Annotated in this window: 57 protein-coding genes (1 of these 57 running past the window's edge); 10 read left to right on the forward strand and 47 right to left on the reverse strand. The window is 38.2% G+C overall.

Annotation, left to right across the window (positions count from 1 at the left end):
* Positions 1-229 precede the first annotated feature (229 nt).
* The 7 genes from ABVZ64_RS00020 to ABVZ64_RS00050 all read right to left on the reverse strand — a co-directional run bounded on the left by ABVZ64_RS00020 (position 230) and on the right by ABVZ64_RS00050 (position 5,299).
* The gene (locus ABVZ64_RS00020) at positions 230-427 is read right to left on the reverse strand and encodes a hypothetical protein (protein WP_352399005.1); all 198 of its coding nucleotides are present in this window, start codon (positions 425-427) and stop codon (positions 230-232) included.
* Positions 424-1,566: a ParB N-terminal domain-containing protein gene (locus ABVZ64_RS00025; protein WP_352399006.1), complete on the reverse strand. Its 1,143-nt coding sequence runs from the start codon at positions 1,564-1,566 to the stop codon at positions 424-426. Before ABVZ64_RS00025 ends, ABVZ64_RS00020 begins: the two co-directional genes overlap by 4 nt.
* A gap of 30 nt (positions 1,567-1,596) precedes the next feature.
* Positions 1,597-1,767 carry a hypothetical protein gene (locus ABVZ64_RS00030; protein WP_352399007.1) on the reverse strand — a complete coding sequence of 57 codons (171 nt, stop codon included), beginning with the start codon at positions 1,765-1,767 and terminating at the stop codon, positions 1,597-1,599.
* A gap of 715 nt (positions 1,768-2,482) precedes the next feature.
* Entirely contained in the window at positions 2,483-3,112 is a 630-nt protein-coding gene (locus ABVZ64_RS00035) for a hypothetical protein (protein ID WP_352399008.1), read from the reverse strand.
* A 466-nt stretch (positions 3,113-3,578) separates the two neighbouring features.
* On the reverse strand, positions 3,579-3,974 hold the full coding sequence (locus tag ABVZ64_RS00040; RefSeq protein ID WP_352399009.1) for a hypothetical protein: 396 nt from the start codon (positions 3,972-3,974) through the stop codon (positions 3,579-3,581).
* A gap of 301 nt (positions 3,975-4,275) precedes the next feature.
* Positions 4,276-4,470 carry a hypothetical protein gene (locus ABVZ64_RS00045; protein ID WP_352399010.1) on the reverse strand — a complete coding sequence of 65 codons (195 nt, stop codon included), beginning with the start codon at positions 4,468-4,470 and terminating at the stop codon, positions 4,276-4,278.
* A 619-nt stretch (positions 4,471-5,089) separates the two neighbouring features.
* Positions 5,090-5,299 (reverse strand): helix-turn-helix domain-containing protein, encoded by a 210-nt coding sequence (locus ABVZ64_RS00050; protein WP_352399011.1) that lies wholly within the window; start codon positions 5,297-5,299, stop codon positions 5,090-5,092.
* Positions 5,300-5,511: 212 nt separating this feature from the next.
* Here ABVZ64_RS00050 and ABVZ64_RS00055 point away from each other — a divergent pair, with 212 nt between their 5' ends.
* Complete coding sequence (locus tag ABVZ64_RS00055) at positions 5,512-5,661, forward strand: hypothetical protein (RefSeq protein WP_352399012.1); 150 nt, start codon at positions 5,512-5,514, stop codon at positions 5,659-5,661.
* Between the two features lie 448 nt (positions 5,662-6,109).
* Here ABVZ64_RS00055 and ABVZ64_RS00060 read toward each other — a convergent pair whose 3' ends face one another.
* The 4 genes from ABVZ64_RS00060 to gap (ABVZ64_RS00075) all read right to left on the reverse strand — a co-directional run bounded on the left by ABVZ64_RS00060 (position 6,110) and on the right by gap (ABVZ64_RS00075) (position 10,125).
* The gene (locus tag ABVZ64_RS00060) at positions 6,110-6,298 is read right to left on the reverse strand and encodes a hypothetical protein (protein ID WP_352399013.1); all 189 of its coding nucleotides are present in this window, start codon (positions 6,296-6,298) and stop codon (positions 6,110-6,112) included.
* A gap of 301 nt (positions 6,299-6,599) precedes the next feature.
* Positions 6,600-7,505 (reverse strand): tyrosine-type recombinase/integrase, encoded by a 906-nt coding sequence (locus ABVZ64_RS00065; RefSeq protein WP_352399014.1) that lies wholly within the window; start codon positions 7,503-7,505, stop codon positions 6,600-6,602.
* Between the two features lie 169 nt (positions 7,506-7,674).
* Positions 7,675-8,694: a type I glyceraldehyde-3-phosphate dehydrogenase gene (gene gap / locus ABVZ64_RS00070; protein ID WP_352399015.1), complete on the reverse strand. Its 1,020-nt coding sequence runs from the start codon at positions 8,692-8,694 to the stop codon at positions 7,675-7,677.
* Between the two features lie 423 nt (positions 8,695-9,117).
* A complete protein-coding gene (gap, locus tag ABVZ64_RS00075; RefSeq protein WP_352399016.1) occupies positions 9,118-10,125 on the reverse strand; it encodes a type I glyceraldehyde-3-phosphate dehydrogenase in 1,008 nt (335 codons plus the stop codon).
* A 396-nt stretch (positions 10,126-10,521) separates the two neighbouring features.
* On the opposite strand from gap (ABVZ64_RS00075), the gene ABVZ64_RS00080 reads away from it, so the two are divergent.
* Positions 10,522-10,890 carry a zinc ribbon domain-containing protein gene (locus ABVZ64_RS00080; protein WP_352399017.1) on the forward strand — a complete coding sequence of 123 codons (369 nt, stop codon included), beginning with the start codon at positions 10,522-10,524 and terminating at the stop codon, positions 10,888-10,890.
* 262 nt (positions 10,891-11,152) lie between these two features.
* On the opposite strand, the gene ABVZ64_RS00085 is transcribed toward ABVZ64_RS00080, so the two are convergent.
* From ABVZ64_RS00085 to ABVZ64_RS00095, 3 genes are read right to left on the reverse strand one after another with little or no spacing between them, the layout of a single operon-like run.
* A complete protein-coding gene (locus ABVZ64_RS00085; protein ID WP_352399018.1) occupies positions 11,153-11,866 on the reverse strand; it encodes a SigB/SigF/SigG family RNA polymerase sigma factor in 714 nt (237 codons plus the stop codon).
* Between the two features lie 9 nt (positions 11,867-11,875).
* The gene (gene spoIIAB, locus ABVZ64_RS00090) at positions 11,876-12,304 is read right to left on the reverse strand and encodes an anti-sigma F factor (protein WP_352399019.1); all 429 of its coding nucleotides are present in this window, start codon (positions 12,302-12,304) and stop codon (positions 11,876-11,878) included.
* Complete coding sequence (locus ABVZ64_RS00095) at positions 12,304-12,654, reverse strand: STAS domain-containing protein (protein ID WP_352399020.1); 351 nt, start codon at positions 12,652-12,654, stop codon at positions 12,304-12,306. Before ABVZ64_RS00095 ends, spoIIAB begins: the two co-directional genes overlap by 1 nt.
* 205 nt (positions 12,655-12,859) lie before the next feature.
* On the opposite strand from ABVZ64_RS00095, the gene sigK reads away from it, so the two are divergent.
* Positions 12,860-13,672, forward strand: coding sequence for an RNA polymerase sporulation sigma factor SigK (sigK, locus tag ABVZ64_RS00100; protein ID WP_352399021.1), 813 nt, complete (start codon positions 12,860-12,862; stop codon positions 13,670-13,672).
* Here the strand turns inward: sigK and ABVZ64_RS00105 are convergent.
* From ABVZ64_RS00105 to hydA, 9 genes are all read right to left on the reverse strand, one after another.
* Entirely contained in the window at positions 13,669-15,234 is a 1,566-nt protein-coding gene (locus tag ABVZ64_RS00105; protein ID WP_352399022.1) for a recombinase family protein, read from the reverse strand. The two genes, sigK and ABVZ64_RS00105, sit on opposite strands and share 4 nt — an antisense overlap.
* Positions 15,197-16,780, reverse strand: a complete 1,584-nt coding sequence (locus ABVZ64_RS00110) for a recombinase family protein (protein ID WP_352399023.1) — start codon at positions 16,778-16,780, stop codon at positions 15,197-15,199. The genes ABVZ64_RS00105 and ABVZ64_RS00110 overlap by 38 nt, the downstream gene beginning before the upstream one ends.
* A 46-nt stretch (positions 16,781-16,826) precedes the next feature.
* Positions 16,827-18,452: a recombinase family protein gene (locus ABVZ64_RS00115; RefSeq protein ID WP_352399024.1), complete on the reverse strand. Its 1,626-nt coding sequence runs from the start codon at positions 18,450-18,452 to the stop codon at positions 16,827-16,829.
* Between the two features lie 142 nt (positions 18,453-18,594).
* Positions 18,595-18,849 carry a DUF6870 family protein gene (locus ABVZ64_RS00120; RefSeq protein ID WP_352399025.1) on the reverse strand — a complete coding sequence of 85 codons (255 nt, stop codon included), beginning with the start codon at positions 18,847-18,849 and terminating at the stop codon, positions 18,595-18,597.
* A 314-nt stretch (positions 18,850-19,163) separates the two neighbouring features.
* Positions 19,164-20,417 (reverse strand): NAD-dependent dihydropyrimidine dehydrogenase subunit PreA, encoded by a 1,254-nt coding sequence (gene preA / locus ABVZ64_RS00125; RefSeq protein ID WP_352399026.1) that lies wholly within the window; start codon positions 20,415-20,417, stop codon positions 19,164-19,166.
* Position 20,418: 1 nt separating this feature from the next.
* A complete protein-coding gene (locus ABVZ64_RS00130) occupies positions 20,419-21,696 on the reverse strand; it encodes an FAD-dependent oxidoreductase (protein ID WP_352399027.1) in 1,278 nt (425 codons plus the stop codon).
* Between the two features lie 296 nt (positions 21,697-21,992).
* Entirely contained in the window at positions 21,993-23,255 is a 1,263-nt protein-coding gene (locus ABVZ64_RS00135; protein WP_352399028.1) for a Zn-dependent hydrolase, read from the reverse strand.
* A 172-nt stretch (positions 23,256-23,427) separates the two neighbouring features.
* Positions 23,428-25,026: an NCS1 family nucleobase:cation symporter-1 gene (locus ABVZ64_RS00140; RefSeq protein ID WP_352399029.1), complete on the reverse strand. Its 1,599-nt coding sequence runs from the start codon at positions 25,024-25,026 to the stop codon at positions 23,428-23,430.
* 26 nt (positions 25,027-25,052) lie between these two features.
* Positions 25,053-26,411 carry a dihydropyrimidinase gene (gene hydA, locus ABVZ64_RS00145; protein WP_352399030.1) on the reverse strand — a complete coding sequence of 453 codons (1,359 nt, stop codon included), beginning with the start codon at positions 26,409-26,411 and terminating at the stop codon, positions 25,053-25,055.
* A 662-nt stretch (positions 26,412-27,073) separates the two neighbouring features.
* On the opposite strand from hydA, the gene ABVZ64_RS00150 reads away from it, so the two are divergent.
* A complete protein-coding gene (locus ABVZ64_RS00150; protein ID WP_352399031.1) occupies positions 27,074-27,937 on the forward strand; it encodes a MerR family transcriptional regulator in 864 nt (287 codons plus the stop codon).
* 91 nt (positions 27,938-28,028) lie between these two features.
* Here the strand turns inward: ABVZ64_RS00150 and ABVZ64_RS00155 are convergent, their stop codons facing one another.
* From ABVZ64_RS00155 to mltG, 13 genes are all read right to left on the reverse strand, one after another.
* Positions 28,029-28,589, reverse strand: a complete 561-nt coding sequence (locus ABVZ64_RS00155; protein ID WP_352399032.1) for a nitroreductase family protein — start codon at positions 28,587-28,589, stop codon at positions 28,029-28,031.
* Positions 28,570-28,947 carry a hotdog fold domain-containing protein gene (locus tag ABVZ64_RS00160; RefSeq protein ID WP_352399033.1) on the reverse strand — a complete coding sequence of 126 codons (378 nt, stop codon included), beginning with the start codon at positions 28,945-28,947 and terminating at the stop codon, positions 28,570-28,572. The genes ABVZ64_RS00155 and ABVZ64_RS00160 overlap by 20 nt, the downstream gene beginning before the upstream one ends.
* Positions 28,948-28,983: 36 nt before the next feature.
* A complete protein-coding gene (locus ABVZ64_RS00165) occupies positions 28,984-29,442 on the reverse strand; it encodes a beta-alanyl-CoA:ammonia lyase (RefSeq protein WP_352399034.1) in 459 nt (152 codons plus the stop codon).
* Positions 29,443-29,616: 174 nt separating this feature from the next.
* Complete coding sequence (locus ABVZ64_RS00170; protein ID WP_352399035.1) at positions 29,617-30,798, reverse strand: CaiB/BaiF CoA transferase family protein; 1,182 nt, start codon at positions 30,796-30,798, stop codon at positions 29,617-29,619.
* A gap of 27 nt (positions 30,799-30,825) precedes the next feature.
* Entirely contained in the window at positions 30,826-31,203 is a 378-nt protein-coding gene (locus ABVZ64_RS00175) for a hotdog fold domain-containing protein (RefSeq protein WP_352399036.1), read from the reverse strand.
* Positions 31,204-31,238: 35 nt separating this feature from the next.
* Positions 31,239-31,697, reverse strand: coding sequence for a beta-alanyl-CoA:ammonia lyase (locus tag ABVZ64_RS00180; protein ID WP_352399037.1), 459 nt, complete (start codon positions 31,695-31,697; stop codon positions 31,239-31,241).
* A gap of 118 nt (positions 31,698-31,815) precedes the next feature.
* On the reverse strand, positions 31,816-32,919 hold the full coding sequence (gene acrA / locus ABVZ64_RS00185; RefSeq protein ID WP_352399038.1) for an acryloyl-CoA reductase electron transfer subunit beta: 1,104 nt from the start codon (positions 32,917-32,919) through the stop codon (positions 31,816-31,818).
* A gap of 21 nt (positions 32,920-32,940) precedes the next feature.
* Complete coding sequence (gene acrB, locus ABVZ64_RS00190) at positions 32,941-33,744, reverse strand: acryloyl-CoA reductase electron transfer subunit gamma (RefSeq protein WP_352399039.1); 804 nt, start codon at positions 33,742-33,744, stop codon at positions 32,941-32,943.
* Positions 33,745-33,763: 19 nt separating this feature from the next.
* Entirely contained in the window at positions 33,764-34,909 is a 1,146-nt protein-coding gene (acrC, locus tag ABVZ64_RS00195; RefSeq protein ID WP_352399040.1) for an acryloyl-CoA reductase, read from the reverse strand.
* Positions 34,910-35,718: 809 nt separating this feature from the next.
* A complete protein-coding gene (locus tag ABVZ64_RS00200; protein ID WP_352399041.1) occupies positions 35,719-36,150 on the reverse strand; it encodes a MarR family winged helix-turn-helix transcriptional regulator in 432 nt (143 codons plus the stop codon).
* A 71-nt stretch (positions 36,151-36,221) separates the two neighbouring features.
* A complete protein-coding gene (locus tag ABVZ64_RS00205) occupies positions 36,222-37,472 on the reverse strand; it encodes a peptidase U32 family protein (protein WP_352399042.1) in 1,251 nt (416 codons plus the stop codon).
* Positions 37,456-38,142, reverse strand: a complete 687-nt coding sequence (locus ABVZ64_RS00210) for an O-methyltransferase (protein WP_352399043.1) — start codon at positions 38,140-38,142, stop codon at positions 37,456-37,458. The genes ABVZ64_RS00205 and ABVZ64_RS00210 overlap by 17 nt, the downstream gene beginning before the upstream one ends.
* A gap of 16 nt (positions 38,143-38,158) precedes the next feature.
* Positions 38,159-39,271, reverse strand: a complete 1,113-nt coding sequence (mltG, locus tag ABVZ64_RS00215; RefSeq protein ID WP_352399044.1) for an endolytic transglycosylase MltG — start codon at positions 39,269-39,271, stop codon at positions 38,159-38,161.
* Positions 39,272-39,628: 357 nt separating this feature from the next.
* Between mltG and ABVZ64_RS00220 the strand changes: the two genes are divergently transcribed.
* From ABVZ64_RS00220 to ABVZ64_RS00230, 3 genes are read left to right on the forward strand one after another with little or no spacing between them, the layout of a single operon-like run.
* Positions 39,629-40,921, forward strand: a complete 1,293-nt coding sequence (locus tag ABVZ64_RS00220) for a bifunctional folylpolyglutamate synthase/dihydrofolate synthase (RefSeq protein WP_352399045.1) — start codon at positions 39,629-39,631, stop codon at positions 40,919-40,921.
* 15 nt (positions 40,922-40,936) lie between these two features.
* The gene (locus ABVZ64_RS00225; protein ID WP_352399046.1) at positions 40,937-41,089 is read left to right on the forward strand and encodes a hypothetical protein; all 153 of its coding nucleotides are present in this window, start codon (positions 40,937-40,939) and stop codon (positions 41,087-41,089) included.
* Positions 41,090-41,106: 17 nt separating this feature from the next.
* Positions 41,107-42,522, forward strand: a complete 1,416-nt coding sequence (locus ABVZ64_RS00230; protein WP_352399047.1) for a tetratricopeptide repeat protein — start codon at positions 41,107-41,109, stop codon at positions 42,520-42,522.
* A 129-nt stretch (positions 42,523-42,651) separates the two neighbouring features.
* Here ABVZ64_RS00230 and ABVZ64_RS00235 read toward each other — a convergent pair whose 3' ends face one another.
* The 6 genes from ABVZ64_RS00235 to ABVZ64_RS00260 all read right to left on the reverse strand — a co-directional run bounded on the left by ABVZ64_RS00235 (position 42,652) and on the right by ABVZ64_RS00260 (position 48,162).
* On the reverse strand, positions 42,652-43,254 hold the full coding sequence (locus tag ABVZ64_RS00235) for a DedA family protein (protein WP_352399048.1): 603 nt from the start codon (positions 43,252-43,254) through the stop codon (positions 42,652-42,654).
* Between the two features lie 246 nt (positions 43,255-43,500).
* On the reverse strand, positions 43,501-44,505 hold the full coding sequence (locus ABVZ64_RS00240; RefSeq protein ID WP_352399049.1) for a DUF2156 domain-containing protein: 1,005 nt from the start codon (positions 44,503-44,505) through the stop codon (positions 43,501-43,503).
* A 16-nt stretch (positions 44,506-44,521) separates the two neighbouring features.
* Positions 44,522-45,625, reverse strand: coding sequence for a GNAT family N-acetyltransferase (locus ABVZ64_RS00245; RefSeq protein WP_352399050.1), 1,104 nt, complete (start codon positions 45,623-45,625; stop codon positions 44,522-44,524).
* Positions 45,626-45,709: 84 nt separating this feature from the next.
* A complete protein-coding gene (locus ABVZ64_RS00250; RefSeq protein ID WP_352399051.1) occupies positions 45,710-46,267 on the reverse strand; it encodes an NUDIX hydrolase in 558 nt (185 codons plus the stop codon).
* Positions 46,264-47,319 carry an A/G-specific adenine glycosylase gene (gene mutY, locus ABVZ64_RS00255; RefSeq protein ID WP_352399052.1) on the reverse strand — a complete coding sequence of 352 codons (1,056 nt, stop codon included), beginning with the start codon at positions 47,317-47,319 and terminating at the stop codon, positions 46,264-46,266. The genes ABVZ64_RS00250 and mutY overlap by 4 nt, the downstream gene beginning before the upstream one ends.
* A 219-nt stretch (positions 47,320-47,538) precedes the next feature.
* A complete protein-coding gene (locus tag ABVZ64_RS00260; protein ID WP_352399053.1) occupies positions 47,539-48,162 on the reverse strand; it encodes a formate/nitrite transporter family protein in 624 nt (207 codons plus the stop codon).
* A gap of 191 nt (positions 48,163-48,353) precedes the next feature.
* Here ABVZ64_RS00260 and dsdA point away from each other — a divergent pair, with 191 nt between their 5' ends.
* Positions 48,354-49,688 (forward strand): D-serine ammonia-lyase, encoded by a 1,335-nt coding sequence (gene dsdA / locus ABVZ64_RS00265; protein ID WP_352399054.1) that lies wholly within the window; start codon positions 48,354-48,356, stop codon positions 49,686-49,688.
* Between the two features lie 271 nt (positions 49,689-49,959).
* Here dsdA and ABVZ64_RS00270 read toward each other — a convergent pair whose 3' ends face one another.
* A complete protein-coding gene (locus tag ABVZ64_RS00270; RefSeq protein ID WP_352399055.1) occupies positions 49,960-51,216 on the reverse strand; it encodes a diaminopimelate decarboxylase family protein in 1,257 nt (418 codons plus the stop codon).
* Between the two features lie 201 nt (positions 51,217-51,417).
* Here ABVZ64_RS00270 and ABVZ64_RS00275 point away from each other — a divergent pair, with 201 nt between their 5' ends.
* The gene (locus ABVZ64_RS00275; RefSeq protein WP_352399056.1) at positions 51,418-53,001 is read left to right on the forward strand and encodes an ATP-binding protein; all 1,584 of its coding nucleotides are present in this window, start codon (positions 51,418-51,420) and stop codon (positions 52,999-53,001) included.
* On the forward strand, positions 52,970-53,665 hold the full coding sequence (locus ABVZ64_RS00280) for a response regulator (protein ID WP_352399057.1): 696 nt from the start codon (positions 52,970-52,972) through the stop codon (positions 53,663-53,665). Before ABVZ64_RS00275 ends, ABVZ64_RS00280 begins: the two co-directional genes overlap by 32 nt.
* Positions 53,666-53,901: 236 nt before the next feature.
* On the opposite strand, the gene ABVZ64_RS00285 is transcribed toward ABVZ64_RS00280, so the two are convergent.
* The 4 genes from ABVZ64_RS00285 to ABVZ64_RS00300 form a co-directional block, all read right to left on the reverse strand.
* Positions 53,902-55,119 carry an AfsR/SARP family transcriptional regulator gene (locus ABVZ64_RS00285; protein WP_352399058.1) on the reverse strand — a complete coding sequence of 406 codons (1,218 nt, stop codon included), beginning with the start codon at positions 55,117-55,119 and terminating at the stop codon, positions 53,902-53,904.
* Between the two features lie 943 nt (positions 55,120-56,062).
* Positions 56,063-57,136 (reverse strand): type IV pilus twitching motility protein PilT, encoded by a 1,074-nt coding sequence (locus ABVZ64_RS00290; RefSeq protein WP_352399059.1) that lies wholly within the window; start codon positions 57,134-57,136, stop codon positions 56,063-56,065.
* Positions 57,137-57,151: 15 nt separating this feature from the next.
* Positions 57,152-57,604 carry a hypothetical protein gene (locus ABVZ64_RS00295; RefSeq protein WP_352399060.1) on the reverse strand — a complete coding sequence of 151 codons (453 nt, stop codon included), beginning with the start codon at positions 57,602-57,604 and terminating at the stop codon, positions 57,152-57,154.
* Positions 57,597-57,671: the 3' end of a hypothetical protein gene (locus ABVZ64_RS00300; RefSeq protein ID WP_352399061.1), read on the reverse strand. The gene runs 327 nt beyond the window's last position; only the last 75 of its 402 coding nucleotides appear in the window; the start codon falls outside the window, past its right edge — the gene reads right to left on this strand; the stop codon is at positions 57,597-57,599. Before ABVZ64_RS00300 ends, ABVZ64_RS00295 begins: the two co-directional genes overlap by 8 nt.

A 57,671-nucleotide genomic window follows, 5' to 3' on the forward strand; every position in this document is an offset into this window, starting at 1 on the left:
TAGTACAACTTGTATTTTGAATTCTGGTGTAAAACTACGTCTTTTTTTCATGTGAATACCGTCCTTTTTTAGATGTATTTATTATAACAGAATTCACTAAGAAATTTGAAGTAACCTGTCTAGATTACAGGTACCATTATATTTCTCGTACAATTTCATCTGTTGTTATATCAATAACTCGAAAATCTGTTAATTCTTTTGTCACCATAAGCTTAACCTTTCCCCTTAACTATGCTTGTTTCTGTTTTCTATATTCTTCACATTGTTTGCACCATTTGTCATAGACAACGGCACTGGCTTGTGTGTCGAATACCCAAAACTTACGCATAGTTTTAATGTTTAAGTCTACATCTAATGGCAATACTCCATGTTCAATGTAATATCTTGCTTGTGTTGGATTGTAAATGTACTTTTTTTGATTCATCATTTGCTTAATTCCTCCATAAGTTTGTTTAATTCCTTCATTTTCTCAACGTCACCACCATTATCTGGATGGTATTTTTTTGCAAGTTGCGTAAAGCCTGCTTTAAAAAGTTCATCTTTTAGCGGATTGCTAACCTTAGGGGCTGTATACAATTCTTTCTTAAAATTTTCGTATTCGGTTTTGCTCTTAAGGTGTTCCTGATATGCCATTTCCCAAACCATAAGAAAATCATTTTTATATTTTTCTGGTATCATATAGAGGGTATATTTACTTGGTACTTTCTCGATTATGGTTTCCTCATGCAAGATTTCTTCATGTCCTTCATATTCAATGTAAAAAGTGATATTCATACCAATAAACATCATCCTGTTATCAGTCCACCGATACTTTACAGGACATTTAATATCTAAAGACTCAAATACAAATTTTCTTCTTTTCAGAATATTTTCTTTCTCCTGTTGAAGTTTCTGCTCCTCTTTTTCAATTTCACTAATTCTATTATCCATTTCTTCAATTTGAGTTTTAGGTGTTCTAATCTCTGGTTTAGTCTTAGTTGGTGCATCATTAACAATTCTAAATGCCTTGTCAGTGGAGATTTCTTTCTTACGCAATTTCTGCTTAACTTCTTCATTATCAGATTGCATAACCTTGTCCAACTTTGAATATGTACCTTCAGAGACACCAACTTTTTCAGCCAATTCTTTTCTGGTATTAACCTTTGACAAATTTGTCAAACCTTTACCACCATCAGAATTATTCTGTTTTGCTTTATTCTGAATTAGAGTTTTAAACCTTTGGACAATTTCATATTTCTCAACATCAGACAAATTTCTTCGTCCAAGTTGCTGTTCCATCATCCACTCTTTTACATCTTCTCTGGTTTTTAATTCAGACATGATTTTATAGTCTGTCCAAGCATTTAGTTCTATATTGTTTTCTTGGATAACTCTGTAACGGTTGTGTCCATCAATAATAATGTTGTCACCGTCAGGAGAGCACCAAACTTTAATCGGGTCTAGTAATCCATATGTAAGAATATTTTGCTCTAATTGCTTGTACTCGTCCTGTTTGAGATGAGGTAATAACTCTTGAAATTCCTTATCAATTTTGAAATTATTTGTGTCTAAATATCTTCCTGCCATTTTTTATTCGTCTCCTTTTGTGTTTTAAAATCACTTCTCTTTTAACTTCTCCATTAGTTCCTCTGTATACTCGAATACGAATACACTTCGTTTACCGTCAATATCATTTTTATCTGGCTTAATGTCGATAATAGTAAAACCAGATTTCAATAATTTTCGTGCTGCTTTGGCGGTAAAAATAATAATTGAATCTTTGTTCATGGGTGGAGTCCTCCTTTCTTGTGAGTTGTTGGTTGTCGGTAATTCAGACATCTGAAAAGTTACTAATTGTCACATTAGAATTTTCTAAACTGCATATCGTGCATTTTCGGATGTGCATATCGTGCATATCCGAATTTAACTTCTGACAAAATTTTGTCTAATGTTGAATTTGTTGCAATAAAAAAACCACTAAGAATTATTTCTCTTAATGGTTTGATAAACGTTGCTATTAAATTTTCTAGGTATGTCCTCCATAGTAGGCAACAAAACTCCTCCATAGTAGCGGTATTTTAAAACCCATAAAATGTGGACTATTTTATTTTTGGTGGAAAATATACTATAAAATTCCATCCATAAACAGTGGGCTAAAATTTCTTATTTCACATAAGTGGAAATTAGAAATTACCCTCTCCATAGTAACTTAAAAAAAGTGCTATAAAGCCTATAAAATCAATATTCTTAACTTTCAAATTTCGCATTTTACCTCTTTTTTTGTAATTTTATACCTCTCTACCATATAGGAAAATCTCAGTCTTGTTAGGTATCACCTATAAGGCTAGAGAAATCAAGGGTTGTTGATGGTATAAATAATACTGTGACGGTGGTAAATTCTTATATACTATTACCATATAGGAAAATCTCAATTTGAAATAGCATGTCTTGAAAAGCCTGTAAAATCAAGGCTTGTAGAGGATTGAAATTAATTTCTATTTCGCTATTTTCTATATTTATATGCAATGCTTCTTTTTCTAGTTTTTTCATTCTCGTTTGCACAATCGCTGCAATACTTATTGCAATTTGATTTTTGTTTAACTAGTACCCCGCAATCAGCACACCTAATATATTTTTCACCTTTATACAACCTCCACTCATATCCAAGCTGTCTAAAATCCGAAACAAACAATTTCTTTTCGCTTTCATCATCTATGTATAAAACCCTAATATTGAGATTGTCCACTTTTTTTGCATACTCAATCAATCCTAATTCTCGTAGTTGATTAAATTTCAAGTCTTTGTCAAAAGCAGTAGTGTTAATGCAAGCAAGTTTATAAATTTCCCCATTGCTATAATTAACCCAATTGTTATTGTTTGGATTTCTATAATTTCTAAACTTAGCTAAACACAAAAGAGTAAATGCTAATCGTTCCAAAACTTTATTTTGCATATCTGCAATAGACTTCAATTCATTTTCTGTAATCCATACCCCTTTGCATTCACACAAAGGATATTTACCAGCCTTGGTAGCGTATTTTTCAATACTACTATACCAGTCAACAGGGTTATATCTTGGATAATTGTTTCTCATAAAATCATCAAGTGTTCTGATAATTTTAACTTTTCTCAATCCATTTTCATGATATAATAGCCTTGCGTACATGCTCAAAAAAGTATACGTCTTAGAAATATCAAGTTTTTTATTTTGTAGCACCTCAAGTACATATTCTTTTTCATTTAAAATAATAATATATCTTCATCCTCCTTAGTTTGTTTTTTACACATGATAAACTGTTCTCCACCAAATTCAAAATTGCTGTCGAGTATGTGAATTTGTGTGGCAATAGCCATGGAGGTTCAAGAGTCGATAATCGACTGTTGACTTTATCTGAAATTGCATCCCAATTAGGTTTCCAAGTTTCTTGTATTTCCATTTTTTTACTTTAAAATTGTGGTTTTAAGGTTTCAAATTTTAATAGTTTTAATCTTCCATAAGATTAAATGATATGTTATAATGATTTATCAGAAAATTACTACATATCATTCATCCTATGGTGAGTGGCTAGGCTGTCAGTGTCTTAGATATTGGCAGCTTTTTATTGTTCACGAATTAAATTTTCTAACTTCTCAATGTAATCTTCAATTGCTTCCTTGCCATTGTTATATTCAATTTCTTGAATACATTTATCTGTTCTTTTTGAAGAACTATCAAACGATAATAACTCATCCATAGACATTTCAAGATAATAGCTATAGTTTTCTAAGTATTTTTCTATTTTTGCCTTCTTATTGTCGCTGGCATTTGCAAATAAATACCCCAAACCAGCACTTATAGTCCCTAATGGATTTTTACGAATTACATCTGAATCTACTAATCCACCAAAGCCAAACCTACTACAACCGAAAATATTTCTTACAACATGTTCAACACTAATTGCATACCCCTGAGCGGCTGCTCCCTTTTGAATTGCTAAAATATCTTTTTCGTTCATATTTTATTTGTTCTCCTTTTAATTAACTCTTTTGACAGTGACTAATAATAAATTCTACTTTTTTCTTATGTACTTCGCTAAGTCATTTCATCACCACTTTCTATATTTACCAACCAAAGAATATTTGTTCTCTTTGTACTGATATAATACTCCTGTTAGCACTCGTTGTAAATGACTGCTAACAAATTATTTTTCGACAAATATCGTCATTATCTTATAGAACCCTATGGGAAATTTTCCACAGGGGTACACTCTTAATGTGTACCCTTTTTATTCCACTTACCGTCAAAGTGAGGCGTACTCAATAAAAACTTCTTCCCAGTTGAACTACCACTCCATTCTCAATCACTGGTGGCACAGAAAACATTTTCTCTCTTTGTGTATTAAGGTTGTCAACTTCACCTTGTAACTCTGCGATAAGAAAATTTTGAACTTCGATAATGTCTAATAAATCTTCGTAGGTTGGTGTTGGTACTGTTTGACGTAATGCGTTCATGGTGGTTGTCCTCCTTTAGTTTTGAGGTTTTCGCCTTTAAAGTCAAAAACCTATTTCGTTAAATAATTTTAATTTACACTTGACATTGAAGGTTTTAAAAAATATGCTCAAGGTTTGATTGCGGTTTGTGTGTATAGTACGTCCTAGAAACGGACGTAAACTATCTATATGCCCACAGGATGACTTGGGATGCTTAGATAACTTGCTTGTACTAAAGTAAACCACTAAGTCAAATTGCAACCCTTGACATAGGTTTAAGTTGTCGGCTCTTAACCTTGCAAACCTCCGCATAGCATGATATTTATACTGGGTGCTGTCAGCCCAGTTGACGAAAGATAGTTTTCTCAAGCAAGTAAACTGCTATCTTCCGAATGATTTTTTGCAGCGGCTCATTACACCCTATTGTTATTTAGTACCGAAAGACAGAATTCTGACACTCGGAAAACAAGGAAACTGTATGCTTTGAAACCTTTATGTATCATAACTAAATAGTTATATTTTATTACCAAAAGTATATTATAACTTTTTAGTTATGTCAATACCTTTTATTTATATTTTATAACATTTTAGTTATGTCAATGGGCATAAAAAAACACCATACATTTTCATGTACAGTGCTTTAAATCTTTGTGCCATTAGGAAATTCAAAATAAGAGATATATTCACAACCTAAACACTTTGCCATTTCTTCAAGTTCTTCTTTTGTAAATTTACCTACCTTTAATCGTTTTGATAAATTAGCCTGACTCATATCCATTTTTGTTGCAAGTTCTGTCAAACTTATGCCAGCTATATCACAAGCTGCTTTAACTTTCTGCTGTAATATCAACTATTATCACCTTCCAGATTTCCTTATATTTTATAACTATTTCATTATATATTAAAAAACAAATAATTTCAAGTTTAAGATAAATAAAAGGTGCTAATTAACTTTAGCCCTTTTTTATTTGCAAAAATTACTTATTGGATAGTATCATCCTCTACAAGAAATAGTATTAAGATGTTTTTTTTACTATTATAAAATTCAAGGAGGATGTAAATATGACGAAAGAAGAAATTTTATTACATTATCAAAATACTGTTACAAGAAGTGAGTTGTTGTATGTATTTAAAATGTTATATGATTTAGGGAAGATAACCGAAATAGAATACGAAAAAGCTATAATTGAAGCAAATAAATTTGAAGATTGAATTATTGGGAAAAGAAGTGTATAGTTATTGTAAAATACTGTAATATTATAGGAGGAAATATGCATATTGTAATAGGCGTTGGGTGTTTGATTTACTGGTTTGCGAGTGACTGGATAAGAAGGAATAGATAAGGTTGTCGGGAAATACGACAGCTTTAGTTTTACCGATTCCCCTTTGAAGGTGAGTCGTTAAATAAGTTTGATTTCAAAACTGTTGAAATGACAGTTTTACCTTTTGAAGTAAAAAGTTTTTGCTCGCCTTTGAAGGTGTGCAAAATACCCTTGGATTAAAATGCAATATATACCCCTAGAATTAATTGTAATATTGTAGGTAATGAATTGCTCAAGAAAAGTATTATCATTTGAAATTGGAGGTGAAAATGTGCATTTTCCCTAAGGATATAGGTATAGGGAATCAATTTCACCTAGTCGATAATCGACTATCTCTATCAGAAATTGCCTTTGATAGACCTGTCCACTTCATGCCCAGATTTTAAACCTACTTTTTTAGCAACGATATTACGGGATTCGCCTTTAGTTTGTGAGTTTGTTGCTTCCGCCGAAACTGGCGTAAGCTTGTTTTTCCCGTTTAATATAGCTTGTCTCTTGTTAGCCAACACACTTTCTACTTCCTTCAAAGCTTTCGCTTCTCTTGCTTTCTGTTCAGTGGTTTTTTCACGAGTAGATGTCGGGGCGAATTTCACCACAACATAATAATTGAGGTTTTCGCCTTTTGAAGTCGTAAACTTACACTAACCATTTTTTTATGGTGAGTAGCGAAATGCGACATACCCATTTGGTAGTCCATCCTCTTAGCGGAAAATGCAATCTACAGAGATTACAGAGGTTTTATTGTATAGGGCGACTTATTCATAGGGTAAAAAAATAACCCCTTAGAAAGCTGAATTTAGGCTTAAAAAGGGGTATGGGGTTTATAAACTATAAATTCATTAACACACTTGACTTTTTGGATTGGCGTATTACATCATCGTCTTTAATACCATTCAAATATATTTGTGTGATTGAAACATTCTCATGTCCTAACAATCTACTAAGAGAATAAATATCAAGTCCATTCATAAGTTGCATATGAGCAAATGTATGACGGCAAGTGTGTGGTGAAACTCGTATATCCTTTGACACATTTGCAAATTCCCCTGCATCTTTGACAATTCTTTCAACCATTTCTCGTGAAAGTTTTCGGCAATTCTTGCTTAGAAAAAATTCCTTATCTATTAAATTCCTATCAATGAAGCGTTCCTCTCTAATGACTTGGTACTTAAAGATATACTTAGCAAGGAATGGACTTTTAGGCACAACCCTGTCCTTATTTCCTTTGCCACATTTAATTAAGATATAATCATCTTTAATATCGTCCTCTTTTAGATTTATTAGCTCAGATAACCTAATTCCAGTGTCAAATAACATAGCAATAATAGTTTTATTCCTGACATCCAAGAAAGTCCTACCATTGTAACATTCAAGCATTTTCCTAATGTCTTCTTTCCTAAAAGTTCTAATTATTACTTTTTCTTTTCTTACATTCCCTACATCTTGCGTTAGAATTACATCTGTATAACCCTCTTTATAAAAATATCGGAACATAGTTTTATACGTGCTTAGAATGCTGTTGATATAATTCGGCTTATTCTTAGCCTTCTGTTTCGCCATGACATATTGTTTAATGTGTTGAGGTGTCACATCCTCAATTTCGGTAATTCCTTTTTTCTCTAAAAAATCAATTAAATAATTAATGTGTTTCTTATAGATATTTATTGTTCTTGGCGAAAATTTTTTATACTCACACTCAAATAAATATTCATTAGCAATAGTTCTTATCTTCATCAAAAATACTCCTTTCTCTTATTTATTTCAAGTAAAAGAAAGGAGTTTTTCATTATCATAATTGATTTTTGTCCATCTATATAACTTATCATACTAAATCAACCATTATCATAACACAGGTTTAGTAGTGATAAATAAAATGTTTATTAAAACTCAAGAAACCCAGTAATCATGCGTTATCAACGGAGTACATATGGGCAATCAAATCAACAACTTTGTTGCTGTAGCCCCATTCATTATCATACCAAGCAATTAATTTTACAAAGTTATCATCAAGCATGATACCAGCTTTTTCATCAAAAATACAGGTATGGTAATCTCCCAAAAGATCGCAAGAAACGATTTCTTCGTTCATATAGCTAACAATACCCTTCATTGTTGTTTGAGACGCCTCTTTCACCTTCTGGCAGATTTCATCGTATGTTGTAGGAGTTTTTAAACGTGCAGTTAAATCAACCACTGAAACGTCATTTGTAGGTACGCGGAAGGACATACCTGTCATTTTACCCTGGAGTTCAGGAATAACTCTGCCAACTGCTTTTGCAGCACCTGTAGAAGATGGAATAATGTTTCCAAAAACTGATCTACCTGTTCTCCAGTCCCTACCAGCTCTAGCGTCTACTGCTTTTTGCTTTGCTGTTGCAGAGTGGATTGTTGACATCAAGCCTTGTTCAATGCCAAAGTTATCATTTATAATTTTTACCAGAGGAGCCAAGCAGTTTGTTGTACAAGAAGCATTGGAAACAATATCATATTCAGGTTTATATTCCATATGGTTTACACCCATAACAAAAGTTGGCATAACAGTATCTTTAGAAGGTGCCGTTAAAATAACTTTCTTTGCACCACCAATTTTATGCAAACCTGCTTTAATAACTGTATTAAAAGCACCTGTAGATTCAATGATGTATTCAGCGCCACATTCAGCCCAGTTGATCAAACCTGCATCACTTTCGCTAAAAACACGTACTTTCTTCCCATTTACGATAAGGCAATTCTCTCCAATTTCAATTTCACCATTAAAGCGACCAAAAACACTATCATATTTTAACTGATAAACCATATAGTCCAACTCAGCATTTCTTAAATTAATTCCACAAAGTTCAAACTCATCTTGGCGGTTCATCAAAACTCTAAAGACCACTCTGCCGATGCGCCCAAAACCATTGATACCAACTTTAATTGCCATAGTGTATCCCCTCTCATTGTTTGAAAAACTATTTTGCAAGGACTATTGTAGCACATTTATCCAAAAAAAAAGTCTAAATAATCCAAATAATTAATTTTCAGAACTCTCACCAGAATCCATCCTTTTTGCGATTTTAAGTTTATGAATTTTTGGCATGGACGTGGGACGCTTTTCGTCCTATTTCCTATTTTTGAATAAGATTGTGGGACATTTTTTGTCCTATATTTTTAGCTATCTTTTCTATCTACAAAAACTCGAAATATTTTAAAAAATAGTTATAGTCAATATGATTTTATATTCTAAAACCTATTTTTCCATTACAATTTCACAAAGCATTAAGATTCTGAATTCTACACAAAAAAACCCTTACAGAAAAAATTCTGTAAGGGTAAGTTGACTCCATATTTTATTTCATTAAAAGGATTATGCATTATCCACGTTGTACATATGAATCATCAAATCCAACGCCTTGTTGCTGTAACCCCACTCATTGTCATACCAGCTAACCAGTTTAACAAAGTTATCATTCAAAGCAATACCAGCTTTAGCATCAAAAATGGAAGTATGTGCATCGGTCAAGAAATCAGAAGATACAACATCATCTTCTGTATAGTCCATAATGCCTTTCATTTCGTTTTCACAAGCCTTTTTAATTGCTGCTTTAATTTCTTCATAAGTTGCAGGCTTTGCCAAACGGCAAGTTAAGTCAACAACAGAAACGTCAATTGTAGGAACACGGAAAGCCATACCTGTTAACTTACCTGCCATCTCAGGGATAACTTTGCCTACTGCCTTAGCTGCACCAGTAGAGGATGGGATGATATTTGCAGAAGCTGCACGACCACCTCTCCAGTCTTTTCTGGAAGGACCATCTACTGTTTTCTGTGTTGCTGTTTGGGAATGAACTGTAGTCATCAAGCCTTCCACAATGCCAAAGTTATCATTGATAACCTTTGTTAAAGGTGCCAAACAGTTTGTTGTACAAGATGCATTGGATACGATCTTCATATCCTTTGTGTACTTATCGTTGTTAACACCCATTACAAACATTGGAGCATCCGCAGAAGGAGCGGAGATAATAACCTTCTTAGCTCCACCATTAAAGTGAGCTTCTGCCTTATCCATAGCTGTAAATAAGCCTGTGGACTCAAGCACATATTCTGCTCCGGCTTCTTTCCAAGGAATTTCCTTAGGATCCATACAGTTGTAAACAGTAATCTCTTTACCATCCACTACAAGCTTCCCATTTTTTTCTTCCATTTTTGCATTAAAACGACCATGTGCTGAATCATACTTCAGCATATAAATCATATATTCTACATCAATGAAAGGGTCATTTACAGCAACAACTTCAGCATCCCCACGCTCCATTGCAGCTCTAAATACCAATCGACCAATACGGCCAAATCCGTTAATACCTACTTTTACCATATAAATTCCTCCTCGTTTTGAAATAGATAATTGTTATTTTCGGCAAAACAATTATCTACAATTTAGTATACCACAATTTGCATTCTAAAAAAAGGAAAATTGGAAAATCGTGGCGAAATTTCTTTAATTGTAAGATTTCTAACTTCATATCCATTCTTCCCAATTGATCAGAAACCATGCATATTAGTATTCATCACAACGGAACATATCTATGATTGATAATGTTAGCATCGCAGCGGAAATAGCCAAAGAAACTGCACTAACTACCAAACGAGAAACTTTCACGCAAATTACCTCCTTTCGGAAAAGCTTGCAAATTTTATGAAAATATTTTATCATGTTAGCCATAAGAAGTAAAACAAATTCATCAATTTTTTAAAAGGATGTGCTGTTTTTATGATTTTTATCGGCGGAATTTCCCAAGGACATAAAGATTTAGGTTTTTTACAAACCATGGTATGCAAAAAATGTGGGCGCTTTAGCAGCGTAAACGTTTATATGGTATATACATACTTTAGTTTTTTCTTTATTCCCTTGTTCAAATGGGGCAAAAAATATTATGCTGTTTCGAATTGTTGCCAAACAACTTTTTCCATTCCAGACGAACTGGGCAAAGCCATAGAACGGGGGGAAAGTGTGCAGTTACAAGAAGATGACTTAGAAATTGTTGGTATGAGCACAAATTCTTATACTAACTGCCCTGATTGCGGCTTTTTTCTAACACCTGAGTATACCTATTGTCCCAAATGCGGCAGAAAAATATAAATTTAAAAAAATGGCTCATGATAACATATTCATTATATGCAAATCACGGGCCATTTTTATTCTTTTTGTCTTATTTCAACTAGTTACATCCTGGGTAAAGCCTTTCCCTCTGCGGGTATATACGTAAATGAAAGTTTTGCCCTAAAATAAAAAATATTACGTACATAAGTTTTTTGTGTAACTTGTTCATTTCCACAACACAATAATTTATGATTTACACTGCATTTCAACTTTCTTATCATGTTATTCTATTGATCTTTTGCTATTCATTGGATAATCGCTTTCGCATTCGCTCTAAAACCTTCTTTTCAATGCGTGAAACTTGAACTTGAGAGATCCCCATTCTTTTAGCAACTTCCGTCTGCGTTCGATCTTCAAAGTAGCGAAGGACAATGATTTGCCTTTCTTTTACCTCAAGACTATCTAACGCTTCCATCAAGCAAAGTCGATTGATCACCTGCTCTCCATCCTCCTTTGCAGCCAGCTTGTCCTGGACTTGCAAATCCTCCTGCTGAGAAACGGGGGCATTTAGGCTCTCCACTTCCTTTTTAGACTCTAATGCCGGGATGAGCTGCTCCAGTTCTACTTCTAAGGCTTCGGCAAGCTCTTGTAAGGTTACTTCCCGATTGGTTTCTTGTTGTAGCTTTTCCTGCATTCTTTTCGCCCTTGCAGCAAGCTCTTTTAGGCTACGGCTAACCTTTATTGTCCCATCATCTCGAAGAAATCTACGTATTTCCCCTATGATCATAGGCACGGCATAGGTTGAAAATTTTACTTCAAATGAAAAATCAAATTTTTCTATACATTTCAATAAGCCAATGGAACCAATTTGATAAAGATCCTCCATTTCAACGCCCCTGCCCTGAAACCGCCTTACAACACTCCAAACCAAGCCCGAGTTCTCTTGCAATAAAATCTCCTTTGCCTGTCGATTTCCTTCTTTTGCCTGCAGAATGAGTTCTTGTGTCCTATCCATGGCATCCCCTCATTCCGTAGTCAATGTCTTCTCCATAAAAATTCTGGTACCCTCTCCCTGCTTGCTTTCTACACGAACTTCTTCCATAAAAGTCTCCATAATTGTAAAACCCATACCCGAGCGTTCTAATTCAGGCTTAGACGTATACAGAGGCTCCCGAGCACGATTTACATCAACAATTCCCAGTCCTTTATCGGCCACTTCTATGTAAACTTTTCCATCTTTATAGCCACAAAACAGCTCAACATCGCCGTGCTTTTCCTCGTATCCATGGATAATGGCATTGGTTACAGCTTCGGAAACTGCCGTTTTCACATCTGTAATTTCAGACAAAGTAGGATCATATTGAGATAAAAATGCCGCCGTCATAATTCTTGCTAAGGCTTCATTTTGAGATTTTGCGGCAAAAAACACACGAAACTCATTTTGATATTCCATTATTCCTTTCCTCCTTCCACATATTCCAAAGCCAAATCTACATTAGGGAATGATGGAATAAGGGATTGAACCGCAGATAGGCGAAAAATTTGTTCTACTCTTTCATTTGCCTCTGCCACAGCAATTCTTCCTCCTAGCCTCTGGATATTTTTATATCGTCCTATCACTGCGCCAATACCGGAGCTATCCATAAAAGAAACGCCTCCCATGCGGAAAATAAGATTTTTTCCACCCATCTTTTCTAGGGCACTGTCCGCTTCCCCACGCAATATCTCACAAGTATGATGGTCAATTTCGCCGTCTATTTTGATGATTAGCGTTCTATTTCGTTTTGTAATTTTCAGATCCATGAAATTCCTCCTTCCTAGATAACTATACATGATTTTTAGACTCTTGTTTGCAAAATCCATCATCAAAATCTCCCTTGTCACGACATGTCCCCAAAAAAAAGGACAGAAAAACTTTTTTTCAGACACGCACGGAACTGAAAATCGTCACATACAATAAATCTATAACACGGTTTCACTGCGTTTTCGAAAACTTGGGGGTGAGTATGTGCTAGCTTTTTTTGTCGTTTTGCCATTTTTATTTGCCTTTTCCTCTGCCGGTGCCTTCCCGAAACCACTTTCAAAAGAAGATGAGGCCTACTATTTAAACTTATACCAAACAGGAAATGAGGTAGAGAAAAAGCAAGCTAAGGATAAACTAATTCTCCATAACCTGCGCTTGGTAGCCCATATTGCTAAAAAATATTCAGGCAATGCAAGAGAACCTGAGGAGCTTATATCCATCGGTATCATTGGCCTGATCAAAGCAGTCGATTCGTATAACGTAGAAAAAAATGTTAGGCTGGTCTCATACGCAGCCAAATGTGTTCAAAATGAGTTGCTCATGTGGTTAAGAAGTGGAAAAAAATATCAAAACGATATTTCCCTTCACGAGCCCATTGGAACTGATAGAGATGGAAACGAAATCGTAATGTTAGACATAATCAATAGCGATAACCCAGATTTTGTGGATGCCATAGATTTCTCAATCAAGTCTGAAAAGATGCTGTCAGCAATAAAAACCTTACTTTCACCCAGAGAGCAAACAGTAATCATACTGCGATATGGTTTGGCTAATCACGATATTCTTACCCAACAAGAAATCGCAGAACGACTGGGTATTTCCCGTTCTTACTCTCCTGTTATTATAGGGCTAAACAAAGAAAGATCACGGAAAACAACAACTGGTTTGGCAAATAGTTCATTAAACATAGATTCACAATTAAAAAGTCCCTCACCAAATTCACAAGGGTATCGATCCATTTGGCAGGGGACAGTGTTTTTTATAACGGTAAAAGCCTCTCAAAATTCAGTTTTTTAAATCCTCTCCTTTCCTCCCATAAAAATATCATTAAACTTCCAATGAATTTTAATCCATCCATTTCTCTCTATGATGACCATATCCACAAAAGTCTCAACAAGCTCTTTTGTAAATTCCTGTAAAGCCCTTTCTTCTTTTTGGTTGCCCCTTTCGTTCATGGTTCTCCCCTTTAATTCTTCCAGTTTCTTCTGGCCTTCCAACATCAATGTATGGATGAAGTTGCATTGCTTCTCAAAGGATGCTTTTTTCTTTGAAAAAATATCTTTATCGATGCGTCCCTGCTTATATGACTCATATAGGTGTACTTTCTGAAGCTTCAGCATCTTCAATTCAGACTCTTGCTTTTTCAAATCCCTTTCACCTTCGACTATTTTTTCTTGAAGAGTGGTTTCCGTTTTCTTTTCATAACCATCCATCCATTCTAAATCCACTAGAGCTTTCAAATAATCATAAATTGCATCTTCCATTGTTTTTTCTTCTATTTTTTGCTGATAACAACCATATATCTCACTTACGTCACTGGTAGGGCAGCGATAGGTGGCCCCTTTTTCCTTATTTTTAGATGCTTTACGAGATATCAAATGATTGCAAGCACCGCACTTAACTTTCTTACATAAAGGATGAGGTGGCTCATTACGACGCTTCTGATAGCTTTGGAACATTGCATTTACCTTTAAAAAAGTATCCCTTTGTACAATTTTCTCATGGGCATTCGCCACAACCACCCAGTCTTTTTGCACCACCTTTTTTTCTTTCTGACTTCCAACCTCAATAGGCTTTACCCTACCGTATATTCCATCCCCAACATACCTTTGATCCTTCAAAATGGTAGATATGGTTGAAGGGCGCCAAATTGTTTTTTCATGTACGGTAACACAGGAATAACCGTCTTCTCTCCTTCTTCGAAGCATACTGGGGCTAGGCACATTTTCCTCATTTAGGGTGCGAGCAATTTCCACCTTCCCAAAACCCTCTAAGGCCATTTGAAAAATTCTTTTCACCACTGGTGCTGTTTCAGCGTCAATCTCCAATCTTTGATTCATGGCTTTTTGATACCCATACGGGGCAAAGGGAGAAATATAACTACCTTGCTGTGCCTTAATGCGGCGTACACTGGTGATTTTTTGGGATAAGTCTTTGCTATAAAGATCGTACATCAAATTTTTAAATGCAGTTGAAAGAAACTGTGTATTTCCGGGGTTTTTTTGGTTGTCATAGTGATCATTTATGGAAATAAAACGAATGCCCAAGCTGGGAAACACTTCTTCCAAATAAGTGCCTACAGAAATGTAATTTCGTCCGAAACGAGAAAAATCTTTTACGATGATGCAACTGATTTCTCCCTTTTTTACACCATCTAGCAAGGCTGTAATGCCCGGCCGAAAAAAGTCTGTTCCGCTAAATCCATCATCCACAAACTCCCGAACCTCAAGGCTAGAAAGGTCTTTGTTTTGATGAATAAAATTATAAATGAACTCCCTTTGCCCTTTAATGCTATTGCTTTCCTTTTGATTTACATCTTCATCAGAAAGGCGCAGATATATCCCCACCGCTTCGGTCAACTTTAGACACCTCCCCCAAGGGTTTTCTATTTTCGGCTTCTAACAAGCTCTCCCACTCACCCCGATATGCAAAGTAAAAGGAATAATTGTTTTTTTTTATAATAATTCTATGAAAAAATAATTCACAAACTTCCCTTGTTAACCCATCAGCATTTTCCAAAAATCTTAGTTTCTCTAGCCATTCTTTGGGACAAAAGGAATCTTCTGTCTTCTTCTCACCTGTAACGCCCAGTTTTTTTTGGCATACATCTACCATTTTCATATGGGGCTCAAGTTTGTTCTTTCCCTCTGCAAGTTCTCCTTCTAGAGCTTCCATTTCTTCTTTAATGAAGGCTAGCTGCTTGCTACAAACCTCAAATGCCATTTCTTTCAATCCCTTTTCCGAAACAGGCATTGCATTACAAGCACCTTCTTTTATGTACTTTCGAGGGCAATAATAATAATGGCTTACCAAAGTCCCATCCTCATGATAATAACCACTATTCCTTTGTAAAACACAGCCGCATTCGCCACAAATCAACAGACCCTGAAACACATTTTCTGTTTTCTTCTTTGGCGAGGTATTCTTCACAGCGCTATCAGGATTACTTTTTTCCACCTTCCATTTGTTTTGCACCTGATCAAAAATGCCTTTTGCAATAATTGGCTCATGTGTTTTTTGTATTAGGTTCCAGGTTTCTTGGGGTAGTGTCCGTAATCTCCCCCCTTTATACAATGCTTTTTCCGTTTTACGCTCCACCAGGCATCCTAAATAGGTAGGGTTTTTTAATATTCCTATGATCGTTGACCCACGCCACAGGGCAGTTTCCTTTCCATCGGCAAAGCCCTGCAAATAGCGAAGTTTAAAATAAGATGGCACCCCCATATCGTTGAGCTTTCGGGCGATGGCGGTACTCCCCATCCCTTCCAGACGCCAACGAAATATATTTCTAACAACCTCTGCCTGCTCTTGACAAACTACTAATTGATACTTATCTTCTTTGGAAATCTCATAGCCATAGGGCGGAATTCTATTCAAAAACTTACCCTTTTTCTTTTTTACCCCAAGGGCAGTGCTAACTTTTTTTGAAATATCCTTTGCATAATGATCATGCAAAATTTCTTTCAGGGATATTATTAACCCATCATTATCATCACTATAAAGACTATCAAAATGATCGGTTACCGATATAAACCGAACCCCCATATTGGGAAAAACCGTTTCTAATAACCTACCACACTCCAAATAATTCCTACCAAAACGGGATAAATCTTTTACAATAACACAATGAATGTTACCCTTAGCTATATCTTCCATTAGACAGGTAAATCCAGGTCGTTTAAAATTTGTCCCCGTTTTTCCATTGTCAATATATATTTTGACCAAATTCAAATCTTCTTTATTTCTCCCATATTCTGTCGCAATCAAAATCTGATTTTTTATGGAAGAATCCTGGTTTTCTTCCTCCTCAACGGATAATCTTGCATAGATAGCTGTGTTATATTTTAAATTTTCTTTTTTTTCCTTCTCAGAATATTGCAAACTCTTTCTGCTTTTTCGTGCCATACTCTATTCCTCCTCGAAAGAAATTGCAATGTCTTTCTTCCTCATTTCAAGTTTGGGTTCCCCCTTTATCCAGTTTTTCATCTCCTAGAAACTCATCTTTATAGTTTAAAACCACCCTGATGGCTCTGCTATTCAAAACAATAATTTTCCTCACCAAGAAAATCATGCTAGCCCTGTCCAGTTGAAATACAAAATTATTTTTCATTTCCCCTTCTTCCCCTATACCTCGGTATAAATCTTTTTCTAAAAACGATGCTTTGTTTACTTCCAAATTTTCAATTTTATCCACATAGTCCTCACAGAGTTGTTCATAATATAGCTTCATCTCAAGGAATTCTTCCTTTGTGAGTAATTTTTCTTTATAGTCCTCATATACAGAATTTGTAAGGGTTTGATATTTTTTTAGCTTTTCCATGTTATACTCCAGCTGTTGCGTAAAATTTTCTTTGCCCCCCCACAACAAATTTTGTTCAATTTTTTCTTTTTGCTCGGAATGCATAAAAATATCAATGTGCTTTTCAATTAACTTTTGCAAGGCATCCTCAATGATACTTTCCCGAATGCGGTGGCTACTGCACTGTCTGCTATTTTCTTTGTTTTTAGAACAAACATAGTATGCATAGGATTTACCCCGAGATTTGACAGTTTTACGAACCATGCTGCTCCCACATCCGCCACATCTTAAAACGCCCGACAGCAAATACAATTTTTGTCCTTGGGGAGAAGTCCTCGTATCATTTAGCATCATCTCTTGGACAACATTGTATTCTCCTATTGGGATTATGGCATCATGGCAAGCTTCCACACGAATCCAATCTTCTTTTGGTCTTTTTATTCTTTTATGCAACTTATAATTCATGGTAGTCTCTTTTCCCTGAACCATCGTGCCTGTGTAAATCTCGTTTTTTAAAATGCGGTCCACTGCCATAGCTGACCATTCTGACTGAGGGTTACGTTTGAATGAAGTCATGAATTTTGAATTTTTATAGTTTTTATATTCCAAAGGGGACGGAATACCCAAATGATTTAAATACGCAGCAATAAAGGAGTTGTTATAGCCAGCAATACGTAAACAAAAAATTTCTTTTACTGTGGCTGCTGCCATTTCATCCACCACCAGTTTATGCTTATCCTCTTTGGAACGAGTGTAGCCGTAAACAGGAAATGCACCAACAAAATCTCCTTTTTGTTGGCGTACCTGACGTTGGGACCTTGTTTTTATGGAAATATCCCGACTGTATGCATCATTCATCAAATTTTTAAAGGGAACAATGATGCTATCGCCTTGTATGTCCTCACGGGCTGTGTCAATATTATCATTAATTGCAATGAAACGAACACCAAGGAAAGGGAAAATCTGTTGAATGTACCGACCAGTTTCGATATAATTTCTGCCAAATCGAGAAAGATCTTTTACGATAACGCAGTTGACTTTCCCATCCTTTATTTCTTCTAGCATCTCTCTTAATGCCGGTCTTTCAAAAGTAACGCCACTATACCCATCATCCACCTTTTCACTGGTGACAACAATATCTTTTTTATCTATTAAAAAAGCATGAATAAAGTCTCTCTGATTTTTCACGCTATTGCTTTCTAATTTATCGCCATCCTCCTTGGAAAGGCGAATGTAAATGGCCCCATGGTAAACCCTAGGCTTTTCCTCTTTTAACATAAAAAATCCTCCCAACTTGTTTTGATACCTGCAAACAGTTAAGACGATAACGAAACTACTAGGTCAATGCAGAATTTTTGAACAAATTTTTTAAAATCATCTTTCATTGTTTGTATCAATAAAATAAATTCCTGCTTCTACCCTATCTACTCATTTTTAGGTACTGTTTTATCCGCTCATCCAAAGCGATTTCTGTTTTAGAAAAAACAGATTCAATAACTATGTCTCCACACTTAAAAAAATAAGGGTTTTTTATCTGCCGAATAAAATCATCCACTCGTTCCTCTTTTGGCAATTCGGTTTGAACCTCCACAGTTCTTATATCCACCAGATCATTGACATCAACCTGGGTAACATTCAAATTCCTCAATTCCCTAAGCTCTTTTGATGTAATCATGCAAATCCCCCCTATTGTCTTAATCTATTTATATAAAAAACGTCCTTGTCCTATTCAAACCAAGTAGGCATCGTGCCAGCCCACACTGGAAATCTAAAACCGAACCATAGATTTGAACAATCAATTAGGATGATTACCTTTAGCCTGATAAAGTTAGTCTCTCCCATCAACGAAGTAGCACTTTTAAAAAATTGCACAAAAAAAGCACCCCCAACCGCTTCTTCTAACGCAATTAGGGGTACCTCTATCATTTCATGCCAATTTCTTTTTCATTTCGGGATTAGAAATAAAATGATTTATAGGCTGATAGCTCATTATTCGTACATCTTTTTCAGTACAATGTCTGTTGCCTTTCTGCCATCTTTCCATTTGATTTCCCCTGGTGTGATGCAATCTGCAACAGGGCAAACGTTTAAGCACAGGTGGCAACCAACACATTTTTCGTTTAACTCAGGTCTACGTTTATCGGCAACCCAATCAATCGCCTGATGGCCTGCATCATAGCAAGAAACGTAGCATCTGCCACAGCCAACACATTTGTCATGATCAAAGTTGGGTAAAATTTTGAAGTCACGGTTTAAGTCTTCAGCGGGAATGATATTATCCAATGCTTTACCAACAAAATCGTCTAACTTCTCAAAACCTCTTTCATCCATCCAATGCATCAAACCGTTGGACATATCTTCAACGATTCTGTAACCGTACTGCATGATGGATGTGGTTACTTGCAGGTTTCTACATCCCAACAAGAGGAATTCCAAGCTATCTCTCCAGGTTTCAATACCACCAATACCAGACATAGGAACGTTTCTCAGCTTTTCGTTTTGCAACATTTGTGCAATAAAGCGAAGAGCAATTGGCTTAACTGCTGCGCCAGAGTAACCAGAAATGGAGGATTTTCCGTTTACAACAGGCATTGCTGTCATGTTCTCCAGGTCAATGTTGGTAATTGATTTCACAGTATTGATTGCAGAAATACCCTGTGCACCACCCTCAATTGCAGCAATGGCAGGAATGCACATATCTGTAATGTTGGGTGTCATTTTTGCAATGAATGGAATCTTTGTTGTTTCTGCTACGGCTTTGGAATATGCCCGCACCAAATCCGGATTAGAACCAACGTCAGAGCCCATGGCATGGGATGTCATCTGTGGGCAAGAGAAGTTACCCTCAATCAAGTCTACTCCAACTTCGTCACACATTTTTGCCAGTTTGCGCCATTCGTCCTCATTCGAACCCATAATAGACGCAACCATAATTTTATCGGGATAAGCTTTTTTCAGCTTATACATATTGTCAAAATTTACTTCCGTAGGCTTATCAGAAATCTGCTCCATATTCTTAAAGCCTAACCAAGGCATACCCTCTTTTTTCACATGGTCAAAACGGGGTGAACATTCATCAGCAACAAAAATACCAATGGTTTTGTAGTAAACGCCGCCCCAGCCTGATTCGAAGGCCTTGGCCACCATTTCATAATTACTGCCAACAGGGGATGACGAAAGGAAAAATGGATTTTCACATTTTACGCCTAAAAAATCAATAGATAAGTCTTTTTTAATGCCCATCTTAGTTCACCTCTTTCTGTGCAAGATAATTCATCATTTCTGCTGCTGCTGCTTTACCTGATGCAACAGCTTCAACAACAGTTTTACCGCCTAAAACAACGTCGCCACCGGCAAATATGCCGTCAACGCTTGTCTTGAAGCCATCATCCACCACGATTAAGCCTTTTTCATTTAGAGCAAAAGGAGCAACGCTAGCCATATCTTCTGCGCCTTGTCCAATTGCAAAAACCACTGTGTCAACTGCAACTTTTGCTTCACTTTCGCCATCTCTACCTTTGAATCTCATGGCTTCCACTTTATCTGTGCCCAGAACTTCCGCAGGTGCAAAGTTTGTTGTGATAGAAATGCCTAAAGAAAGGGCATATTGGAATTCTGCCATATCCGCAGGTGCTTCTTCAATGGTTCTTCTATAGTAAATATCAACCTTTTCTGCGCCTAATAATTTTGCTGAAACAGCACTATCCATAGCAACGTTACCGCCACCAATTACAATTACTCTTCTTCCCGGATTATATGTACCTTCAGATTTTCTTGCTTTTTTCAGGAAGTCCGCTGCTGCCATAACCCCTGGTAATTCAACACCGGGAATTTCAGGCAGTTTTTCTAACCATAAACCGGCACCGATGAAAATAGCAGCATTTTCTTCTTGCAATTTTTCAATAGAAATATCTTTGCCAACTTTGGTATTAAAAACGAATTTAACACCCAAATTTCTCACTGTTTCTATATCATGATCAACAACGTGCTGAGGCAATCTTGCGGGAGTGATGCCATAAGTTAACACGCCACCCGCCTTTTCTTCTGCTTCATAGATTGTTACTTCATAGCCTTCCATTGCTAGCTTAGCTGCACAAGCTAAGGAGGCAGGCCCAGAGCCAATGCAAGCAACCTTTACACCTTTTTTCTCCTCTGGAGCCTTTAAAACAGTCATGTTTAACGCTTCTTCTTGTTCAACTGCATATCTTTGTAATCTACCAATTTCAATGGGTCTGTCTATGCCGCATCTGCTACAAGCTTCTTCACAAAGTCTGTCGTATGGACAAACTCTTGCACAGCTTCCGCCCAAAACATTGTTTTCTCTTATTGTTTCAGCTGCTCCTTTTACGTTTCTAAAACGAATGGAACGAATAAACTTTGCAGGATCCGTACCTGCGGGACAGCTTTTGCTACAAGGGGCATCGTGACACAACAAGCATCTTGAAGCCTCCTCCATCGCTGTTCTTGGCGTAAAGCCATCAACAGCCTCAGAAACATACGTTGATTTAATTACTTTACTCAATTTCTTCAACTCCTCTCATCGATCTAAGCTCGATATAAACGCACAAAATGCGTTTATATCGCTTAGGTTTGTTGTCTGCATCAATCATTTTCACTTTTCATGAATTGAAAAACACATCCTTGGTTCATCAATCTTATATCCAAGGAAAAATTGCTTATACGATCAACTCATACCCCAATTTAAATAGACTCAAATTCTACTTTGTTTTTTTGATAAAACTAGGAGGCGTCTATTCGTTTCAGAAACCTCCCAGTTATGAAAACCTTCATTTTTTTTGAAAGCTACAGGTGAACAAGTTAATTTTCATCACACTTCATAACCGCATTTAGCAGTACACTAATGCCCTCGGCACAAACCTCATCACTGGTGTGCTCGGGTTCACAGTGAGACAACCCTTTTTCAGAGGAGACAAAAATCATTGTTGTAGGCAGTACATATGCAGCAAACTGCGCATCATGGCCAGCACCACTGTTGATTTTTTGATACTTTGTACCCAACTCCTCTGCGGATTCTCGAACATAGTTCACCAGAGTTTCATCAAAATAAACTGTATCTCGGTTCCATTGATCAACAACTTCGCAACGGCATTTTGCCCATTCTTGACCGTCTAAACCTCTCACGATGTCATATACCTTTTTCAAAACTTCTGGATTTTCATGACGAACGTCAATGGAAAAATCCACGTAATCTGGAATTACTGTATGTACACAAGGATGTGCTACAATTTCACCTGTTGTATAAACCAACTCGGGGTAACCTAGCTTATCAATTTCTTCATGCAAATAGCAAAGTGCTTGTGCTGCTGCAAAAAGAGCATCCTGACGATATTCCATAGGGAAAGTACCTGCATGAGCAGCCTGACCATAGAATTTAACTCTAGTGTTAAACATACCCAATACACAAGTTACAACACCAACGTCTAATCCTGCCTTTTCCAAAATTGGGCCTTGCTCAATATGCAATTCAAACATAGCCTTATATTGATCTGGATTCAGGCGATTTTCTTTAGAACCTTTGTATCCACTTTTTTCAAGGGCTTCACCAAAAGTTGTTGTTTTGTCCAATACACTTTTGGATGCAAGCATATTTTCTTCTTTAAAATTCTTTGCAATAGCTGCTGGTAAATAGGAGTTGCAAACAACGCCAGAACACATCATTGCAGGAGGATACAAGGATCCTTCTTCGTTTGTCCAAATCATTGCTGTTAAAGGATGCTTATGGGGAATTTTATCTGCTACAACGGTTTCCAAAACTTCCATTGCACCAATAACACCTAAAATACCATCATAATTGCCGCCATTTTTAACAGAGTCCGCATGAGATGCCATTACAATTCGCTTTGCATCAGGGTCACTGCCGGGGATTGTTGCATACATATTAGCAAAATCATCCGTCTCAATTGTTGCACCAATCTTTGTCATTCTTTCCACAAAGTATTCTCTTGCTTGCTTTGCTTCATTAGATAAAGAATATCTGGTAATTCCACCATGCCCAGCGTCCCCAAAAGTAGAAAAGGTTCTAATTTTTTCACTTGTTCTTTCCAAACTACATCTGTACATAATCGATTCCTTCTTTCTTTGCATTTTATATTTACTAACGGACCATTTTGGGAAAATTCCAACCATCTTGGATCGTCTGGAATTTTTAAAAGATGTTGAGTTGGAATAAGACTCCAACCCAACATAGCCCGCTATAAACAAATGATTAACAAAACTTACCCTTGCATTTTTATCAGTCTTGGTTAATGGTGAAAGCTTCATGTTCTTCTGCTGTCACATAGCCATAATGTGCTTTGCCTACTGTGGATTTCATCAAAGCAACATAAACAACTATTGCAATTACGAAAGAGATAATATAGCCATTTGCTGCCAAATATTGAATGAAGTTAGGCTGCACGCCGGAACCTGCGTGGTATTTCAATACTGTGTTGCCCAACAGAGGTATAATGAAAGAAACACCCCAAGCAATCATAGCGTTTTTATTCCAACCGCCATTGTACCAGTATCTTCCACCTTCACCCTTATACAAACTAGCCACGTCTACAAGCTGTTTCTTACAGATAAAGTAGTCTGCAATCAAGATTGCTGCAACAGGAGCTATAATTGTTCCATAGTTGTTCAACCAGTTAAAAATGTAGCTTGCGCCTGAACCATAAATCCACCAAGGCTGGGTAATAAAGGTTGCTACCAAGCAAGTGATGATAACACCTTTTTTATAGTTAATTTTCTTTGGCGAAATATTAGAAAAACCGTTCGCAGGGGCTACCACGTTTGCAGCAACGCAAGTTGTAATTGTTGCCATGATTACACCGATGGCACAAACTGCAACCAAAAGCTTATTATCTACATAGTAGAAAACACTAGTGGGGTCAAATAGAGGCTGGCCAACAGTGTATTTTGTTGCCTGTGCAAACAATGCACCAACGAATGCACACAATGCCATTGGAATTGGCATACCGATCAACTGACCCATAAACTGACTCTTTTGGCTCTTTGCATATCTAGAGAAGTCGGGAATATTCAAAGCCATGGTGGCCCAGAAGGCGATATTACCCGTTAGACCAGCCATATAAACAAAGGCGAACCCACCATTTTGCTCAATCAGCACTTCATCATTACCAGCTGTAAATACATTCATAAGAGAATGTCCAGAATCCGTAATGGCATTTAAGGACCACAGCAATAATCCCAAAATTACGATAATGAGAATAGGGCCGCCAACGTTCTGAACCCATTTAACTTTCTCAATACCGTTGTATGCAACCACGAAAATTAATACCATGAAAATAAAGAAACCAATTAACTGTCCAAGAACAACACTGTCATTGCCTGGAAGGGCAACCGTTGCTGTCTGATCCGCAAACATAGGGATGGCAATCCCAATCAAGGCTGCAATAGCGCCACCTCCTACCCAACTTTGCACTGCCGTCCAGCCGCAGGCTATAATAGACCTTGAAAATGTAGGTAGCTGTGTTCCCTTATTACCAAATGTCATCCTGGAGAAAATTGGGAACGGAATACCATATTTTGTGCCAATTTTAGAGTTCAGCTGAATTGGAATTAAAACAATCAGGTTACCTAAAATAACGTTTATTACGGAAAGCATTGGAGAAACACCCAAAGCAACCAGGGAGGATGCAAGTGCCAATGAGGGAATACAGATTGACATACCTACCCAAAGGTTACAAATACTAAGGGCATTCCAAGTTCTTTCATTCACTGTGGTTGGTGCTAAGTCTGGATTGTAGTATTGAGAATTGCTGAGTTCGGAAGCCGCTTCTGGTGTTAGCTCAAAAAGACCATCTCTTTCCTGTTGCGTATATTTACTCATATTACCCTCTCCATCTTTTTTAGATTTTATTGACTCAATTTTCTCTTCACTAACTTACCCCAACCGGGTTCGCCTTTGAATTCGCCATCTTCGTAAACAAGGCGCCCTCTTGAAAAGGTTTTTACAGGATATCCATGCAACTGCGTTCCTTCCCAAATCGTGTGGTCATAATCGGAATGCATATTTTCGCAAGTTACAGTAAAATCCTTTTCAGGGTCATAAATTACGATGTCTGCATCTTTACCTACAATTAAGCCACCTTTTTGTGTACACCCAAAAATTCTTGCAGGGTTGCCAGAACAAACCTCCACGACTTTCATGAAAGAAATTTCCCCAGCATTTGCCTTTGCCAGCATATAAGGATACATATTTTCAACGCCGGCACAACCGTTTGGAATCTTTCTAAAATCATCCTTACCCCAATCCTTTTCGGACTGTTGGAATGGACAATGGTCTGTAGCAACTGTATCGATATCTCCACGTTTTAAGGCTTCCCAAAGAGCATCCTGGCTCTCCTGGCCCTTCATAGGAGGAGAACAAACAAAGTTTCTTCCGTCCTCTCTTTTATAAACTTCACAAGTAAAATTTAGGTATTGAGGACAAGTTTCAGCGTAAATCTTGTAGCCTTCTTCCTTTGCTTTTGTTACATATTCAACACCTTTTTTATTTGCCAAATGTACTATGTATAAAGGTGCATTCAAAGATTTAGCCCAGGAAATGGCTCTAAAGTCTGCTTCTGCCTCTACAAACTCCGGACGGGACATATAATGATGCCATGCATCGCCTTTGCCCTCGGCGCTGTATTTTGCTACTAATGTATTTACCATTTCATTATTCTCTGCATGAACACAAATGAGTGCGCCGATTTCTTTGGCCTTCTCCAAAACCTGGTAAAATACACCATCGGTTACGCCGAAATCGTAAACCATGAATACTTTAAAAGAAGGTACACCAAATTCCACTGCCTCTTTCATGGAATCCAAAAGCTCCCCATGAACATCCTTTACCCCAATATGAAATGCATAATCCACCGCCGCTTCCGGTGCTGCCAGAGCATCTCTTCTTTTTACTACATCTATCATCTTTTCATCAAAATCTTGAAGAGCAAAATCAAAAACTGTTGTTGTACCGCCACAAGCTGCTGCTCTTGTTCCTGCATAATATCCGTCCGCAGAGATTGTGCCCCCAAAAGGCATTGCTAAGTGGGTGTGTGCATCAATTGCCCCTGGCAAAACCAGCTTACCCGTTGCATCCACAACATTTTTACAAGGAATGTCAGAGAGGTCACTGCCAATTGCCGCAATAATTCCATCCTTTACAGCAATATCACCTTTAAACATCTCTTTTTCTGTTACAATAGTACCGTTTTTAATTATTAAGTCCATTAACACTCACCTTCCCTTGTTTAAAATAGCTTTTTTTCTTCTTCACTTTTACCTGCCCTGCCTTGCCTCCTTCCGAAAGTCTCTTATGAAAAGTTTATGATTGCACTTATTATGAGCTATATAGCAGTAAGCCATAGTAATAAGTATGAATCCGTAGGTTTTGAAGGGAAACATTGTTCTGATTTCCCCATTATCTAATGGTATTTGTGGTGCATATTTAGAACTTTTCGCATTTTCTTTGTCAAAATAAAAAATTTACAATTGAATTTAATTTTCGACACTTTTGTTGGTTACATTGCATTGGGTTTGCATTTATTATAATGGATTTTATGCAAGTCTGTGCTAATTTTTTTTATATTTTTAAACAAAAACTGTGATAATTTAACAATTTCATAGCTTGATTATACCCATTGCTGTTAGGGGAATGTCAATATTATTTCTTCAAATATTTTCCTACAAAAAACCCACACCTCATATAAACCTTCCTACTACTGTATCCCCCTACGCAATAAAGCATTATATTGCAAAAATGCATAGGTGGGACATAAATAACCTATTTGGGGCAAACTTCCATTTTTGTTGCAATGTTTACCTCTTATAAATTGAAAAATATATCCATTTGTGCTATACTATCCAATATCATTTGTGGGGAGGATGAGAAAATGAGCCAAGAGTACAAATTCTCTATCAGAGAAGTTTCAGAAATATGTAATATTCCCAGTAAAACATTGCGCTACTATGATGAAATAGAACTCGTTGTTCCCGAATATCGAGATGAAGTAAGTCGATATCGCTATTACAGTAAAAATCAGCTTATTACTTTGTGTATTATCCGCAAACTCCGTACCATGGACTTTGGGTTAAAAGAAATTCAAAGTATTATCACCGGCAACAAAGCAGATAATCTAGAAAAGAATATTGAAATAAAATTAACGAAATTGTTGGATGAAATTAATTGCTTGCAAAGAAAATATGCCGCAACCAATTCCTTCTTACAGCGTTTAAAAACAGGTGTAGATCTTTTAAGCATCAAAGATGACATCGCCATTGAGGATATTACCATTGAGGAAATACCTGAAACCAATTTGGTTTATACCAGAAGAACTATGACAAACTACTCTAACATTGAAGTTTCGGTTCATAGATGGGTAGAAATAATAGATATGTGTGAAAAGCTAAATGTGAAAAATAAGGGTACAATCATCGTCACCTACTATTGCAACCCTTTAGAGCAGTTTTTATACACAGACACAGACATTGAGTTTGGCATTACTGTTGAATCCGTAAACGAAGATGATTGCTTCAGACCCTTTGGTAATTTCGCCGCAGCAACGGCCATTCATATCGGAAACTACGCAGATATCATACATACTCATATTCGACTGGTGCAATGGATTAATCAAAATCAATATAAAATTATCGGTCCTGTCTCAGAGGAATTTATCATATCCCCCCTCGACATTAATAACATCGAAGAACACGTCACAAAAATCATCATCCCTATCGAAAAAAAGAAACAAAAATAATCCCCTGTTGTCTGCTATTATTCTTATCTATCATATCCTTTACAAAAAAAATGAAAGGGCAGGATGAAACTCCTACCCTTTCATTCATGTGTTAAAAATATCTTAGAATTTCCGAAACTTCCTTTCTTCTGGGGGGCTTTGGTACCTCAAGGGGGTAGCCGCAAGCCACCAGTGCAATTATTTTCTCATCTTCCGGCAATCCAATGTAACTGGAAATACCATCTTCATCAAAAGTACCCATAATTACAGTTCCTAGTCCAAACTCTGCAGCAGCAAGACATAAGGTTTGACAAGCAGCCCCTGCATCAAACATCTCCCAGCTATCGCCTTTTGCTGAAGCAACGTGACCATCCCTCTCATAACCCGAACGCTTTTTCACATTGGAAATAACCAGTACCAAGGGGGCATTCTTTACAATGTGAACATTCTCAGGCGCCATCAGGGTATTGGCAAGCAACTGCAAGTGTTCTTCCTTTTCCAAAACAGTATATCTTACTGCCTTACAATTGTTCCATGATGGAGCCCATCTGGCACAATCAATCAGTTGTTCCACCACTTCATGGGTCACTTTTTGTGGTAAAAACCGACGTATACTCCGCCTTGTTTTAATGCACTCAATGGTATTCATAGGCTTAATAGCTTTCGTAAACAAACTGCACTACTGTTGACAATGGTGGTTCGGGCAGCACATCAATAGAGCTTGGAAAAGGCGGATTTTCCGGCACTTCAATGATTTTAAAGGAGCGAACCTCGATTACTGCACGGTTTCCTTCCATCTTTTTAATCCTTGCAATAAATTCCATATAATCCCCTGCAAAACAAGGTTCATACAGACGCACTTTTCCCACTTCCACACAATGGCCTGTGTTTTGAAATACTTTTGCCATTAATCGATTTGCTGCGTCATTGGCAAGAGTAATGCTTCTAGCTCCATTGACTACTCCACCGCCATAAAAAACATCCCTGTCTGACATCCTATAACGAAATGTTACACTTTGTTGTACACTCATCGCTAAATTCCCCTTTTCTATAAAATAAAAACCCTCTTATTCCGGAAAGTCTCCCAAAGTACGCCAAGGGTCAACGACCTTGCCATCGGGTTGTTCGCCACGCTGTAAGTGCTTCTTAACCACAAGTCGCACTTTACCCTCTGTGCACAGCACAGGCTCGTCAAACCAGATCATTTCTCCCGGTTTGCAGTCTGTTTTTCCTTCACGGAATGCAGGGGTAGCCAGTTTGAACACTTCAATCCAGCAATCACGGGAAGTATTGCCCACATGGGTCAATGTTGCTTTAAAATCGATCATATCCCCTACATAGACGTCTTTATAGCATTTTACATCTTCATAGCCCAGGCAAAGGGATTCATCCCCGTCCACCAAAATCATTTCTTCTGTTTCTACATCACCAATAAAGTCAAACTGTCGGCCAATTGGAATTAGCCCATCCTGATTAGCTCCATCGGCTGTGGTCATGTTATAGCTTAATACGGACACCTTTCTCATGTAAATTTACACCTCCACCTTTTTTTCTCCTTACACCAAAGGGTTTCCAAACCCTTACAATATGGAATCAAACGCCTTAATTCATTTCCACTCTTTCATCCAAAATCCAAGTTTACCCTAAATTGACAAGAAAAGGCCCCAACCGAAAGAAGGTGGGGCCTTTTCTTGGGTCCGTTAAATAACACCTTCTGCTTTTAGCTTTTTGATTTCCTCATCAGAAAGACCAAAAATATCTGCATTATGCTGACCTAAGAGTGGAGATGGTGCTTCAACCTCCCCTGGAGTTTCAGAAAGCTTGATGACACAACCTTGGAAATACTGATCTCCCGCTGTGGGATGTTGGCAGTGAACCATCATTTCTCTTTCCTTGATATGAGGATGTTCGATTGCCTCTTTTACATTTAATACAGGGCCACACGGAATACCTGCTTCGTCCATGATTGTCTCAATTTCACTCTTGGTATATTCACTGCACCATCCGCGAATCAAATTCTGCAAATCCGGTATGTAGTTATTGCATCTTAGTTCATTGCTAGTATAGCGTGGGTCTTCAATAAGCTCAGGGTGGCCAATGGTGACACAGAATTTTTGGAACAACCTATCATTCCCAACCCCCAAAGCAACAAATCCATCTTTACAATCATACACATCAAAAGGAGATATAGATGGGTCAACATTGCCGTTTCTTTCAGGAATAAAGCCCCCAATGGTGTAGTTAACCAAAGCATTTTCAAGCAAACTGAAAATGGTATCAAACATGGCAACATCAACCTGCTGGCCAAGGCCTGTCACCTTACGATTATAAAGGGCAATCATTACCCCCAATGCTAAGTAAATCCCTGCAACGTGATCAGCCACCGAAGGCCCAACCTTTACAGGATTTGTTTCTTTAAATCCAGTTAGGTTAATCATCCCACCCATAGCCTGAGCAACAATGTCATAGCATGGACGGTGGGTGATGGGGCCATATTGACCAAAGCCAGAACCAGAAGCATAAATTATGTTAGGGTTCAATTTTTTTATTGTTTCATAGTCGATTTTCAATTTTTTTGTAATGCCACCTCTAAAATTTTCCACCAAAACATCGGCATCTTTCACCAACTCATAAAACATTTCTAAGCCTTTTTCTGACTTTAAATTTAAGGTGCCACCCTTTTTATTTCTATTCACATAATTATAAAAGCCACTTTCACCACTTTTTTCATCTAGTGGACCCCAAGATCGGCATTGTTCCCCCTCAACGGGTTCGATTTTTATAACATCTGCTCCGTAATCCGCTAAAATCATAGTACAAAAAGGTCCGTTTAATGCTGTTGTAAGGTCAACTACCTTCAAACCTTCCAGTGCTTTTTTCATAATATCCCCCTCTTAAAACGGTCAAAATTAATATGGTTCGTAAACAAACTGCACTACCGTTGATAAAGGTGGTTCAGGCAGCACATCAATAGAGCTTGGAAAAGGCGGATTTTCCGGTACCTCAATGATTTTGAAGGAGCGAACCTCGATCACCGCACGGTTTCCTTCCATCTTTTTAATCCTTGCAATAAATTCCATATAATCCCCTGCAAAACAAGGTTCATACAAACGCACTTTTCTCACTTCCACACAATGGCCTGTGTTTTGAAACACTTTTGCCATTAATCGGTTTGCAGCATCGTTGGCAAGGGTAATACTTCTAGCTCCATTGACTACTCCGCCGCCATAAAATACATCTCTATCCGACATGCGGTAACGAAAGGTTACACTTTGTTGCTCATTCATGATTCATTCCCCTTTTCTATAAAATAAAGAGTTTCTTATTCCGGAAAGTCTGCCAATGGACGCCAAGGGTCAACCACCTTGCCATCAGGTTGTTCGCCACGCTGTAAGTGCTTCTTAACCACAAGTCGCACTTTACCCTCTGTGCATAGCACAGGCTCGTCAAACCAGATCATTTCTCCCGGTTTGCAGTCTGTTTTTCCTTCACGGAATGCAGGGGTTGCCAATTTGAACACTTCAATCCAGCAATCACGGGAAGTATTACCCACATGGGTTAATGTGGCTTTAAAATCGATCATATCCCCTACATAAACATCTTTATAGCATTTTACATCCTCATAGCCCAGGCAAAGGGATTCATCCCCGTCCACCAAAATCATTTCTTCTGTTTCTACATCACCAATAAAGTCAAACTGGCGGCCAATTGGGATTAGCCCATCCTGGTTGGCTCCATCGGCTGTGGTCATGTTATAGCTTAATATAGATACCGTTCTCATGGCTCATTTCTCCTTCTTTCTTGACAAAACAAGAGTTTTATTGGACAATGCCCTTTATAAACTTTTAACCAGAATGATAGGTGAGTACAAAGACCCACCTATCTTCTATCTTCCTGAACTAAGCATTCTGGGTCTCTTTGATTGCTTCAATCATCAATGGAACAACTTTAAATAAGTCACCTGTAATCCCATAGTCTGCACAGTCAAAAATCGGAGCTGTTTCATCTTTATTTACTGCAATAATCAGTTCGGAGTCTTGCATTCCTGCTTTATGCTGGATGGCACCGGAAATACCAAGGGCAACATATACTTTAGGATGGACTGTTTTCCCTGTTTGCCCAACCTGATGATCTGCAGGCAACCAGCCAGAATCTATTACTGCACGAGAACCACCAACAACACCATTGCCAAAGGCATCAGCAAGTTTTTCTGCCAGCTGGATACCCCCCTCAACGTCTTTGCTGATACCACGACCAACAGAAACAATAATATCGGCACCAATTAGGTCTACCATTTTCTTTGCTTCTTTCACGATGTTGATTACCTTTGTTTTCAACTCATCCCCAGAAATTTCAACGTGGCGCATCACTACCTGGCATGCATCCGCCTTTTCCTGGCTAAACTCGGCTTTTTTCATAACGCCGGGTCTAACTGTGGACATACAAGGGCGGAAGCGAGGACAAATAATAGTAGCCATCAGATGTCCGCCAAAGGCAGGTCGTGTCATTTTTAAGTTAGTATCTTCCATAGGAAAACTCATATTAGATAAATCCAAGGTTGAGGATGTAGAAAGGAAATCTACATATTTATTCATATCAATATCCAAATGGGTACAGTCTGCGGTCAAACCCGTATGCAAACGTGCTGCACATCTGGGGCCTAAGTCACGACCAATATTTGTTGCACCAATCAAAATAACCTCTGGCTTTTCTTCTATTACCACATCACAAAAAACCTTTGCATAAGCATCAGTGGTATAAAATTTTAATTCAGGATGATCACAAACAATAACTTTGTCAGCACCGTATCCACCCAGCTCTTTGGCAATCTCTTTTACTTCATGACCAAGCAAAACACCAACCAATCTGGAGCCCCGCTCATCTGCCAATTTTCTGCCTTCAGAAATCAGTTCAAAATCAGTGTTGACCAGTTTGCCTTCCCTTTGTTCGCAAAAAACCCATATATCCCTAAAAGCATTTATATCTGAACTATTAAAACCCATAACTAGCCCATCTCCTTTCGATTAAATGACATGTCTATTCTTTAATCTGCCAACCAAATCATCCACTTTTTCTTTATCTGACCCCTGTAGCATAACGCCAACGCCCTTTTGAGGAGGAGTAAAAGACTTGAAAATATTTGTAGGAGAGCCCTTTAGTCCAATAGTGTCCAGTTCAATTAATGGTTCATCCTTAAGTGCTTCATAATCCACGACCAATAAAGGTTTACTATAACACTCCATAATTCCGTTTAAGGTCATATAGCGAGGCTTGATATTTTTGTCTTTGATACAAGTAATCAAGCAAGGTGTTTCCACCTCAATCATCATATATCCATCTTCCAGCATACGTTTTACTAAAATCAAGTTGTTGCTTTTTTTAATTCCTGAAGCATATGTAACCTGAGGGATATCCAGTTTTTCTGCAATCTGTGGGCCAACCTGAGCAGTATCCCCATCAATGGCCTGCCTGCCGCAAAAAATCATATCCTCTTTGCCAAGGCCTAATTTATGGATCGCTGCTGAAATGATTTGTGAAGTTGCAAAGGTGTCTGAACCACCAAATTCACGAGCAGAAATCAAAACAGCATCATCTGCACCCATTGCGATAATTTCACGAAGCATACCTTCTGCAGGAGGAGGTCCCATGGTTACTGCGGTAACTTGGCATCCTGTTGCATCTTTTAATTTTAATGCTTGCTCAATGGCGCTCATATCGTCAGGATTAATAATAGCAGCCATGGAAGCACGATTTAATGTACCATCAGGGTTAACAGCAACTTTCCCAGATGTATCGGGAACTTGTTTTACACAAACATAAATTCTCATAACCGAAAACACTCCTTTTTTATCTTTTCATTACCTCTCTGGCGATTACAACTTTATGTATTTCGGATGTACCTTCATAGATTTCAGTAATTTTAGCATCTCGATACATACGTTCCAATGGATAATCCTTCATATATCCGTAGCCACCATGAATTTGCAAAGCCAAATTCGTAACAAAGCGTGCATTTTCGGAGGCATTCAGTTTACACATAGCAGATTCTTTTGTAAAAGGCTTTCCTGCATCTTCAAGGTAAGCTGCAAATTCCACCAAAGCTCTGGCTGCTGCCGTTTTTGTTGCCATATCAGCAATATACCATTGGATACCTTGCAAGTTTGCAATAGGCTTACCAAACTGGATACGTTCATTTACATATTTCACAGAAAGGTCGATGGCTCCCTCAGAAAGGCCAATTGCCTGAGCACCTACGCCAATTCTAGCTCCATCCAAAGCCTCCATGGCAATTTTAAAGCCTTTTCCCTCTTTTCCAAGCAAGTGAGAAGCAGGAACACGACAATCCTCAAAAATAAGTTCTGCTGTTTCGGAACCAGCAATGCCCATTTTTGATTCAATTTTACCAATGGTAAATCCAGGTGTGCCTTTTTCTACAATAATGGCAGACATACCCTTTAAGCCTTTTTTCGGGTCTGTTAAAACAAACAGAACCAAGACCCCAGCTCTGCTACCACCAGAAATAAAGCACTTTGTGCCATTTAAAACATACTCATTTGTTGCAGGATCCAGAATGGCTGTTGTTTTTACTGCCCCTGCGTCAGAGCCTGCATTTGGCTCTGTCAAAGCAAATGCCCCCAGTTCTCCGCCTTTTGTCAAACGGGGCAGGAATTTTTGTTTTTGCTCCTCTGTGCCATATTTTAGAATAGCCTGAGGTGCGATCAAATGAATTGATAAAATAGAAGCGGATGCCATACACTTTTTCCCAAATTCAGAAACTGCAATGACCTTTTCCAGCGTGCCTCCACCAGAGCCACCATATTGTTTTGGAATGCCAATCCCCGTAAGGCCAACTTCAGCCATTTTTTTAAAGTTTTCTGCAGGGAAAACATGTTCACGATCAATTTCTTCTGCAACGGGCTCCAATTCGTTTTCTGCAAATTGGTGAGCAAGCTTTTTCAACATTTCTTGTTCTCTCGTTAATGAAAAATCCATTCTTTTCATCCTTTCTTAATTGATATTCAGTAGAAACATACCATTGTGCATACCCTTGTTTCCCTTTAAACTCTGTGTCTTTATTTGAGGGTGAAACAAAATTTGCTCCAATTCTTCCCTTTACGAAGCATACTTTAGTTATAGCCCATACAATCACTGGAATGTCAATACACTCTAAAAAATTTAAATGAATGTAAATTCTATTATTTTATAAAAACTTTCCGTGGTGGCAACCTAATTCCAAGAAAAAAGAGTAATCCAATTTCTAAATATATAAAGAATTCACAACAAATCCTATAAATTCATTGAAAAAATAAATATAATTTTTCAGATACTATTAACGCTTCGAGAAAAATCCTCCTTTTCGTAAAAACTTTCCCTAAAGTTAACTTTATTGGAAGGTTTCATTCATAAACTATAGCTAATTTACAAAAAGGTGTTATCATCCACAACCTTTACCAAATCATAAGAAGCATGAAACTGTTGAAACCATTGAAAACTTCAACTACAGTTGCTGTTTTTTAAAACCCCCGCCGCAGCTTCTATTAGATGGAAGGTAGAGAAGTTTTGAAGAAAAAAAAACAGACGAAATCGTCTGCTTTTTAATAATAGTTTTATTATTTACAATCAATAAAAGGTACTCATAGAAACTTTTTAGCCCTAATGTAACAGGAGAGTACGTATCAAGAATAGAAAAAAAAGCATTGAAAAAACTCAATGCCGCATTAGAAGATTAAACCAGGGCCTGGCCCTGATACATATTGATTTACCCCAATAAAAAAAGCAGGTCTATGACCCACCTTTCTTATTTACCCTTCTGCAAAATGACTTCCATCTGCAATAATCCTTAGATTATTTTTTAAGACTGCAATGTCCTCGTCGGAAAAACACTTCAAAACTTCAGCGTTAACATCATCAATAATTTTTGAAATCGGCTCTTCTAAAGCTTTTCCCTTTTCCGTAGGAACTACTCTTACTTCACGTCTATCTTCTTTGTTGATTACTCGGTCAATCAGACCTTTTTTTTGCATACGATCCAACACCCCTGATATTGTAGATGTTTCTAAGCAAAGAATTTCAGAAATTTGCTTAGGGGTAGCAAAGTCCCTCTGCCATAAGCAGCTTAATACACCGTACTGAGAAGGCGTAATATCATACTCCGACAACTTAGAATTCAAATACTGAAATACAGAATGCTGCGCCGTAGTCAATAAATAGTTGATACACTGTGTTAATTCCATAAGCTTATCCTTTTCCTTTTTTTCAATTCTACTATATAGGATAGCCTTTTTTGTGACAAAAATCAAGTTTTTTATTTAGCATCCAACACAATTTTGCGCAACATATCAAATTTTTTCACAGGTTTTTCGAATAAAATTCGTAAAACTTGCTGAGGATGTGGTGCAGATTCCACAGGATTCCCCTTTTCATCCCACATTTTGGTTACCATCATGGTATAGGCATCCCCCTTGGCAGGCATTACCTCTATCTCATCTCCAACGGAAAACTTATTGCGTTGTTCTACGACGGCAATGCCTGTGCTAGGGTCACTATCCTCCTGCACCATTCCGATAAAATCAAAGCCGCGAATGTATGTGTTGCTATTATAAATCTGCTGATTTCCATCGGGTTTTTGGTAATAGAAACCATCTGTATAATCCCTATGGCTTGCCTTAGATACTTCCTCTAAATAATAAGGCAATCTTTCCTGATAAAGAGCGGGATCAGCCAAATAATCATCAATGGCCTGACGATATGCCTTAACCACTGTACCTACGTAAAAGGGTGTTTTCATACGTCCTTCAATTTTCAAGCTCATAATTCCTGATTCAAGGATATCGGGGATATGCTGAATCATACAAAGATCCTTAGAATTATAAATATAAGTGCCTCTTTCGTTTTCCTCAATGGGCATATATTCTCCTGGTCTGGTTTCCTCCACCAGATGATACTTCCATCTGCAAGGGTGGGAACAAGCCCCTTTGTTTGCATCTCTGCCACTCAAATAATTGCTTAAAAGGCATCTGCCTGAATAAGAAATGCACATAGCTCCATGGACAAAAGATTCGATATCCATATCTTTAGGAATATTATCTCGAATCTGCTTTACTTCCTCAAAAGAAAGCTCTCTGGCGGTAACAATACGTTTTGCCCCCAATTGATACCACATTTTTGCGCTCATATAGTTGGTATTGTTGGCTTGTGTGGAAACGTGAATTTCCATTTTGGGCACTGCCGCTTTTGCCACAGAGAACACACCCAAGTCAGAAATAATCAGAGCGTCTGCGCCAATTTTTTCAACTGCTTTAAAATACTCGGCCATGCCTTGAAAGTCTTCGTTATGGGCAAAAATATTAGCAGTGATATACACCTTTGCACCATGGTCGTGGGCAAATCGAATCCCCTCTGCCATGGTATCCAAATCGAAGTTTTTTGCCTTTGCACGTAAGCCATAGGCTTCACCACCAATATAAACCGCATCGGCACCGTATAAAACTGCGATTTTCAACTTTTCCAAATCTCCTGCAGGGGCCAAAAGCTCCGGCTTATTCTGTTTCAACATTTTTCGTTTCTCCTTCTATTTCCTTTGTTTTATAGCAAAGAGCCATACCATCACCAATGGGGATAATCGAAGTTTCCAGGGCTTCGTTATGTGTTATATCCCAAAGGAAGGTTCTTAAACGCTTATGGATGGTACGTTGTCTTCTTGGAACGCAGTAACGGGTTTGGGCAATGGTGCCACCCTGCAAAACGTCATCAACAATGAGGATTCCCCCTACGGGCATCAAACGCAGGCAATGGGGCAAAAAGCTACTGTACTGCCCTTTGGCTGCATCCAAAAAAATCACATCATAGGGTCCTTCTAGGGTAGGCAATATATCCGCTGCATCCCCCTCCAAAATAGTAATTGTATCCTCAAGACCCATACGCTTGATGTTAGGACGTGCATCTTTTAGCATTACCTCAAATCGGTCTATGGTGGTTACTGTTCCTCCTGGCTGCAGGTAACGGCTCATAAGCCCTGCAGAAAAACCAACGGCTGTGCCAATTTCTAAAATATGTTTTGGTCTTTTCATTGTTAGCAAAACACTAATGAGCCTAGCAGTTTCCAGGGGAACAATGGGCACATTGGCTGCATTGGCCTCCCTTTGTATTTCACCTAGCACACCATCATACATGGGTTGAATGGTACGCAAAAAGGTATTCATGGTTTCATCTGTTACATAATTCATTATTTTCTCTCCTATTTTAATTGCCACTGGCTTTATAATTTGCCTTGGCTTTCAAAAACTCATCATAAGTCTCGCAGAACACATGGTTATTCTGCCCCTTCGCTTCCACAACATAGTAAATATACTTGTTATCCTCAGGATAAAGGGCGGCTTTAAAGGATAGTTCCCCGGGGTTAGAAATCGGGCCTAAAGGTAACCCTGAAACCTTGTAGGTATTGTAAGGTGAGTCATATTGCAAATCCACCGTTGTAATGTCTTCCTTTACAATGCCCATGGCATACAAAACTGTTGCATCCACCTGCAAAGGCATTCCTTCATTTAAGCGGTTATAGATTACCCCAGCTGCCCGAGGGCGTTCCTCATCCACCTTAATTTCTTTTTCTATTACAGATGCAATGGTAACCAGCTCATCTAAACTATAGCCGCTGGCCGCTACCACATTCTCATATTCCTTAGTGTACATTTGCTGGAAGCGATTTAACATGGCATTGATCAAATCATGGGCGGTTGTTTCTTCTTTGATATAATAAGTATCAGGGAAAAGATAACCCTCCAACTTAAACTCTCTGTCTGGTAGGTTTTTTACAAATTCAAAGTCAAAACTGCCTGTGTTACATTCCTCAATGAACTCCGCTGCCGTACAAATTCCCGTTTCTTCCGCCTTTTGTGCAATTTGCTTTGTTGTGTAACCTTCGGGAACGGTAAACTTAACATCGTCAAACACCACGCCTGTTTGCAGCAACTCCATAATCTGTGTCTTGTTCAATCCTTTGTCCACCTCATAGGTTCCTTGCTGATAAGTTCCGTCAAACCCATCCAGCTTACTGCTTACACGAAACATAAAGGTGCTTTTAATCAGCTTATTCTCTTTTAAAATTTCAGCAATGGCTGAAGTGGGTGCCCCTTCAGGAATGGTTACGGTGACTGTTTCCCCAGTCAAAACGGGCTCCTCCGTGGAGGACATCATAAAATTTTTCATCATACCAAAGCTCAAAAAACCAATTACAACAGCAATAATCAGAAATAGGCTAAATTTCAATATCTTATTTCTGCGACGTCTTTTCTCTCTTTGGCGCCTTCTTTCCAACTGCCTTCTTTTGTCTCTATCATTATCCATATGTTCGCTCATGGTAGTTCTCCTTTCTTTACCCACAAATCTGTTATATTATACAATTTAATTCTCTTTCAGACAACATTAATTTGAAATCTAAATCCCATCGTAATTTTCTTTTTCAGTTTTCTTAATAATCTTGCAGAAAGCAACATTCTTGATATAATAGATACAGCATTTGATAAAAAATTTTTCGTCAAAGGCTATTGGTATTTTTGCTTCTAAAAAATCACTAGACTTAGAATTAACCTCAAATTACTTTGAATGCAACCAAAATTTAATTTTGATGAGAGGCATCCTTTTATTGCATCAAATTGTCTCTCTAAAAAATATGAATTTTGGTTTCTTTGCATATGGAAAGATTGGAGAACAAAAATGAATTATGAAGAAAGCATCTTTTATTTGGAAGAAGAAATTGGTTTTGCCTCCTGCCCTGGGCTAGAGCGCATCACCCAGCTGATGGAAAAGCTCGGAAACCCAGAGAAACAATTAAAAACTGTTCATATTGCCGGCACGAATGGAAAAGGCTCTGCAACGGCAATGCTCTCCTCCATACTACAGGAGGGAGGATACCGAACGGCCGCTTACACCTCACCTCACCTTGAAAAATACAACGAACGTTTTCTCATCAACGGTAAAGAAATAAGTGACGAGGCCTTTTCACGCGTCATTACCAAAACAAAGAATGCCTGTAAGGAATTGGTTAAAGAAGGCAAGGATGCCCCCACCCTATTTGAAGTGATTACAGGTGCCGCATTCCTTTATTTTGCCGAGGAAAATGTTGACATAGCCATTATGGAGGTTGGCCTAGGTGGTAGGTTTGACGCAACAAATATTATTGAAAACCCAGTTTTAAGTATCATTATGTCCATCAGCTTGGATCACGCGGAATTTCTAGGGGACACCATTGAGCAAATAGCATTGGAAAAGTCTGGTATCATTAAGAAAAGTTGTCCTGTGGTGTTGTATTCTCAGGAAGAATTAGTATATAATATTGTTAAGAACAGGGCAGAAGCTTTACAGGCTCCTTTTTATTGCCAGAAAGAGGCAGCAATCAAAGTTTCCTCTCAGACTTTGGAAGGAACTATTTTTGATGTAAACACACCTACCTTTGTATATAATAACCTGTTTTTACCTTTATTAGGCATTCATCAAGTACAAAACTGCGTTACAGTGTTAGCCGCCTGTGAAATTTTGAAAGAAAAGGGCTTTCCTTTAACCAAAAATCAAATTTGCAGTGGTATTTCCAACACTTTTTGGGCAGGCAGAATGGAAATCTGCAGAACAAGCCCCTTAGTCATGCTGGATGGCGCCCATAATGTGGATGGAATTCGCCGTTTGGCTGAAAGTGTACGAAATTATTTTGAAAACAGAAAAATCACCCTAGTTTTAGGCGTTTTGGGGGATAAAGAATATGAGCAAATGGCAGAACTGATTTTGCCCTTTGCCAATCAAGTTGTTTTAACAGAACCCCATAGTCAGCGCAAGCTGGACGCTAACAAACTGGCCAATATTGTATTTCGCAAGGAGTTACCTTTCTATATCGAACCTGAAATTGAAAATGCATATCAAAAAGCATTGCAAATCACCCCAGAAACTGATATTATTTTGTGTTGCGGTTCCCTTTATATGATTGGTGCTCTGCGTTCCTATATACTGTCCATTTAACAAGGAGGTTTCATTATGTTCAATTTTAAAGATGAACTTGCAAGATATCAACCTATCCTCGAGCTAGACCAAATTGAAGAAGCATTACAACCCAATCAATTAAAGGACTTAGTTGATATACTTGAGCATATTGCAAAAGATAAAAAAATCGATGCTTCCCAGGAATAAGCAAAGGAGCGATGAAAATGAGATGCCCGAATTGTGGATTTAACTTTTCCCAAGGCTTCCTCTGCCCTAAGTGCGGAATTGATACCTTTGTTTTCCTTAAAACCAGAAACTTGTCCATCCGTTTGTATAACGAAGCATTGGAAATGGCTAAGGAAATGGATCTTTCCGGCGCAGCAGAAAAATTGGAGCAAAGCCTTCTTTTTGATAAAAATAATACCCAAGCCCGAAATTTATTAGGGCTTATTTATTGCGAAACCGGTAGAATTGCAGATGCTTTAAAACACTGGATTTTTAGCACCTCCATCGCAAAAGAGAATAACCCGGCAGTTGGCTATATGGACTTTTTGCAAAAAAACGGCCGAGAAATGGAAAAATACAATGACGCTGTGGTGATGTATAATCAGGCGCTTCTCTATCTAAATCATGGTAGTGACGATATGGCTATTATTCAGCTTAAAAAAGCTATCGATAGCAACCCTAACTTTATCGAGGCCTATAACCTCTTAATCCTTTGTTGCATTGAAGAAAATAATCATAAACGAGCCCAGCACTTTATTGATATTGTGCTGAAAAAAGATAAGAAAAATCCAAAAGCATTAAAGTACGCAAACAGTATCAGCGCTGGCACTGCCAACGGTATTCGCAAAAAGGCGCAACGCCCCACAGATGCGAAAGAAGATGCCTTGCAAAAAACCGTTTCCATAAAAAAAACGGACAGTGCCCCTCCCATCCCTAGATACAAAAGGAAAGAAAAGAAAATTGGTGTCTTAGAAAAAAGAGATCTCATCTCTTTCCTGGTTGGTATTTGTTCAGCTGCCATTGTTATTTTGGTTCTCATCATGCCCGCCATTAACGAAGTCAAGGATAAAACCATCCTTGACCTTCAGACAAAGGTGGATAGCTATGCAGGGGAAACCAAAATGACCCCAGACGAAGTTTTGAAAATGAGAACAGAACTGGAAACATTACAAGGAGAAAACAAACGCCTTCGCAGCGAGGAAACAAAGCAAGCCAACCTTGAATTACTTCAAACGGCTGTATCTCAAATGACTGATAACGATTTTGAAACCTGTGTTGCCACCTTAGAACGTATCGATACAATGGGCTTTAGCGAGGAAGACATTGCCAAATACAACACAGTGAAGGCAACAGCCTATCCAAAGGCTGCCGATAGCCTCTACACCAAGGGAAAGAGCGAATTTTTAAGTAACAATTTTGCTGATGCAAAGGTTAGCTTAGAAAGTGCACTAAAGTATACTTCGAACGAAAACTTCATTGATGATGCCTATTTCTATCTAGCAAAGATAGCAGAAAAAGAGGAAGACCTAGAAAAGGCAAAAACTTATTATCAAAAGGTTGTTAGCGAATATCCCGATTCTAACCAGCTAGCCAATGCAGAAAATGCTTTGAGTCAGTTGGCTGAGCAACCTTAAGTGAAAACCAACTCACTACGCAGCAAAAAAGACTGGGTTGCGAACCCCCTCTTTTGAGGAAAGTCATTCAATGATATTTCATCAAAAAGCACCGCAGAAAAGATGGCTACGGTGCTTTTTTCTTTATATTTAATGCCTTTTGCTGCGGGATCGGTTTCTAACCATGACAAAAACAAAAACAACTAGGCACACCCCTGCGGATATCTGCCACTGATATAAATTCAAAAATTCCTTGCAAACATCCCAATGGCTACCCAAAAAATATCCCGCACTAATTAAAGCAGTATTCCATATAAAGACGCCAATTGCCGTATAAATCATAAATGGTGCTGCCGACATCTTTGCCAACCCAGCAGGAAAAGAGATATATGTACGGGCAATAGGAAAAAGCCTGGCAAAAAATACCGATTCTTTTCCATATTTTTCAAAAATACTTTGTGCTTTTCCTACACCAAGGGCAATGCTTTCAAACCGACAAGCCAGCTTTTCAAACATTCTGCCTCCAAGCCTACCTATCAAATAGCAGGCTGTTGTGCCAATCATACCCCCAAAAGTTGCAATTAATATGGTGTAAAACAAACTATACCCATTCAACGCTACCACATATCCAATAAATGGAAGTAAGATTTCACTGGAAACGGGGAAACATCCATATTCTAAAGCGGTTGCAACGAAAATCCCCCCCGCTCCCAATTCTAAAACCAATTGCTTGATTGCCTCTATTATGCTCATTTCTCTTCACCTCCTTTTTTAAGATATGTAAAAAGAAAGAGGATTAAGACAAACAAATTTCCCTTGCTCCCCACTACATTTCCTTTCAGTCTTTTTGAATAAAAGCAAAATCACCCTTCAACGGCATTAGAAAATTCTTATGGGTCCTTTCATTTCACATTCCTAATTCTTGCAAACCTTATCCCTTTTATCAAAGGTAAATCCCCATAAAAAAACAGCACCACAAATGGGTGCTGCTAAAGTCTATCATTCCTGACCCCAAATTCCCTTTGCTTGGGAAAGGTCCCTTGGGCTAAACATATATTTTTCGATCATCTTGACTGGGTAATACGCACGTTTCGCTTTACGCATTCCCTCAATACCCATATCTTCCTCCCGATTGACTAATGCAACATCCATACATTCATTTTTAATGTACTGTTGATTAATCATAGGATATACACCTTCATAAGAGGCATCTGCCTTTTCAATATGCACCAGCTGCATATTGGGTTGCAATCTCTCCCCAAGGGTGAATGCAACAAGCTTACCATCCACAAAGAGGGCACCACCAACCAATCCCAGCTCATCCATATTGTTAAGAGCCAATAATACCGATGCTCTTTCTTCCATATATTCTGCACTTGCTTCTTCCTTATCTTCAATCCACTGGTCGTAAAGAGCAACGCAGTCATCAATCATGGATGAATCTAATTTTTGATATTCAAAATCGGGGTAAAGGGAAAGGAATTTATTAATATGATTCCTTTTTCCGTGGAGCTTTTTCCCTTTCAATGTTTCTAGTTTTTCCCGTTCATAGACATAATCCCACGCTATATCTGTTGGTAAAATAAACAACTCTGGACAAGCCTTTTGCATCATCTCATAAAAAGGAGAGGATACAGAGCGGAACGTAGGCTCAACCCCAAGCTTCCTCATATAATCTATGGCATCATATACAGCTTTACGGTAATTTACCTGCACACCAGCCTTAGGAATCGGTGCCCAAAAATAAACGGGAACTCGTTTGAAGTCTAATTTAATGTAAAGCACGTCATCCTTTTCTGCATACTCCATTTTCCCATCGGTACCCCAAATGAATAGGTTCGTGAAGGACAGGTCAGAACATTCTGCACCCCAAGGCTTTGTATAACTTTCAATCAAAGGCTTTTTATCTAAAGTAAAGGGTTTGAATTGAAACACTGAATTTGTGTCTTTTATTTGATTTTTATTTTCTATATCATTTTTATTCATACACTGCGTCTCTGGCATAAGATTGCCTCCAATTTTAATATTCATCTATAATATAACATTTACATTTTGGTAATGCCCCATTTATATAGTCAAATCCATCTTGACTATAGATTGTGACAAATTGACTTACCTCATCCAATGAAACATAACCCATTAAAACACCCAAAAAATGTCCTGCTGCTATCTTTATCGCTGCTTGACCTTGGGCTTTCTTTCCATCAAAGCTAAAAATACCATTGTTTTCAGATACCATTTCATCAAAAACTTCAACTTTGTATGGACAATGTATTTCTAATTTTTTTAATATTCCACTTATATTGCAAACACCAGCCACGCCTTTTTGCTGAAGTGTTTTTTTTCCAAACTTAGGTGCAATCTCCAAATCAGGGGGTAACTTAATGGCAACTTCCCTGCCATTGGCAGCTGCAACGATTTCTTCCAATAATTTATTGTAATAGCCTTCCTTTGCCACGGCCTCCGGGCAAACCAGCTTGTTTTCCATTAGGTAAACAAAGGCATAGCCTTGTATTTCATCCTCTTTTAAAACAATGCATTTGCCGCCGTCTGAGGCATAATCATCACCTTTTCGCAAAAATTCGGCTTTTGTACGTTTTAAGGCACCGCTATACTTCTCAGCAATATTTCTTTCATAAATGGGAAATAATTCCTCCCATTGTGTGTGATGGAAATAATGAACTTCTTTTTGTACTCCCCCACCGCTTTTGCCCTGAATATATACAGCATCAGCCACGGGGAAATGCCCATAGGCAAAATAGCTTTCTAAAACCGCAGGGGTATGTACTGCTAACAGCACACCCTTATTACTCAGTAGGTTCATTTCTTTCGTAAAAATCCTACGCATATACCCCTTTTTTCTATGATCAGGGTGGGTTGAAACACCACAAAGCATGGCACCTGGTAAATCTTTACCCCGAACGCCTATTGTATATGGCACTGCTTGCATGGCACTAACTATTTCTCCATATTTTTCCAAACATACAGACCAGTTGGGGACAAACCTTTTTTGGAACAACCAGTTGCAAAAACTATCGCTATCTCCAAAACAGATTTGCCAAAGGCGATAAAAGCCTTCTACATCTTCGTTTTTTGCTATTCTAACAGTTTCATTGTTATCCATAGTTCGCTTCACCCAATTCTTATGGAATTAACATCTCATACTATTGTACTAAGGAAATGAAAAAAAATCAATTGATAATAATTATCAATAAATAATTTTTTTGATAATTTTTTTGTATACCTTTACAAATTCCTGTTCCTGACAGTAGTTACTAATTTCATCAATAGGTATCCATGCCACAGCGGAATTTTCATCTTCCTTAATGATTAATTTTTCATTTTCTGATGCTTTGAATGCATAGGTGGCGTTGACATGGAGATGATTTGGAACATATTCTCCTTTTTTATAATGCCCTGCTACCAGAAGAATATCTAATGAAACAATTTCTTCTGTAATAGGTATGGCTGCGAAAACCCCCGTCTCTTCCTGCAATTCCTTTTTGGCAACACAAAGTAAGTCTGCCTCACCATCTGCATGGCCACCAACACAAGCCCATGTGCCAAAAATATTATGCCTCACCATTAAAACCTTATCTTTTTTTTCATTAAAAACCATAGCCGTTGCGGTAGCATGGACAAGTTGAGAAGTACGGAATAAAATATTCTCGCCTTTTTGCTCCAATAGCTCCAAAATGATTTGTCTTTCCTTGCCCTCTTCCATAGTATACGGCTGATAGGTCCCAACTGATTGTAAAATATTCATTTTATTTCTTCCTCCAAAGTTTCACAGCCCTCTTGCCAAATTTTTTTAAAAGCTGAGGGTAAGGCATATTCTTTCTCTATTTGATGTCTATCGAGCCACAAAAACGTATGACCTTCCTTTTCCTTAACTGCAACAAAATAGCAATCCATATGCCATTCGATATGGGTAAAAATATGCTTTTGGCCTTTCATCCTTTTTATTTCACCGTTGATAATGCCCCAATCCCGAAGGGCAACTGGCACTGCTTTTTCCCTATCACAATTGGGCAACTGCCATAAGGCAGAAAGAAGCCCTTTTTCACCCCGCTTGCTAATGGCAATGTTGCCTTGATCCACCAAAAAGAAAACCGAAAGGTATTCCTTAGTTCGTTGCTTTTTCGGGCTTTTCACTGGGTATTGCAAAACCACATTTTTTTTGTAAGCTTGACAATGCTCCCTCACGGGGCAACCCTGGCATTTTGGCATTCCATTGGGCAAGCAAACTGTGGCCCCAAGCTCCATCAGTGCCTGGGTAAAGGTTCCCTCCTCACCCTTTGGCATTACCGATGTAAGTTCTTCCTCCCAGGCTGTTTTTGTGGCGGGCAAAGTAATGTCTCTGGGATCTGCTGCCAAGCGTGACATAACCCGAAGTACATTGCCATCCACGGCAGCATGGGGCAAAGAAAAAGCAATGGATGCAATGGCCCCTGCCGTATAAGGGCCTATTCCCTTCAGCTTACGCAAGGCAAAATAGTCGGCAGGCAGATTTCCTCCATATTCTCCTACCACTGTTTGTGCAGCCTTTTGCAGGTTTCTTACCCGGCTATAATAACCCAACCCCTCCCATAACTTCAAAATCGTTTCTTCATCGGCATTCGCCAAGGCTTCAATGGTTGGTAAAGTATGGATAAAACGCTGGAAGTAGGGTTTGACCGCCTCCACCCTGGTTTGTTGTAGCATGATTTCCGATAGCCAAATATGATAGGGATTTTTCGTTTTACGCCAAGGTAAATCCCTTGCATTCGATTGATACCAAAGTATTAGTTTATTTATGATTTCATTATATTCGTACATAAAGGCTCCTTAATTTTAACTAAAATAAACAATTAAAATATTAAACTATATTTGAAAAGTAAAGTGTTAAAAAGATTAACCTTTACTTATATCATTTCCTTTCACGCAAAGTCTATTGTTCTTTCTATCATTAGGCCTTTGGCAAAATATATCCTATCTATAAATTAATAAAAATAAAAGCCCTTTCTAGTATTCACTTGGAAAGAGCATCTATCTATCTTATCTTAAACGAAAGAGCTTTAAATATGCGGGAATCAGCAATCCACCCAAACTGTTCCCTATTGTGGTAATTATAATAGAAACTACCGTATGAGCATCCCATGCATTTGCTAGGCTAAAATAAAACATATTCGCAATTACGTGTTCAAATCCACTTAGAATAAAAACCATTACGGGGACAAAAATGGCAATACATTTCAGCATGGACCCTTGCATATTTCGGTAAAGATCTACTGCGATAAACATCAACAAGCCACAAAGAATTGCCAAGAAAAAAATGCTCAACAACGAATCACCAAGTTTTAGTGCTGAAATCCCTGCTACTTTTTCAGAGATACCTGTATAAAGCCTTGTATGTCGAATCATCCAAGCCAATATGTATGTTCCAATCAAATTGCCCAACCAGGTAATGCCAAGTTCAATGAAATAAACCGACTTTTCAAAAATAAGATAACCGATTTTCCCCGTAAAAAGCTGCAACTGAAAACCAACGATAGTAAATAGCCCAATGGCAAATAACGAACTACCAACAATGGGGTTTTCCAAGGAAAGAAAAGCAGTACCGCCAATGCCAACCAACATACCCGCAATTACCCCAGAAACCAGCTGCCTTACCCTTTCCATGCCCTCTTTCCCCCTTTAAAATAATAGGTTTAGTATACTATAAATAAAAAATCTATGCAATATATAGTAAGAAAAATAAGGTTTCAACTAAATGTAGACCCTCTTGCAGACTTTCATGCAATATGATAGGATGAAAGGATAAATATGGGTTATCTTTAGCAAAAACAAACAATACACTGGAGGGAATATGCATGAAACAAGAACTGTGGAACCAAATTCAGTGCAAAAACTTATTAAAAAAAGTTGGCGAAGGCAAAGAAGTGGTGTGGATCAATGAAAACTTAGAGACTGCCGCAAAGGGGCTTTCTAAAATCAACCTATCTATCAAAGATATTGATGAAGCGGAAGCACGTTTGGCTCGTTTCGCACCTTTTATTTTAAAAGTGTTTCCCGAAACTGCTGCAGAAAATGGCTTGATTGAATCTGAACTGAAAGAAATTGCAACCATGAAGACAAAGTTGGAAGAAGAATATGCCACCACCATTCCTGGAAGACTTTTCTTGAAACAGGATAGCCACCTTGCTATTTCCGGCTCCATCAAAGCCAGAGGCGGAATTTATGAAGTACTGAAACACGCAGAAGACTTGGCACTGGAACACGGCCTACTCAAAGAAAGTGACGATTATAGTATCTTTGCCTCTGACCAGTTCAAAACATTCTTTCGGAAATTTAAAATCCAAGTTGGATCTACCGGCAACCTTGGCATGAGCATTGGCATTATGAGTGCAGCTCTAGGGTTTCATGTCATTGTTCATATGTCTGCCGATGCAAAGAAGTGGAAAAAAGACCTCCTACGCAAACGAGGCGCGGAAGTGATAGAATATGAAGATGACTATAGCAAGGCCGTTGAAGTTGGACGTGAAAACTCCGATGCAGACCCAACAAGCTACTTCGTAGATGATGAAAACTCTGTCACCCTATTTTTAGGTTATGCCGTTGCTGCCAACCGAATCAAAAAGCAATTTGAAGCACAAGGCATCCTAATTGATGATGACCATCCCCTGTTTGTATATATTCCTTGTGGCGTAGGCGGGGCACCAGGTGGCGTTGCATTTGGCTTAAAGCAACTATTTGGTGATACTGTTCATGTATTTTTTGTAGAACCGACCCAAGCACCTTGTATGCTGGTAGGCATGGCTTCCGGCTTGCAAAACCACGTTTGCGTCCAAGACTTTGGTCTAAGCGGGCAAACCCACGCTGATGGTCTGGCTGTTGGCCGACCCTCCGGCTTTGTTGGTCAGGTGATGACTCCCCTGTTATCCGGCATTCTAACTTTGGAAGATTATCATATCTACGACTTGATGCGAGACATTCTAAATACCGAAGATATCTTCTTAGAGCCTTCTGCCTGTGCATCTTTCTGGGGGCCAATCCAGCTCATGAAAGATGAGGAAAGCAAATGTTATATCAAAAAAATGGGATTAACTGAGAAAATGGGCAACGCAATTCATGTGCCTTGGGCAACAGGGGGCAGCTTAGTTCCCCAAGAAATTCGTGACGAATATATGCACACATACTTGAAATAGAATTACCATATCATTTTCATTTGAATTTTAGAATTTAGGGCTTATCCTCTTGTAAAAGAGGATAAGCCCTTTTGATTGACCAAAAATCCCCAATTATTCAAGACCTCAAACCCATTCAGCCTCTCTATTTGTTCAAGCATTTTTTTAAAAACCAGGCTTAATGGATCGTATTTTTGCTTTAGATAGATAAAAATTCACTTCAAAAAAGGTCTAAATAAAAAAGCGGCAACCACCCATGTAGTTACCGCAAAACTTCAAATTTGAATATAGATTACTTTTTGAAAAGCCCTGTAAAATCAAATGTGGCAAAATAATCTTCAGGCGTTTCTGCTCGCCGCATCAACGCCACTTCCCCATTTTCTTTTAAAAGAAGTTCAGCAGAGCGTAATTTGCCGTTATAGTTGTATCCCATGGAATGGCCATGAGCACCCGTATCATGGATATAAACAATGTCGCCGATTTCAATTTCCGGCAGCATACGGTCCACAGCAAACTTATCGTTGTTTTCACAAAGGCCACCTACCACATCATAAGTGTGGTCACAGGGTTTATCCTCTTTCCCCAAAATTGTAAGATGATGATAGGCACCATACATTGCAGGACGCATTAAGTTTGCCGCACAAGCGTCTAAACCAACATACTCTTTATAGATATGTTTTGCATGAATGGCAGTTGCAATCAGGCTTCCGTAGGGTGCCAACATATAACGTCCCATTTCGGTGAAAATGGCTACGTCACCCATGCCTTCCGGCTCCAAAATTTCTTCATAAGCCAGTCTAACACCTTCGCCAATTGTCATAATGTCGCAGGGAGTTTCGTCGGGGCCATATGGAACACCAACGCCACCAGAAAGATTGATAAAGGCAATATGAATATCTAATTCTTTTTTTAATTCGACAGCCAACTCAAATAAAATCTTTGCGAGCATTGGATAGTAGGTATTGGAGCTGGTACTGCTGGCTAAGAAAGAGTGAATACCAAAGTGTTTCGCACCCTTTTGTTTTAAAATGCGAAAAGCCTCCTTCATTTGGTCTTTTGTCATACCATATTTGGCGTCGCCTGGGTTGTCCATAATTTCGTTGGCAACCTGAAAAACGCCACCAGGATTGTATCTGCAACAAACAGTTTCGGGTATTTCAGCTAATTTTTCAAAAAAAGCAATATGGGTAAAATCGTCAAAATTAATAATGGAACCCAACTCACTTGCCAAAACAAAATCTTCAGCAGGAGTCATATTGGACGAAAACATAATATCTTCACCAGCAAAACCAACGGCTTCGGCCATTTTCAACTCTGTATAGGATGAGCAATCTGCACCGCAGCCTTCTTCTTTTAAAACCTGCAAGATGCCTGGGGTGGGCGTTGCCTTAACTGCAAAGTATTCTTTAAACCCTTTGTTCCAAGAAAAAGCACGATTCACCAAGCGAGCATTTTCACGTATCCCTTTTTCATCATAAAGATGAAAAGGCGTTGGGTATTGTTCTATTATTTTTTTTGCCTGTTCTAAAGAAACAAATGGTGTTTTCATTTGTAATATACTCCTTTTTAGATAAAATTTTTCTTAGATAAAATTTGTTATCAATTATAACAAACAATCCTTTGCTTTGCAATGATACCGCTCAGAATTTTGTAAAAAACATTTTTATAGATTTCCATACAAAGCATTTCCACTTACTACAAAAGAGTGTATAATAGAGTCGATATACATTTTTTTCTGAGAGGGAGTACAATGAAAGATTTTTTACGACAATTAAAAAGGGTGAAACTTTCACCAAGTGAAATATTATATGACCTATTCAAAACTATTTTAGTTTTCCTTATAGCAACCTCATTTGCCTTGTGTGTCGTTGAAATGAACGTAATTAGCGATAATATCTTTGGGGTATATATGCTTGCTGTTGCAGTAACATCTGTCATAACCAGTGGCTTTATTTGGGGAATCCTTTCCTCTGTGGGAGGGGTTGTAGCCGTTAACTTTTTCTTCACCTACCCATATTTTGCCATCAATTTCTCTATGGCAGGGTATCCCGTAACCTTTGCATTACTACTTTTGATGTCGGTATTAACCAGTGCATTAACCACAAGAGTAAAAAAAGCCGCCATTTTATCTGCCAACCGTGAACGGCGCGCAGAAAATTTGACGGAAATGAGCAACGCCCTTTTATCCGCAAACACCCTGAATAAAATAATGAAAATTACCCTTGATTATTTTTTCGAGTCCAATCAATGCAGTGTGGTTGCATATCTGGGCAATCCCAGTAATCCTCAAATTAAGCTCACAAAAACCATGCAAGCCCAGGATGAGCTGATTTTTGAAAGCCCATTGGAAGTACAAATCGCCATAGATTCATTTGCAAAGAATGAAATCACTGGCATTGTTTTAGAACCAAAAGTACAAAACTGCAAGGGTACTTATATCCCTATTTCCACAGAGACTAAGGTTTATGGTGTGATTGGCCTTTTATTTGAAAAGCCCGATGACGTTTTATTCGATACCTATAAATTCTCAAACATTATGGTTTCGCAAACCATTTTAGCTTTAGAACGACAAGCCATTGAGGAAAAGGCTCAGCTTATTCTTTTGGAGAAAGAAAAAGAAAAAATGCGAAGCAATCTACTTCGGGCTGTTTCTCACGATTTACGCACACCCCTCACCTGCATTTTAGGTGCCAGCACTACCTTACAGGAGAACAAAGATAAACTGGAAGAAGCCATCTTCGACCAATTGCTAAGCGATATTCATCACGATGCTCAATGGTTGATTCATATGGTTGAAAATTTGCTCTCCATTACTAAAATCAGCAGTGAGCATGCAAAAGTTAAAAAACAAGATGAAATTGTGGAAGAAATCGTGGCTGAATCTGTTTCCAGAATACATAAGAGGTTTCCTAATTCCACCATCCATGTATCCGTTCCTGACGAGTTATTAATTGTACCAATGGATGCAACCTTAATTGAGCAAGTTTTGATAAACCTCCTGGAAAATGCCATTCGCCACTCTGGAACCTCACTACCCATAAGGCTAAAAGTTTCCAGAGACGAAAATGAGGCCATCTTTACCGTTACTGACTATGGTAAGGGCATTGACCCCGCCAGACTTTCCACTATTTTTGAAGGTAAAAGCGGGTCTATCTCCGCCGATTCTAACCGCGGCTTAGGCATTGGCCTTTCCATTTGCAAGACAATTATCCTTGCCCACAACGGCAGAATAGCTGCAAAAAATCATTCCTGCGGTGGCGCAAGCTTTACCTTTGTATTACCTATGAAAGGAGATCTTTGTTATGACTATGAAAGCAAAAATACTAATTGTTGAAGATGAAGAACCTATCAGCAACTTTATAGAGACAACATTAAAATCCAACGATTACTCAGTACTTTCTGCAAGAAACGGACAAGAGGCCTTATCAATGATTCCTTCTCATTGCCCTGACTTGGTATTGTTGGATTTAGGTTTGCCGGATGTAGATGGAATCACCATCTTAAAACACCTGAGAACTTGGAGCTCTACCCCTGTGATCGTTGTTTCTGCTCGTGTTGATGAAAGCGATAAAGTGGAGGCCCTAGATATTGGCGCAGACGATTATATCGTCAAGCCGTTTGGTACATCTGAGCTGTTGGCCCGTATTCGTACTGCTATTCGCCACAGCACAAACATCCGCTCTGGTGCATCCGATAGCGTTTTTACTGTGAAAGGGCTGAAAATTGATTTCCCTAAGAGGCTGGTAACCATTGATGGAAATGAAGTTCATCTCACTCAAATCGAATACAAAATTGTATGTCTTTTAGCCAAATCTGCTGGCCGTGTTTTGACATATGACAATATCATCACTGAACTGTGGGGGCCTTATGCATTAAAAGATAACCAGATTCTAAGGGTAAATATGGCAAACATCCGCCGAAAGTTGGAAAAAAATCCTGCCGCCCCTGAATATATTTTTACGGAAGTTGGGGTTGGATACCGTATGGTGGAAGAATAATCAGCCCAACGAAAATTTACACCATATCTGTCCATCACCTTTATTCAATAAAACGAAGCATCTGCACTTTTCCTTTGGCAGATGCTTCGTTTTATTAAATGGTGTAATAGGTATTTTGTTTTCATGTTTATTATATTTTTGAGGAATTTCACCTATCATCGTTTATATTGAAATATTATTTGATCTAATTCGAAAAGAAGGATATATAATGTATTCACTTTATGTCCATACTTTTTTCAGCCTTCCATCAAGCGATCCGTCTTTGGTGAAATCTCTTGGGTGGAATACTTTAGTATGATGGAGATATTTGGGAATTCTTTACGATATATTTTTAGAAGTCTTTGGGCAACCATATTGGCTGAATCACTTGTTGTATAGGGTAATAAAATTAAGTATTGGTTTACGCTATATCTCGTGAAAACGTCCCCACTACGAATATTAAATTGAATCGTCGTCTTCAAGGCATCCATAGCTCTATTCAAAACTCTACGGGAAGGAATGCCCACAGTGTTTCTGTCTACAACGGATATTAAGCACAAAAATGACGTATCCCCAGTTCTACCAATACTTCTTGACTCCAAGCGATAAACAAGTTTAAAAAATTCGTACTCGCAAAAAACACATCCAATATTTTCTTTACATTCATCCAATTTATTTTTAATCACGCTTAAGTTCAATTCAGGAGTTTTGATGGTTTTAACCACATCTTTGTATAAAGCCAAAAGCTCCTCCGAAGGGGTTACTCCCAACTCTCTCATGAACAATTCCGTCACATGATGGTACAAATCCAGTGCCTTTTCCAGATGGCCTGTACAGATTAAAACCTGAATTAGGTAAATATACAATTGTTCTTCATAAGGCTCAAAAAGTATGGCCTTCTGACAAACTGAAGAAAGCTGTTCAAACTTTTTGTGCTCATAAAGGATTTTTGCCAAATCCAATACCACACGATTATATAGGGTACGATAATAATTGGAGATTGGGATAACCCAAGGCTCTGAAGCTTTTTTATTTAAAAAATGACCCTGATATAAGTTTTCTGCTTGCAATAGCAATGCAATTCTTCTTGCATCGTCCTCCGTCTCCAAATCACTTTCGTAAATCAGCCTTTGGAATTCATCAACGTCAGTCACACAGTTAAAATCTTGGTTCCAACCATAAGCACCATTTCGATATAATATCATGCGTCTACTGTCTTCAAAATCCAAGTCTTCCAACGTAGTACGTACTCGGTGCATTAAAACCTTCAAAGTGTTAATGGGGTCTCGGGAGTTACTATCTGACCAGAGCAATTCTATTAACTCATCCTGGGAGACAAAACGCTTTCTATGAACAATAATATACTCCAACAAAGTCCATACCTTTTTAGAACGGTTGGATTGGTCGGATATTACGCTTTCCCCATGCTCAATTGTAAACTCTCCAAACATTGTTACTCTAAATTCCTCATTCACTGGCCTCATCCTTTTCTTTCTCACACAAAGCGGAAATGATTTCACGCCCAAATTTACTTGATTCAATTTTATATATACTTTATGGTCAGCTTAAATATAAAACCCACCCATTAAAAACGTGCTTTATCGTTGTTTTTACGCTACCCCTTATTTCTCACTCCCCAAAATAAGAAAGGTGGTGAGAAACAATGTCGTGTCGTTAGATTGTTTTTCCTTCTGCTATCATGCACTAAAGTCCTTTCACAACAAAACGATAATCCCTTCTTTCACCAACGGTGCAAGGAAAGAGGGTTTAAATTTTATCTGCAACAGTTGGCATATATTGGCTAGAAATGATGCTAGACTCTTTTATAGGCCTAAGTATCTCCTCTATTTCTTCTTTGTTTTAGAAAAAATGTCATAAGTGGGATTCAAAACAAGGGCTGCATACACAGATAAGATTTATATTCCAATTGTCCCTCTGGCATATTCATTTTTTTGTTCATCAGCAAAGCTTTCCTCTTGGAAATCCATCAGACTCCCTAACATTTCCTTATCTTTGATATAGTACCTATTAAAAAATGCTATGGGATTTGGATTAATTCATAGTATTCTCTTGCTCTAGAAAGATACTATCGACGGATGAACTTTGGTTGTCATAAGTATAATTTAAAATAATAATCAATGTTCCTTCTCTAAAAGCAAAGGCTAATGGAATCAAGTTCCAGTAACGGGAATCCGTGAAAAATATCAGGCTAATCCTGTGCAATTGATGAAAATTAACTGCCTACTAGCATCTGACAAACCATTACCTTCCTCCCCTGAAATAGTATCGCTTTTCGCTGGTTTAAATTGATTCACCCTATTATAAGGTAGAAAATCGTTCCCAATGGGGCGAGAGAATATTCAAAATAACAGCACAAACTAAAATCAGTAAGGGACGTAACGCCCTTTACTTTATTCCTTACCTCCTTAAATTTCCTTTCAGGCGCTTCTCCAGAAGTTCAGAGTGCAGAGCATATTGCAAGGCCGTATCAATGGTTATGCGCCCTTTTGAGGCTAACTCAAACAGACTATTATCCATAGAAACCATGCCCTCCCCTCCAGACATACCAATCACAGATTCAATTTGATAAACCTTAGACTCTCGTATCATATTGCGCACCGCATTGTTTACATGCATAACTTCAAAAACCGGAGCCAATCCTCCATCTACCGTTGGTACCAACTGCTGAGAAACCACAGTTTTTAGTGCCATGGATAACTGCACTCGAACCTGCTGCTGTTGATTGGGAGGAAAAATATCGATAATTCGGTCTATGGTATTAACCGCCCCCACTGTATGTAACGTAGACATGATTAAATGCCCTGTTTCCGCAGCTGTCATAGCAATTTGAATGGTTTCATGATCTCTCATTTCCCCCACTAAAATCACATCTGGCGATTGCCTCAGGCTTGAACGCAAAGCAGTAACAAAATTCTTAGTGTCCAACCCAATTTCACGCTGACTTACAATGGATTTTTTATTTCGATATAAAAACTCAATGGGATCCTCCAAGGTAATGATATGACTACTTCTCATTTCGTTGATTCTTTGCAAAATACAGGCCAGGGTTGTGGATTTTCCATTGCCGGCAGAGCCTGTAACAAGAACCAACCCTTTTTGTTTGTTTGCCAGATTCATAACTTCTTCAGGAATACCGATTGCACTGTAATCTGGAATACCATATGCCACAATACGTAGGACTGCTGCCACAGAACCCCTTTGCTTATAGCAATTCACCCTGAGCCTTGTCAAATTTGGCACAGAAATGGCAAAATCATCATCGCCTTCCTCCATGAGACGACCCAGTTCTCTATTCGCCAGCCCATATGCCTCTTCTACCAATTGCATAGAATAATCGGGCATAACCTTTTCATCGTTCAATTGATAAATCGTTTTTCCTTTTTTATAGGATAGGGGCTTACCAGCAACAACAAAAATATCGGAAGCCCCCAGCTCCATTGACTGCCTCAAAACTTCTAAAAATGAAAGCATACTTGCCTCCCAACATTATTCAATACTTTCTCCGTCCCATATGTGTAAGCTCTGATCTGCCACCCATTCTTTGGTAGCCTGAACACTCCAGCGTTGTATCTCAAAAGTTTCACCCACTGAAATCTCCACAAAAAGAGCCTGTCTTTCATCAATAGGGCACTGATATGAAAAGTATATCTCATTTTCTTCCAATTGACAATGCAGATTGTTTTCTATGGCGAAAGTCTTTAATTCACTAATATCCCCTTTTTCTTCCCAAATCTTACCTAGGCTGTTGGCAATCTGACTGCAATATGTTTCAGCCTCATAATAATTTTTTAGTGCTTCTGCTGATTTTTGGGATAAATTCCTTTCAAAAATGGCAGTAGATAAGGTCAAAACGGAAAAAATTGTAAAACAAAGTACCGTAAGGATTACCACTAGTGAGGTAATTCCCACACTAATTTTAGAACCCCTTTGATCACGCACCAAACATCACCGCCTCTGAAAGGATGGAGAAAATCTCCTGATCACCATCAAATACAATAATTTTTGC

It is taken from the genome of Anaerotignum sp. (genome assembly GCF_040307045.1).
Taxonomy (GTDB): domain Bacteria; phylum Bacillota; class Clostridia; order Lachnospirales; family Anaerotignaceae; genus Chakrabartyella.

Excerpts from the sequence above, each read along its gene's own strand:
- ABVZ64_RS00020 (WP_352399005.1), bottom strand. The coding sequence starts at position 427 with ATGATGAATCAAAAAAAGTACATTTACAATCCAACACAAGCAAGATAT.
- ABVZ64_RS00025 (WP_352399006.1), bottom strand. The coding sequence starts at position 1,566 with ATGGCAGGAAGATATTTAGACACAAATAATTTCAAAATTGATAAGGAA.
- ABVZ64_RS00030 (WP_352399007.1), bottom strand. The coding sequence starts at position 1,767 with ATGAACAAAGATTCAATTATTATTTTTACCGCCAAAGCAGCACGAAAA.
- ABVZ64_RS00040 (WP_352399009.1), bottom strand. The coding sequence starts at position 3,974 with ATGAACGAAAAAGATATTTTAGCAATTCAAAAGGGAGCAGCCGCTCAG.
- ABVZ64_RS00045 (WP_352399010.1), bottom strand. The coding sequence starts at position 4,470 with ATGAACGCATTACGTCAAACAGTACCAACACCAACCTACGAAGATTTA.
- ABVZ64_RS00055 (WP_352399012.1), top strand. The coding sequence starts at position 5,512 with ATGACGAAAGAAGAAATTTTATTACATTATCAAAATACTGTTACAAGA.
- ABVZ64_RS00065 (WP_352399014.1), bottom strand. The coding sequence starts at position 7,505 with ATGAAGATAAGAACTATTGCTAATGAATATTTATTTGAGTGTGAGTAT.
- gap (WP_352399015.1), bottom strand. The coding sequence starts at position 8,694 with ATGGCAATTAAAGTTGGTATCAATGGTTTTGGGCGCATCGGCAGAGTG.
- gap (WP_352399016.1), bottom strand. The coding sequence starts at position 10,125 with ATGGTAAAAGTAGGTATTAACGGATTTGGCCGTATTGGTCGATTGGTA.
- ABVZ64_RS00080 (WP_352399017.1), top strand. The coding sequence starts at position 10,522 with ATGATTTTTATCGGCGGAATTTCCCAAGGACATAAAGATTTAGGTTTT.
- ABVZ64_RS00085 (WP_352399018.1), bottom strand. The coding sequence starts at position 11,866 with ATGGATAGGACACAAGAACTCATTCTGCAGGCAAAAGAAGGAAATCGA.
- spoIIAB (WP_352399019.1), bottom strand. The coding sequence starts at position 12,304 with ATGGAATATCAAAATGAGTTTCGTGTGTTTTTTGCCGCAAAATCTCAA.
- ABVZ64_RS00095 (WP_352399020.1), bottom strand. The coding sequence starts at position 12,654 with ATGGATCTGAAAATTACAAAACGAAATAGAACGCTAATCATCAAAATA.
- ABVZ64_RS00110 (WP_352399023.1), bottom strand. The coding sequence starts at position 16,780 with ATGGCACGAAAAAGCAGAAAGAGTTTGCAATATTCTGAGAAGGAAAAA.
- ABVZ64_RS00115 (WP_352399024.1), bottom strand. The coding sequence starts at position 18,452 with ATGTTAAAAGAGGAAAAGCCTAGGGTTTACCATGGGGCCATTTACATT.
- ABVZ64_RS00120 (WP_352399025.1), bottom strand. The coding sequence starts at position 18,849 with ATGATTACATCAAAAGAGCTTAGGGAATTGAGGAATTTGAATGTTACC.
- preA (WP_352399026.1), bottom strand. The coding sequence starts at position 20,417 with ATGGGCATTAAAAAAGACTTATCTATTGATTTTTTAGGCGTAAAATGT.
- ABVZ64_RS00135 (WP_352399028.1), bottom strand. The coding sequence starts at position 23,255 with ATGTACAGATGTAGTTTGGAAAGAACAAGTGAAAAAATTAGAACCTTT.
- ABVZ64_RS00140 (WP_352399029.1), bottom strand. The coding sequence starts at position 25,026 with ATGAGTAAATATACGCAACAGGAAAGAGATGGTCTTTTTGAGCTAACA.
- hydA (WP_352399030.1), bottom strand. The coding sequence starts at position 26,411 with ATGGACTTAATAATTAAAAACGGTACTATTGTAACAGAAAAAGAGATG.
- ABVZ64_RS00150 (WP_352399031.1), top strand. The coding sequence starts at position 27,074 with ATGAGCCAAGAGTACAAATTCTCTATCAGAGAAGTTTCAGAAATATGT.
- ABVZ64_RS00160 (WP_352399033.1), bottom strand. The coding sequence starts at position 28,947 with ATGAGTGTACAACAAAGTGTAACATTTCGTTATAGGATGTCAGACAGG.
- ABVZ64_RS00165 (WP_352399034.1), bottom strand. The coding sequence starts at position 29,442 with ATGAGAAAGGTGTCCGTATTAAGCTATAACATGACCACAGCCGATGGA.
- ABVZ64_RS00170 (WP_352399035.1), bottom strand. The coding sequence starts at position 30,798 with ATGAAAAAAGCACTGGAAGGTTTGAAGGTAGTTGACCTTACAACAGCA.
- ABVZ64_RS00175 (WP_352399036.1), bottom strand. The coding sequence starts at position 31,203 with ATGAATGAGCAACAAAGTGTAACCTTTCGTTACCGCATGTCGGATAGA.
- ABVZ64_RS00180 (WP_352399037.1), bottom strand. The coding sequence starts at position 31,697 with ATGAGAACGGTATCTATATTAAGCTATAACATGACCACAGCCGATGGA.
- acrA (WP_352399038.1), bottom strand. The coding sequence starts at position 32,919 with ATGGGTTTTAATAGTTCAGATATAAATGCTTTTAGGGATATATGGGTT.
- acrB (WP_352399039.1), bottom strand. The coding sequence starts at position 33,744 with ATGAGAATTTATGTTTGTGTAAAACAAGTTCCCGATACATCTGGGAAA.
- acrC (WP_352399040.1), bottom strand. The coding sequence starts at position 34,909 with ATGGATTTTTCATTAACGAGAGAACAAGAAATGTTGAAAAAGCTTGCT.
- ABVZ64_RS00200 (WP_352399041.1), bottom strand. The coding sequence starts at position 36,150 with ATGGAATTAACACAGTGTATCAACTATTTATTGACTACGGCGCAGCAT.
- ABVZ64_RS00205 (WP_352399042.1), bottom strand. The coding sequence starts at position 37,472 with ATGTTGAAACAGAATAAGCCGGAGCTTTTGGCCCCTGCAGGAGATTTG.
- ABVZ64_RS00210 (WP_352399043.1), bottom strand. The coding sequence starts at position 38,142 with ATGAATTATGTAACAGATGAAACCATGAATACCTTTTTGCGTACCATT.
- mltG (WP_352399044.1), bottom strand. The coding sequence starts at position 39,271 with ATGAGCGAACATATGGATAATGATAGAGACAAAAGAAGGCAGTTGGAA.
- ABVZ64_RS00220 (WP_352399045.1), top strand. The coding sequence starts at position 39,629 with ATGAATTATGAAGAAAGCATCTTTTATTTGGAAGAAGAAATTGGTTTT.
- ABVZ64_RS00225 (WP_352399046.1), top strand. The coding sequence starts at position 40,937 with ATGTTCAATTTTAAAGATGAACTTGCAAGATATCAACCTATCCTCGAG.
- ABVZ64_RS00230 (WP_352399047.1), top strand. The coding sequence starts at position 41,107 with ATGAGATGCCCGAATTGTGGATTTAACTTTTCCCAAGGCTTCCTCTGC.
- ABVZ64_RS00235 (WP_352399048.1), bottom strand. The coding sequence starts at position 43,254 with ATGAGCATAATAGAGGCAATCAAGCAATTGGTTTTAGAATTGGGAGCG.
- ABVZ64_RS00240 (WP_352399049.1), bottom strand. The coding sequence starts at position 44,505 with ATGCCAGAGACGCAGTGTATGAATAAAAATGATATAGAAAATAAAAAT.
- ABVZ64_RS00245 (WP_352399050.1), bottom strand. The coding sequence starts at position 45,625 with ATGGATAACAATGAAACTGTTAGAATAGCAAAAAACGAAGATGTAGAA.
- ABVZ64_RS00250 (WP_352399051.1), bottom strand. The coding sequence starts at position 46,267 with ATGAATATTTTACAATCAGTTGGGACCTATCAGCCGTATACTATGGAA.
- mutY (WP_352399052.1), bottom strand. The coding sequence starts at position 47,319 with ATGTACGAATATAATGAAATCATAAATAAACTAATACTTTGGTATCAA.
- ABVZ64_RS00260 (WP_352399053.1), bottom strand. The coding sequence starts at position 48,162 with ATGGAAAGGGTAAGGCAGCTGGTTTCTGGGGTAATTGCGGGTATGTTG.
- dsdA (WP_352399054.1), top strand. The coding sequence starts at position 48,354 with ATGAAACAAGAACTGTGGAACCAAATTCAGTGCAAAAACTTATTAAAA.
- ABVZ64_RS00270 (WP_352399055.1), bottom strand. The coding sequence starts at position 51,216 with ATGAAAACACCATTTGTTTCTTTAGAACAGGCAAAAAAAATAATAGAA.
- ABVZ64_RS00275 (WP_352399056.1), top strand. The coding sequence starts at position 51,418 with ATGAAAGATTTTTTACGACAATTAAAAAGGGTGAAACTTTCACCAAGT.
- ABVZ64_RS00280 (WP_352399057.1), top strand. The coding sequence starts at position 52,970 with ATGACTATGAAAGCAAAAATACTAATTGTTGAAGATGAAGAACCTATC.
- ABVZ64_RS00290 (WP_352399059.1), bottom strand. The coding sequence starts at position 57,136 with ATGCTTTCATTTTTAGAAGTTTTGAGGCAGTCAATGGAGCTGGGGGCT.